A 49,825-nucleotide genomic window follows, 5' to 3' on the forward strand; every position below is an offset into this window, starting at 1 on the left:
TTTACGACAAAGTCGCTCGGTAATTAGACCGACATAATCCCTTGGTAATCACACTACTACATGTTGCTGAAAGTAGCAGAGATCAGACAACATTCAATTGCCTCATTTGTTCAGAGGACAATACAGTTAAATTATATTGATAACCTTCTTCCAAATTTACTTTTTGCCACAATGCGAAATTCGCTCGTTGCATAACTTGATCATGAGAGAGAAACCAACCTGCACGAAATGAATTTGGGTTTTGCTTGTCTAATGAAATGACTATTTTGTCGCAAAGATGAGCTACTAAACTTACTCGTTCTTTTACTTGTTCTGCATGACTTCCCGTGGCGAAAAAAACAACGCACTCATCAGACATAGCATTGATAAGCATCAACAGTATTTTGAGACTCGAAGGTACTGTCCAATCCAAATTAATAATGCCACCTGTTACCTGAGTCATTTCGTCTAAAGTAATAACTCGTTCAATAGGGCTACTAAAATGCTCTACAATAAATTCAGGGGAAGCGTGAAGTGGCTGCTCGTTGACAATGAAAACCTTTTTAAAAGGTGAGATCTTATTTATTATTTCATTTATTAAACGCTGTTCTCTAGCTCTATTGCAGTTGCCAATTACGGCATAACCTTTTGCATTTTTGGGCATTTGTAGTGAGTAGTCCGGCTCTGGAAAAGATCTGAGTTCTCTATTCAGCTCTTCAAAGGATTCAACATGTAATTGGTCTTCTTTCATCTTTCAACCTTATTATCCTTACAATTATGTTCTTATATTAAACTATTGATTTATAAAGTAAATAATACACAATGAGCACTGCGTAATGATAAAAATGAACGTGGTTGGGTTAAGTGTATATTTTTTTTGGATTTATCAGACTGGTTGTTACATTTGCGTTTACGAAAATAATCATAAAAAATTAAATAATTTCACACTACTAATTACCGTTAGGAAGTAACGGTAATTTCCTATCCTTTAAAATACTTGCCATGATGAAAAGCTAGTTTGCAAAGTGAAGGTTATAAGTAAGAGCAATCGACTAGGTATGGATAAATTTATTGAGCAATATCTTATTATTGCTAATTGAAGGTTTTGTAAAATTTGTTGATTAAGCAATGTTATCACTTACATACTCTTCTCTGGCTTTTTAAATATCATTTTATGGTGAACAGTTATTAATTTGGGGCTAATATTTTTAGCTGGCCTTTGAGTTCACCGTTTTCGTGGACTAATTTGGTATAATCGGTCTCTTTTAATTCGAGCTGCTTTATGCGTTCTTTTAGTGACTCTAACTGGCCTGCCAAATTAGAGTTTTTTGCAACAAGCTGATTATTATGCTGTTTTAATGTGGCTATTTGAGATTCTAGTGATTGTATTTCATTGTCGCTTTGATTGAGTGCTTGAAAGGCTTCTTTTTCCGATAGCTCATATTCAGCAATTTTACCTTCATGTTTTTCAATCACAGATTTAACCCGGCTCTCGGCTACCTCCATAGCCACTTTAAAGCTCTCTTTGGCTATGCTCTCTATTTGCTTGGCTGAAGTTTTTAGATTCTTGTCTAAGCTGTCTTGTATTTCAGCAGGAAGTTCTATTTTGTCTTCTTCATAATTTGTTGCAGACTCATTTTGTAGTTTTTGAATGTGTTGCTCCCAAACCCCTTTTATTCGTTCAGGACTGCCTCCGCCTAGCTTTTCACGAATTGAAAATGCAGTTACATGTTTACCGATAGATTCAATGTAATTGCCAGCAGTTATGATTTGCTCTTCTGAATATTCAGCAACTCTACCCATAAACGACTCCAAATTAGTTATTTAACTTAATTAAGTTAAATAACTTTAGTAAAGAAATCGAATTTGACAAATAAAAGGGTGAATAAAATTTAAATAGGTTTGTTTTATATTGTAGATTTGGGAGCGATTATCTAGGTTCTGAAAAATTTGAACAACTTTGGTCATATTACAATTGGAAGCAAAAACTTAAATGGGAACCAGCGTGTGTTGGTTCTCTTTTATCTAGCATTTGGGTTTGGCGCTTCGCTTTCTTTGATTTATGGCAAAGCAGGAAGACGCTACTATATCTATTCACAGTCTAATTGATTAAAAAATGTTTCTACATCAACAAGGTCGTTTTCGTCTAGATTTTGAAAACGCTTTTTGACTAGCGCAAGCTTTTCAATTTCATCAACATCGCAATCGATGTGATCTTCGCATCGAAAAATAATTTTCTTGCGAATAGCGTTTGGTCTATCTAGTGACGGTGCAACTATCTCAGTTTTAATATCGATATGCTTTTTATGGCAGGCCGAGCATTCAGCATTATGAAAATCAATATTGTTTGTCGGCATTATTAGCTCCAACTTAGTTGTGGTTGATTGATGAAATTCCGCTTGGTGCCAAAGCTAATGGGCCAAAAGAGACGATGATCTGTTTAACGCCTGTATCTGTTCTGGCGAAAAGCCGATGCGAAGAAGTTCAAAGTCTTTTAATTGCATATGAGTTTTTTGACCCTCACCAAGAACTTGATAAAGGTTACCACTAGCCGTTTTGATTAGCTGGTTCTGAGGCAAAATTTCAACTATTTTGGATGTGCTAATGTAATCGTCAGTTGCGAATCGGTATGTCATGTCATCAACACAGATCCCCCATAAAACTTTTCCTATCAATGCATCACCACCGAATACAGAAACAATGTGCCAGTTTTTAACTATTGTATTCATAAGCCGACCCTCGCGTTTTGTTTGATGACTTATGATAGAAAAATTTGAATTAAAAACATATCAAAAGGGTGGATCTAATCTTGAGTTTTTACTTCAGCATGATCCTTTCCCAAAAGAAATATGATGTCTAGATTAATCGAAATAAACAACTGCGATTTTTAGCTGAGGTCGTACGCTGTTAGCACCGGAGTATGTAGGGATGAATAATCTCCATTCATAAAATACATGGTATGATCTTACTCTGGTCTTGCTTGATAGTTTTTAGTTAGTCGTAAGCTCCAAAAGTTTCCTCTGTTGCACCAGCGGTGAGTGTTTTGCAGATACCATCAATATAGTTAAGTTCATCTTCACTTCGTAAGTTTTCTTCTGGAAAATAACCAAACAGCTTTACACTTTCTCCACGATTATTTTTAGCCATTATTTTGGCGACATGGGCATTGCCAAATGGCAATAAAGCAATGCAATCATCGTTAATAATCACACTTAACTCTTCTTTTAAAAACTCATTAAAACAGTTGATCTTAACTTGATGCCGACCATCATCTAAAACATTAATAAGTTCATGAGAAAACTCAGAATCTGTAATAATTTTGCTATTAAGCGCCTTTTTTATTTGATCTAGCATAGTGGTTGTATCAACTGTCATTATTTACCTCGGTAATAAGCTGCACGTAAAAACGTAAAAGAGAACACTTTTGCATTATAGGACAATAATTTGAATTTTATAATTTTACGAAAAAATCATTAATTATCAGCATCAGATCTTTTATTAAGTTGTTGAAAAAGAAGGCTAACTTGAGTTCTTAAGTTTTTTATTACTTCTTCATTATTAGCTTGGTCAATGAGAAGCTTTTCATTTTGTAATGCCAAATCTTTTTGTTTTTTTAGTGTTTGATTTGCAATTAACTGCTTGAAAAAATTACAGTATTTATCTTGTTCCAATTGTTTGAGCTTTGCTTTCAATATATGATTTTCTTTTTCTAGATCTGCTTTATTTTTTCGTTTTTTCTTCTTTTTAGGCTGCTCTACTTTTTTAATTATTTTTAACAGTTCGGTATTTTTATCATTTAAATAGGTAAATAACTTTTCTTGTCTGTCTACTCGTATGTTTGAGGGTGAAACATTGGCTGTTTCAGCAATGTGTGATTTAACAATTGGACCGTTATAAAAGTCTAATCCTTTTATGTCTTTAGATTGGATTTTTATTAAAAGCTCATGATAAATTTTATTAGTAGCGTCATACAATTTTTTTGTTACTGGTGGCCCATCCAAAACCCAATTTGGGTAACTCTCCAAATTTTCTGACTGATGTATCTTTTTTAGTTTGTTAAGCATGTTACTAGTCATTTAGTTTTCCATCTCTGCTAAAATTTTATTGCCATTTTGGACTACTTTTTTACTAACTTCAGATTGAGGCGTGTTTTTTATTGGGAATTTTTCTAGAAAACTCTCATGGCTGATGACATTTCTAATAATATTTTCTTTATGACTAGCTTTGTTATGAAGTGAATTAGGGCAGCCAGAACAAAGTTCAAAACATCCGTTAAGTACTTTTGCAATCCCTGTTTTTTTATCTAAGCACTTTGCAAGATGTTGTCGGCTTTTTAATACTAGGCAGTAGCCATACTCATGAGGAACTACGTGTAGTAAATCTGTCTTAAGTTCGTTTATATATGCTCCTATATCCTCTTCAGTTACAAACTCAAATTTAGAGACTTCTCTTTGAATAAATAATGCTATCGGCCCTGTAAAATCTTGAGAGTGTTCTCCTACCATTTCGAATACTAATTCTGCCATGTACTTCTGTTGTGCAGCAAATTCAATCTGATCTTGAGCTTTTGAGTCAGTATAAGTATTTGTAAATTCACCATTGATACAATGTCGGAAGTGATTTCTGATCGCTTCATGAATGTTTCCATCAAAACGCCTTAGCACAAAATCAACGAACGAATGACGAAATGCATGTGGATATATTCCACGGTATTCATCCAAGACTGTGTCTCCAAATTTATCCACGACTTTGTTGAAAAATATAATTAATCTATCTCTAAAGTTTTCTCTAGAGACTCCTGCTCCATCATGAACGACTCTTTTTTCATCAGCTCCAAAATGTGTTTTCATTGCAGTGTAATATCCAAAAAGGTAGGTGCTCTGACCATCTTTTCGATCATGTTTCGTTATATAGCTAACATCACATAAAATATCCGCAGCTTCGGCTGCAAGTCCGCCTATTGCTCTTAATTGTTTGGTTCCCTGTTGAGTTTTATCTTCTTTAGTTTTAAACCGCCATACGCCATCATCATCCTTATAATAGTCCTGTGAATCTGTTTGTTTCATTTCGTGGACTCGGATACCAGTAAGACAGAAGAATATAATCTTACAAGCGTCATAAATTTCTTTAACTTTGTTATTTAGCTGTTTGTGGCCTCCTAGGTTGATTACGAAATCTACTGGATCAAAATCTTTACTTCCTTTTAGGGATTTAAATTGAGCTTGTACCGCTTCAAGGAAGTTCTCAATCCTCTTAGCTGCTTGAATGAATTGTTTATTGACCGCCTTACCAGACACAACTTGATTAAAAATGGTGTTGCCTTTTTTAAATACTGATTCAGGAAAAAGTTTTAGGGCCGATCTTTGGACGCTAAAGTATGCTCTGACTGCTTTTGCTTCATCAGAGTGAATAGTATTCATTGCCTCTAGTAAAAGAAGTGAAGCTACCTCAAGTGGAACTGAGTCATAACTGCCGCCTTTTATCCATTCTTTGAAGTCACATTCTAATAATGTCAGATCATGTTCAAATTCAGACAAAATGCTTTCAAAATTTGAAGGCCCTAGGTATCCGTCAGAAAGAAGTCCCTTGCGATATAGATTGCCAGAATTAGAGATGTGCCATGCTGTTTTAAGCAAAGTATCTTTTCCTATAAATTGTAAAGATGAATCTAAAAGCTTTCGTTCTGGTGTTTGGATATTATTAAAGACAATATCTTTTAGTAGATTGAAAACGTCTTCTTCTGACCATGACGCTAATGATGCATCGGGCTTATTAATGGTTGCCCAAGTTATGAGTTTTGCTATTTGGTTGCGCTTCATTTCAATCGTAGATTTTCTCGCGCTTAACGTTTGAAGTTTGCTGTCGGTATAACCGTTAGCCCACTGTATAAGGTATTCTCTGCCCCAGTTTCTCCACCTTGAATTTGCTCCTTTGAACGAAACATCAAGCGAAAAGGTTTCTCCGCTGTTGCTATCTGAGATAGAAAACGTTTTATCAGTTATGCAATTGATAAGACGATTTTGTTCCAACTTTGATTTAACAGGTTGTTTAGTTTGTAAAATAGCCATATTAATTACCTCATACTAGCGAAGGAAAAGGGATATCAAATTCTTCCAACAGTTTTTTACCTTCTCGCTGTATGTCAGGTGGAAAACTGTTAAAGATTGTAGAAAGATAAGCTAGCTTTTTTTGAGCATCTTGACCTTTAAGTTGGCTGTCTAAGAACAGTCGAGGTATTTCATTATGTAAGTGGTTTATATACCCTTTTAATAACATAGCTGTAACCTCACTAATTACAATAATTACCTGACCATTATGTTGAAAGCCTCCCCAAAGCTCGGCATCCACATTTTCTAGTAACTGCTCTATATCTTCATATCCTGAGGTGAGACCCAAAAGGTCTTTGATTTCACTTAGGTTTATTTTTTTCACATCTTTTAGATATTCGCCTACTTTGAGTGCATCTTCAACCATTAGGTCTCCAACTTGTGCACCAAAATTTCTTTCGGATTCAATAGCTTCTTTTGAGTTACTTCTGTTGCCATAAACATTATGTTTTGTTGCAAGTGAATGAGAGGTAAGTTCTGCTTGAACCGCAGGTTCGCTTTGGCTACGTGCAGTTTCAGGTCCTTCCTTTTTTGAAATTGTAACGGTGTCGTCCATGCGTTTTCTTGACATAGTTATGGCATCAGGTGTTAAGCCTATAACTCTACTTTCTCTTTTGGATGCACCAGTTAAGTCATTCAATTTCTTTTTATTTCGGCTGTTTGTTAATGTTTCGTTGTAGGCTATTTGATTGTGCTGCCACATACGTTTGATAAGCCACAAAAAAGCATCTCCTTCTGAGCCAAGCTCATCTTTATACTGACGGGTTACCTCTGACTCATTTGATAGGAGTAATTCAAACAGATGTAGACTTTTAGCTGTAAATCCGATATGCCCTTTAGCAGTTGTAACAGTACTATAATCAAGCGTTTTATTGCTATCTGCGAAGCTATATTCTTTGGCTACTTTCCGTTGTTCTATATATCGTGTGTAACATTGGTAAGGTAAGTTCTGCCTAGTATATATGGGGGTTGCTGATGATTTATCTCGTCTCCCTTTGTTATATTGAATTTGCGTAGATTCAATATTTATTGAAAAGTCTGACAGCAAATGAATATTTAGCCCTTCTCGCTGAATAGATTCAGATGCTAACAAGCATTGGATTAAATATATTTCAAAATCTGATGGACATATTAGAAATTTAGGTGTGATGTTATCCAATCTTCGTAATAAGTAACTATTTTTTCCATAAGTTCTTTTCGTGTAAATTGACGCTGTAGTTTGCAAATTGTTCTTAAATTCTTGCACCCACTGCAAGGTTGTTAGTTTTGCTTCAAGTGAATTTAATTTCGCTTTAGGAAATGATCTAAATGTAAAAATTTCAAGAGTAAGTGGATCTGCATTGTTAACAATAGTCTCATAAATTTGGAGGTTAGCTTTTTTAATGATTTCCCAACTTAAGTTATCTATTTGCTTAGGAGGTGCGTAATCCACAGTAAAGTTGTTTGATTGAGAGTTCAAAATTAACGGTTTATTGTCATACTCAGCCGTTTTTAAAGCGTTTATTTGTTTTAAAACGTGCTTATTCGACATTAGCTTCTCTCTGATATCAGAAAGCTTATTTAGTAGAAAGCAGCAACCTAGGCGCAAACTTTGCATCAATTCTGTATCTGAGTATGGTGTGTTTTTTTGACCAAAAAGTTCAGCCATTGATTTTTTTGGAAGCGAATGTGGTGGAGGAAAGTTCGGAAAAAATACTAAGTAATTTGCTAGGGATACATGAGCAAATTTATCTTTATCGAAACCGTCCACTACCGTCTTATTAAAGAGTTTTAATGGCACCCTTAAAATCATTTCTTCGTTGTAAAAACTTGTTCTTTCTGACGTTCCCTTTAACTTGATAAAGTACAGATTAACAATATTGTAAGGTAAACCAGATGATTCATATTGTTTGTTTTCCGCAATATATTTATAAAAATTTCTAAACTCAATTGCTTTGGTGTATCTAGTACTTGGGCGTAACCCCAAAAACAATGGTGACTGAAGGTAGCCGATATATAATTTTAGAAGAGGATTAGATATATGTGCAGGAGGTATGGTTACCTGAACAATAGCGTTGTTACCACTACCATCTTTACCGTAAACAGTTGCCTCAGAGTCAGAATAATTAATTGGAACGACTTCAGCGGGTGCTAGACTAGCTAATTCTGACTTGGTATTTTTGTGGGTACTTTCCATTAGGCTTTCTCGGACTTTCTTTTAAAGTCTTTACCATACTTAGTTTCTTCTAAGGACAGTGCATGTAGAACGTCTTCACGCTTATTTAATAGTGCTTCAAAATAGATATAGCCAAATGTGGTTGATTTTCGTTTGTGACCTAGCCACTGTGGAACATAGATCCAAGGATCATCTCCGTTGTCACGGCAGGCAGTAACTGAGTTTGTAGCAAAACATTTTCTTAGCTTATGGAATCCTCTGTGCTTCCATAACTGAGCCTCCTCTAAAGTTAGCGAAGTATTTTCACAATATTTATCAGCACATTTTCTAAAAAGTTTAGAAGCAAAAGTCTTATCCTTTAAAAGTTTTCCATTCTCTTGACAAATCATGTTGCCTGACTTTATATGTTTAGCTTCCCCCCAAATAAATTCATAGATTGATTTGACTAGGCTAGGTTCAAAGGGGGTTGTTCTGATGGAATTTCCTTTACCATAAATGTTTATGTGAATTGCTTTCGGGATAAAAAAATCAACTTTAGGCAATAATTGTCTGAAAGTTTCGATATTTAAGTTTTCCGCTAGAACAACTTCAAAAGCTCTAAATCCAGCGTAGTAACCTAATTGCAAAACTAGTTCATTTCTTTTTTTCATGAATGATGATTGAGAGTCTACATAGCATAATAAACACTCCTGAAACTTCTTCTTATGAAAATACGCTTCATGCATATCTGTTTTAACACCGGAAAGAAAGCTTTGTTCGTATTCGTTATTTTCATAGGCGTAACTAAAGAGCATCTCTTTTGTGGTAAAGCCCGATTGATATAAATATTTAAAGAACTCTTTTAATACGGCAATATGATTTTCAATTGAGCTGTGCTTCAGCTTTCTTTGTCGTTGTAATACTCCGACTAAATATCCACTCATTTCTTGATCAGTTAATCTTTCGATATTCTCGATAGATAAATTAGTTTTACTTATAATTTCTTTATAAAAAGATTTTAAAGCCTTCATGTAGGTAGTGACCGTGCCAAATAAATTATTGACTGCGGTATGCAATAGAAATGCTGAAGGATGAACTAAAGGGATGTCATTATTAACTAAAGCATAAGTTGAAATCTTTCTTCCACCATAAGGAATGCTTTCTACTAATTTACTTTCAATCATATAAATCTCATTTGTTTTATAATTAACTTAGAACTTTAATGGCTTTTGTCAAGGTGGAGTTATATTGGATGTAACCTATGATAAGATATGGACTGCTTTTATGCGGCCGTAGAAATGCGCGACAATCCTAAGCTTGCAAGCGTACCGCTGGCAATTGGCGGAAATAGTCGCCGTGGAGTGCTCTCTACCGCTAACTATATTGCTAGAGAGTATGGGGTGCGCTCTGCTATGTCTAACTATCATGCCAAACAGCTTTGCCCTGACTTAGTTATTGTGCCTGGCAGAATGGCTGTTTATAAACAAGTATCAACACAGATCCGCGCCATTTTTAACCGCTATACTGACCTTGTAGAACCTCTTTCGCTTGATGAAGCATACTTAGATGTAACTCATAGTACTGCTTTTAAAGGTAGTGCAACGTTAATTGCAGAGCAAATTCGTACCGATATTTTTAATACCACAGGGCTGACTGCATCTGCGGGTATTGCCCCAATAAAGTTTATTGCCAAAATTGCTAGTGATGAAAATAAGCCCAATGGCCAATTTGTAGTATTGCCTGAGCAGGTTGACTCGTTTTTAGCCCAATTGCCATTAGGTAAAATTCCAGGGGTGGGTAAAGTAACTCTAGAAAAGCTTAATTTAAAAGGGTTATACACGGGGCAAGATGTGCGCGAAAAAGGGGCTAGTTGGATGCAACAGCATGTGGGTAATTTTGGTGTGTCGTTATATCAAAAGTGCATGGGTGAGCATATAGGGCGCGTTTCCACCGAGCGGGTACGTAAGTCATTGAGTGTGGAACATACTTATGAATACAACAAAAACAGCCTAGATGAATGCCTTGAACAATTACCGCAACTGTTAGATGAACTCGTGGTTCGATTAAATAAACAGCAACTACAACATAAAATTAATAAATTAAGTGTTAAAGTTAAATTTGCTAATTTTGTAGTGACCTCAGCAGATCAAGCTGCGCATCAATTAAACACGGCTATTTTTAAAGAGTTACTCGCCAAAGCCTATCAACGTGGATTACAACAACCGGTGCGCTTATTAGGAATTGGCGTGGGTATTAAAAATCAACCAGAGCATAATTTACAGCTCAGTATTTTAGATGTGTAAAACGTGTAACTCCAAGTTGCCAGTAAATATGCAGGTTATCGCAGTTCACTGGTTATAAATTGCTAAATAAATAATAATAGGGACTACGTTTTCTAACAGGATCCTTTTTTATGGCATATCCAAAAGCAGTACTGGCTAAGCCGGTAAGTGCAAGCCTAGATTGTACATCGCATGATGCACTTATTATTATCAGCAACGACTTTTCTCATTTACCAAATACGCCACTGCGTGATGCAATTTTAGACCAAGCCCAAGTAGACTCTCGCATAGGCAATCAAGTCACCTTGTTAGTGATTGCCGGTAAACGTGTCGTGTTAGCGCCAACAGGCCCTTTAAACAGAGATTATGACGACGTTCGTCGTTATTTTGATGCAGCCAAATTAGCCATTAATGAGGCAAAAGCATCAGGTAGTGTTAACCCTGCTATTTATTTACCCGCTTTAAATACGGATAGCCGTTATCAACATGCTCTTGAAGTGGCTTACTTAGGCGCATGCCAAGCATTATGGCAACCCCTAGAAGCGCGTGAGTTTCATGGTCAAGGTATTGAACCTATTACTCAAATAGGCTTAATTGATGCCAATGAGCAAACAATCAAAGCAGTCAATGCGTTAGCTGCGGGGCAATATGCCGCACGTGATTTATGTGGCACCGAGCCTGAACGCATGGCCCCCCCACGTTTTGCTGATTATTGTACTGAGTTATTTGAAAACAGTGCGGTGAGCGTTGATGTGATTGATGATTTAGCTGCCATTGATAAGCATTACCCCATGCTAAGTACCGTTGCTCGCGCATCGTATGCGGTAGAGCGTCATCATCCACGCGTTGTTAAACTTGAATACGTGCCTGAGGGCGAAGTAACCCGAACACTGATGTTTGTTGGTAAAGGTTTAGTCTATGATACGGGCGGTGCAGATTTAAAAGTCGGTGGTTTTATGGCGGGCATGAGCCGCGATAAAGGCGGTGCGGCCTCGGTTGCTGGATTTATGAAAGCAGTAGCCGATTATCAGCCTAAAGGGGTTAAAGTGATTGCCTTTTTAGCGGTTGTACGCAACTCCATTGGTTCAGATTGTTTTGTCCCTGATGAAATAATTACTAGCCGTGAAGGTGTGCGAGTACGTATTGGTAATACCGATGCCGAAGGGCGTTTAGCTATGGGTGATTTACTTAGCGAAATGAAAGATTTAGCTAAAAACGAAATAAATCCAACGTTGTTTACAGTGGCTACTTTAACAGGGCATGCTGCGCGCGCGATGGGACCCTATGGCGCATATGTTGAGAATGGACCAGCGCGTAGTGCTAATATTTCACGCCAATTGGCCGATTGTGGTGATTTATGGGCTGACGGTGCTGAAGTGTCGCGTTCACGCCGTGAAGATTATGATTTTATAAAACCACGCACTTTAGCTGACGATGTGCTTTCTAGTAATAATGCGGCTTCTGCTGTCACAGCGCGCGGCCATCAATTCCCTATGGCATTTTTAGCTGTGGTAGGTGGATTAGATAAGCATGGTAATGAATCTACTTTACCACTTCCTTATGTACATATGGATATTGCTGGTAGTGGCGTTGAAGGCGGCGACTGGCAACATGGTAAACCAACTGCAGCGTCAGTTAGCAGTTTATTTGCCCGCTATTGTTTATAATTTTCTATAAATAATCTTAAAAAGCCCTGAAAATCAGGGCTTTTTAATTGGTCAAAGATATTTATTATCCGGAGTTAAGGTTAACTAAGCTTAAAGCGCGATACCACGCTTGATAACTCAACACTGCTTTGTTTGAGTTTGTCGCTAGCGCGAGTTAAATCTTTAGTGTTACCCAATGATTGCTTTGTAGATTGTGATAAATCATTAATTCTTAAATTCACCTCGTCTGCGGCTGATGTTTGCTGCTCTGTGGCGCGAGCAATTTGGCCGTTCATATCGGTGATCACCGATACCAGCCTGTCTATTTCATCAAGTGATGCATTAGCAGAAGAGGCTTGTTCAACCGTAGAAATAGAAATCTCTTGGCTAGATTTTACCGCTTCAACTGCAGCTTTAGCCCCTTCTTGCAGCTTAGCTATCATAGCTTGAATTTCATCCGTGCTTTTACCTGTCCGGCTGGCAAGTGTTCTTACTTCGTCGGCTACAACTGCAAAGCCTCTTCCATGTTCACCTGCTCTTGCAGCTTCAATAGCTGCGTTTAGCGCTAACAGATTGGTTTGTTCAGCAATGCTTCTAATAACATCAAGTACCGAGCCAATATTATTACTCTCTTGAGCAAGTTCGGCGGTCACTTTGCTGACAGTTTCTATATTACTAGAGAGGGTTTCAATGGCGGTAATGGTTTTCGACACTACATTTTTACCCGTTGATGCATTACTAGCAGCATCATTTGCGGCTTGCTCAGCAGCTTCGGCATTACGGCTAACATCATGAATTTGATGAGTCATTTGCTCCATTGCCGCGGCTACTTGGCTGCTACTGTCGTTTTGAAGCTCAATAAACGACTGGCTGGTTTTGCTAGAATCATCGACTGCATGGGCATGCTCGTTTACATCGTTTGCGCTTTTGGCAACCAGCACCAAAGACTCCCTAATTTTAGAGACAAATAAATTAAATGATCTCGACAGTTGAGATATTTCATCATTGCCATTTTCGTTAAGAGTACGAGTTAAATCCCCCTCACCTTGAGAGATATCTTTCATCATTTCTGCTGCTAAACGGGTCGGCGTTAAAATACTGTGACCAATAAAGTAGCTAAAAAGTACGACAACGACGAGCATAATCATCACATTGATAACGATAATAGTACGTTGCTGCGAAAAGGCACTGTCTATAGTATCGAGGTAAACGCCCGAGCCGATGATCCATTGCCATTGATTAAAGCCTTTTACATACGCAATTTTATCTACGGGTTTGTCGCTGCCGGGTTTTGGCCACTTGTAAGGCACATAGCCTTCGCCGGATTTTTTAACAACATCAACCATTTCAACAAATAAAGGGGTGCCATCAGGGTCTTTATTATTCGTTAAATCTTTCCCTTCAAGGGCTGGTTTAATTGGGTGCATTACCATGGTTGGCTGATAATTGTTGATCCAAAAATAGTTAGTATCATCGTAACGCAATGAGCGTATTGAGGCCATCGCTTGAGATTGTGCTTGTGCACGAGTGAGTGTTTGACTTTGTTCAAGCGCTGCGTAGTGTGTAATGATGCTATAAGCAGTTTCCACCACATTTTTTGTTTTTAGATATTGCTCATTTTTAAGCGATTTATATTGATTACTTAAACTCGAAATACTCAAAACAATTAAACCAAAAATTACAATCCCTACTAAAATGGCTAAACGTTGAAATATAGTAAAACGACGGAGGTTTGGCATATGCATGTTCCCGTATTAGAGCATTATTTCTCTTAAATAAGCATAGTTAAAATATAGGCTAATACGGTTTTATTTTCCTTATATTGTATTTTTAATACTCTCTTTGTTAACTAGTTTGCGTAAATACAATAAAAAGGATAGGCCGAACTTTTATTTAACGGGTGCTTATAATGAATTTAATTATTGTTTGTTGACGTTTCAATATAGCTTATCTGCATAAAAAAAGGCTGATACTTATATCAGCCTTTAGTCGAATAATTAACCCAGTTTTAGTTACTTTGTATTAAAATTACGGTTAAAGAAGTTTGTTATAGTTTGATGTAAATGAGTTTGAACTTGTTTACCGCGAAGGCTATGTTTTGAGCCCGGGTAAGTCATCATTTCAAACTGTTGATTGTTATCTTGCAGCTGTTTAAACAATTTAGTGGCATGGGTAAATAATACGTTGTCATCGGCCATACCATGGTAAATCATTAATGGGCCTTTTAAGCCTTCAGCGTATGGGAACACCGCACTGTCGATATAGCCTTGGGCATTAGTATCAGGGTGACCCAAATAGCGCTCGGTATAATGGGTGTCGTATAGAGCCCAGTCGGTAACCGGAGCACCAGATACACCCGCGCTAAAGTAATCGCCTGCTTTAAACATGGTCATTAGCGCCATATAACCACCGTAGCTGTGGCCGTATATACCTATGCGAGCAGGGTCTACGTAATCAAGAGTACGTAAAAACTCAACGCCTTTGATTTGATCCGCCACTTCTACAACGCCTAAGTGCTTATAAATTGCATCTTCAAACTTTTTACCGTGATTGTAAGAGCCTCGGTTATCAAGTTGAAAAATTACATAACCTTGTTGCGCCATGTATTGAAAATATAAATTTTTACTGCGCCAGCTATTGGTTACTCGCTGAGCATGAGGACCACCGTAAACGTTGACAATAACCGGATGCTTTTTACCCTTTGCCATATTTGCAGGTTTAAATAAACGATAATGCATAATTTGGCCGTCTTCAGCGGTAATTGTTCCGTATTCGGGCTGGGCTAAATCAGTTAGATACGGGGTAAGTGGGTGAGAGTCATCAAGCTTATTCTCTTCAAGCCACGTAATAAACTCACCATTAATTTTGCGCAGTGCAGCTGAATTTGGCTTATTAACCGATGAGCTATTATCAATGAAAGTTTTATTATCTTTAGCTAGAACGACATTATGGTATTGGCCTTTTTCAGTAATGCGCTTCATACCCCCTTTTTTAAATAAAGGCGCACTGTATAAATGGCTCTCTAGCGGGGTATCTTTACGTGCAGCAAAGTAAACAACGCCATTTTTTTCATCTATCCCTTTTAGGCTATCTACGACCCAATCACCTGCGGTAATCTGGCGGATAAGTTGGCCGTTATTACGATATAAATAAAGGTGCTTAAATCCATCGCGCTCTGAGGCCCATACAAAATGCTTTTTATCTTTTAAAAATTCAAGGTCAAAATGCAAGTTGATCCAGGTATCACTTTTTTCAGTTAAAGCAACGGTTTGCTGTTTTGTTTTAGTGTTGTAAAAACGTAATTCTAAGCTATGTTGCGAGCGGTTCTGCCATTGATAAGAGAGCGTATTGCTGTCGTTTAGCCACTTAGCGCGGGCAATATAAATATCTTTATCGTCGCCTAAGTCAATCCAGTCAACTGCTTGATCATTAAGCTTTACCACCCCAAGTTGAATGTCAACATTATTGGTGCCAGTAAATGGATAACGCTGGTTAAATAGTTTTACTTCATCAGCATAAATTTCGTTACGAATCGCTTCTTGAACAGGGCTTTCATCAACGCGAGTAAAGGCGATTTTAGATTCATCATTTGCCCACCAATAACCGGTCATACGGCTCATTTCTTCTTGCGCCACAAATTCGGCCATGCCGTTTTTAATTACGCCACCGCCATCTTTACTTAACTGAATTTCTTTACCTGAAGCCAGCTCTAGTGCATATAGGTTTTGCTCTCGGATAAAGGATACGAAATTTCCTTTTGGAGAGAAACGCGCATCGGTTTCAAATGCGTCTGTGTTAGTCAGCTTTTTACTATTTTTAGCATCTAAGTCATAGTAATAAAGATCGCCATTAAGAGGGAATAACAGTGCTTTCCCATCTTTTGACCATTTATATTCAAGGATACCTTTTCCAAAAATACGTTGGCGTTCGCGGCGTGCTTTTTCTTCATCGGAGAGATTTTCTGGGCCTGAAAATAACTGCGCCGAATCAACTAACAACCGGTTGGTATTATCTTTTAAATTATATTCCCATAAATCGTAGCGGTTATAGTCATCGGTTTTACCTTGTAAGTAGGTAACCCGGCTACCATCAGGCGAAAACTTAAGTTGTACCGGAGATTTGCCTGCTAAGCTCGGATCATCAAATATACGCTCAAGCGTTAGCGGCTCAGCTTCTGCGCTTAATGCGCCCGCGAGTAGGGGAATTGCCAGTGAGAGATGTTTTAGTTTTTTTAACACAGGATTGCCTTTACTTACATAAAATTATCTCGATGGTAAAGCACAAGCGTGTGCAACTGCAACTAAATGCTATAAAGTGTGCGGTAAAATAATCTAAGGACTTTAACATGAGCAAAACATCATTTACCTTAGCACCTGAACTGAAAAGAGATTGTATTGAACTGGCTGATTGGCCACTTTGTAAGGTGTTGCTATTAAACGACAGCCAATATCCTTGGTTTGTATTGGTCCCCAGAATAGCGGGTTTAAAAGAGATTATTGATTTAACCGAGCAGCAACAAATTACTTATTTACACGAGTCAGCGAAACTCAGTCATTTGTTAATGGAGGTGTTTAATCCTGATAAGTTAAATGTAGCCGCATTGGGTAATATGGTGCCACAACTACATATTCATCATATCGCGCGTTTTAAAACAGATATTGCGTGGCCTGCGCCGGTATGGGGCAAGTTCCCAAGTGTGCCTTATACTAATGAGCAGATAGAGCAATTAAAAGCGCATTTTTAAAAATCAAAATGAGTTACTTTGAGGGGATAGTATGAAATTAATCAAACAACTCTGTACAAGTGTATTTATTGCAGCCATTGCAGTGTCAGCAGTGATAGCGGGCGAGCAGCCAGTAGCTATAGATGTGGTAAATAACGCTAATATTAAAAACTTTGTAGCACATAACAACTTAGTTTTTTCAGCAGCGCAACCGACTGATGAGCAGTTTAAGCAACTGTCACAAGCTAATGTTAAGCATGTTATTAATTTACGTGCAGCAGATGAGCAAGACTGGGATGAAGGCGCGTTAGTCAATTCTTTAGGAATGAGCTATCACGCAATTGAGATTGCAGGTGCACAAGATATAAACATCGACAATGCAAAACGATTAGCTAGCCTTTTAGAAGAACTTAAAGGTGAGTCAGTGGTTGTTCATTGTGCGAGCAGTAATCGTGTTGGTGCGCTAATGGCTATTTCAGCCCATCAGCAAGGCGCTGATATTGAGTCTGCAATTGAAACAGGCAAGCAGTGGGGAATGGCAAGCCTTGAGCCGGTTGTTCGTAAAGTGATGAGTGATAAATAATTCAAATAATAAAAAAAGCGTTACAGTGTAACGCTTTTTTTATGTGGTTGGTTTTTATTAATTAAGGCCAAGTACCTCTTTACCTTGTTTGAAGGTTACATCTACAGGGATGTTCGCTTTGCTTAACTTTTCTAAATCTTTAGCTAGTTCCGCTTTAATATCGCCATGAGTTGCAATCAGTTGATCAACTTTTTCGTAATCACCGTCACCTTGTAGGGTTAAAATAAGGCGCGATAATTTAGCCATAGCGTCGCCCATTTTATCCATGTTGATGCTATACAAGCCGTCTTCATTTTTAGAGAAGGCACCTTCTTGAGCAAAAAAGTTAAAGCGGATCATGTTTGCTTTACCATGTGCACTTGATGCACCGAAACGCACAGAGCGGAAAATACCCGCCATAAAGGTGGTGTAGTAATCTTCTAACGTTCCTTCAGTGATTTCCCCTTTTTTAAGTAACTGTTCAACCATGTACAGACCAAGAATATCTGCTTTACCTTCTTCCAAGGCGCTAGCATGCTCTTGTAGAGATTGGCGAACGGTACCTTTGCCGGTAATAGTATTTTTAATACCTAAACCGTGAGCTACTTCATGGAACATAGTGTTAGCAAAAAATGCATCAAAGGTAATGTGTTTACGTTGCTCTGGCACAATTAACTGCTCTGCGATAGGGACTAAAATTTTATCAAACTTCGCTCGCATTGCATTTTTAAGCTGTAAGCGACGTGTGCCTTTTTCTAGCTGTACTTGCTCATCATTTGGTAAGTTAATTGCAATGGTTTTACTGCCGGCATTTGAGTGTCCAGCATAATAAACAACATCGTAGGCATTTAAGTCAGCATCTGAGCCTGGTACTTCTTGCTTGTATTTGCTATCAACAGGTAAGCCTTTTTGCAGCTCAGGTAAAAAGGCAGCAAATTTAGCCAGACGTTCGCTCCATTTTAAATCTTTAATTAGTACATACGATTCATAGGCAGCACGGTAACCAAATAATTGGTCTTCGTAGTTTTCAATTGGGCCAATAACAACATCGATAGGATTATTTTTCATATCCATCCAAGCAAAGTCAGAGGCTTGGAAATCATCGCTTTGTATTGCGTCAGCTCGTAAGTTTAGGTAGTTGGCAAATTCTTTGTCGTCAGCTAATTTGCTAGCGTCTCTAAGTAACTTAGCTGCTTGGGCAAGTTCTACGGCATATTCTTCTGAATAAGGCGTGCTGTATAAATTACCTAGTTCATCGCGTTTAATAAGTGAGTAAAGCCCTGTTTTATCTTTTACATCAGCGTTATTAAGCTCTTCTTTGGTGATGTCGGCCGGATAAAAACCTGCCCCAAGCGGCTTTTCTTTATAGCCAGATAAAAATACTTCATCGCCATTTAAGCGATCCCATGGGCCGTAGTTTATATCTGCAAACTGACGTACTTTTTCATCATCTAATTGTGCTAAAAAGCTTTGTTTATCTTCACCAAATGCTTGTTTCCAAAATAAATCGTCCATAATTTTTGAAGCATCAATAAGCTTGGCAACCATGGCTTTTTGGTTATCAGATAAGTGTGACAAATCGCTTTGTAAGCTGAAGTCTGTGTATATGTCTAAGCGTTGACGGTCAATATTAAGGAGTGTTGGCCCTGAAGGCGCTTGAGAAGCCGTTGGCGCTGAGCTTTGCGGCGTGTTGTTTGAAGACGGTGCTTGCTCAGAACAGGCACTAAGAAAAACGATGCCAGAGAGCAGTATTGCTTGGCTAATTTTATTTAAGATCATTATATTGCCTTTAAAAAGTCTATTTTATAACTTGTATACTGTAAGTTAAGGTACTGAATGAGTATTAGTGTGCCTTAGCATGCTTGCATTAAAGCAAAACATACTAGCAAATAGCAAGTATTAGACGTTAGAGTGCACTAATGAGGGGCCGCTGGTAAATAATCAATAATTATCTACAATTCTTTCTATTTTAGGTATATGTTTAATACTACTAAGCTTTGAAATAATTAATAATATAAGACTTGCTGTAAAGTATAGGTCATTAAGCAAAGGGATATTTTATGTCTACAGAAAATGCCTTACTCACTATTTTAGTTGACAGAATTAACAACGACACACTGGTGTTGCCTACGTTACCTGAGGTAGCGATTAAGGTTCGCCAAGCCGCAGATAACCCCGATGTTAATTTGATGCAAATGTCAGATGTGATAGCACATGATCCTGCATTATCGGCGCGGATGATCAAAGTCGCAAATAGTGCAATTATGGGCCGAGCTGTAAAGGTGTCTAACTTGCACCAAGCCGTTACACGTATTGGGCTTAGGCAAATAAAAAATATTGCCACAGCCATGGCGATGGAGCAGTTATTTGTATCTAACAACGAGTTAATAAAAGGCTACATGGGAAAGGCGTGGCATAAAACGCTGCATGTGGCCTCGCACTCTATTTCATTAATGGAGTTTTACTTAAAAAGAAATACCCATACATCGCTAAATCGCGATGCCATTACATTAGCTTCATTAGTTTATAATATTGGGGTGTTACCCATTTTAACTGAAGCAGAGCGTCACCCTGAAGTGTTTGCAAGCCCCAACTTTTTAGCCCATGCGATTCAACGTTTAAGTGGTAAAATTGGTGGTTCAATCATGAAAGCGTGGGAATTTCCTGATGCGTTTGTTGAGGTCGCGCAGCACTGGGCAGATGTGAATCATCGTACTGCTGAGGTGAGTTATATCGACTTCATTCGTGTTGGTGCAATCCTTGAGGGAACCTTACAAGTATCTGATAAGTCAGCAGCGCTGCAAACCTATATTGATAAAGGCATTTTTCCTTCATTAGAAATGTTAGAGAGTGAGGAATACTTGCATATGGTTGAAGACGTAAAAAAAATGTTTAGCTAAATTTTTGAGCAATAAAAAGCACGATTTAATCGTGCTTTTTAGTTGTAATACTATTTTATAAAGCTTTTACGCTAAATCTTCAGCATCACCTAAGCCCTGTGTAAGCTCTTCTAGCAATTGCTTAATTTCTTCAGATGCAAGAATAAAATCAGCATCTAGTTTAACCGCCATATCTTCTTTAGGAATATCGGCATTTTCTTCTTTAAGTGTTTCTGAATAGCTTAAACGTTTAATTGAGCCATCGTTTTGTAGCATAAATTTAACGCGCTCTTGCCAATCAAGGGCAAGCTTAGTAACGCGCTTACCACTTTCAAGGTGCGACTTCACTTCGTCACACGATAGGTCATGGCCTTTAAGTTTTACCTGGGCGCCACTGTCATCAGCTTCTTCAAGTTCAGCGTCTGATCCAATTGCAAAGCCCTCTGGAGTACTAAAGTTAGTAAGCCAGTCAGTTAAAAATACGTCTAAATCATAATTAGCAAACGCAGGAACAACGGGTAATGTCCCTAATGATTTACGTAATAGAGCAAGTAGTTCCTCTGCTTTATTAAAGCTTGCACTATTAACTACCACCCACCCATTTTCTTGGTCTATAAAAGCAAACTGCAAGCTCGATTTTTTAAATGCTTGTGGCAATAAGGTGTGTAAGATGTTTTCTTTTAATTCATCTTTTTCTTTTTTCTTTACTGGGCGATTTTCTTCGGCTTCAATCTGCTCAACTTTTTCTGCTACCAGCTCATTTATTACCGAGGCTGGTAATACTTTTTCTTCACGTTTAGCGCACACTAAAATACTTTTTTGTGAGAAATGAGACAGAGTTTCACCATGTTTACCAAATGCTTTTGTCCAACCAAATGTTGCCAACTCTTGGCCAGTACAAGGACGAAATAGATCTTGCTCTAATGCCTTATCAAAGTCTTCTTGTGTGTATGAAACGTCTTGTTTAAAGCGATAGCATATAAGGTTACTAAACCACATAGGGGAATGATCCATTTAAAAAATTTGTGTAATCATAGCAATAAAAGCCGCTTCTAGAAACGGCTGATTTAGCTTAATCGAGTTTAAAAAGTGGCAGGGGAGATGACATGTTTTTAGGGAACGAAATACGGTAGTGTAGCCCTTGCCCAGGCTCACTACTTACTTCAATTTTACCATTGAGCGTTTGTTTTACTAGATTAAAAATAATATGAGCACCTAAGCCGCTGCCACCCTCATCACGCTTGGTGGTAAAAAATGGGTCAAATAAACGCTTTAGTTGAGCCGGTTTTAAACCTAAACCGTTATCTTGATAATTAATGATGAGGTCGTTTTTATCAGTATTCACATCTATGGTGATTTGGCCGCTGTTTATATTTTCAAAACCATGCACTAATGAGTTCATAATTAGGTTCGTAAATATTTGGCTAATGACTCCCGCAGGTAAGTTAATAATTAAATCATCTGGACAATGTAGGCGAATGCTGTGAGATGTTTTTTTAATTTGTGGGTGCAAAGAGCGTATAACTTCGTTGATGTAGTCTTTAAAGTTAATTGTTCTTAGAGCTTCACTGGCCTGATCTACCGCAATTTGTTTAAAGCTGGTTATTAAATCTGAGGCACGTTCTAAGTTGTGAGAGAGTAGTTGAGCGCTTTGCGCTGCATCATTAATAAAGCCTTCTAACGCCGCAGACGATAATGATTTATTTTTATACGCAGTTTCTATTTCGGTTAATCGCTCTTGTAAAAAAGAGGTGGCAGTAACGCCAATACCAATAGGGGTATTAATTTCATGAGTGATCCCCGCCACTAAGCCGCCTAATACCGCCATTTTTTCTGAGCCAACCAGTTGCTCTTGCGCAAAGCTTAATTCATCGAGCGAGCTTTGCAGCTGAGTTTGTTTGCTTAACAGTTCTTGTTCGGTTTGCTTTCGTAAATCGACTTCTTCTGTTAAAACTGCTTTTTGTCGCTCTAGTTCATATTTTTGTTGTTGCAGATCGATCATTGCTTGGCTTAAATTTGATGTTTTACGCGCAACATCCTGTTCAAGTTGTAAGTTTTGTTGATCCAGTTTTTGATTGCTTTCAATTAGGTCATGCTGAGTTTGTTTTAACTCTTTTTTATACTCAACAACCTTCGAAATCAGATTGTTAAAAGAGCGTTCCATTACTTTAAGCTCGTTATTTTCATCGGTGACTATTTTAACCTGTTGACCATCAAGCTCTTCTAACTCAAGGTATTCAATTTGCTCGGTTAATTGAGTAAGGGGCTCGGTGAGTAACTTTCTAAATGCAATTAAAAATAAGATGATTAAAAAGGTTGTTTTAATCATGGCATTACCAATCAAAAAGTAGATAGAGAGCATAATGCGACTAAAAATTACATCGCGACTAGAAAATAAAGTAACATCGCCTACTTGTGTTGCTCGTCCTGAAAACTCAAAAATAAGTGGGAATGTATAGCCAAATAAACCGGCTTTGGTGTCCTCTACCATGACATCTTCTTGCACAAGTTGCTGACTGTAAAGATTGTGAATATTTAGCGCGCGGCCTAATTGAGAAATAATAGCGCCATTATCGTCACGAATAATAACTCCCTCAACCATAGGTATATCGAGTAATCCTTCGGCGGTTGTGATGGTTTGCTTTATATTTAGCTCCCAAATTGCTCTGGTTAAACTTCTACCAAAGGTCTTTTGTAATGTGCCAAGTTCATCGCGTATGTAATCTTTAGTATTGACGTACTCTGCGAAAATTTGCCCGCAGGTCACCACAAAGGTCAGTATAAAATAAACTGATAAAACCCGAGTGAGTAACTTTGTTGAAAGACTTTTTTGCGGCATGGGAGGCTTATATTTCCTTAAATTATTCAACTGTTAATGTACGCTTATAAACATTAGTTAATAAATGATTAAAAATAAACATATATTTTATAATATTGCTATTTAGCGTTGTTAAATAAGCAATCATTCTGTTTTATATGCATGGGGTTTCTGTTTGAGAACCGTTGGTTTGGATAGGCTGTTTTTTACTTGGAAATAGTTAATTTATTAATTTGTATTGTGCAATTAAGCATTTTATTGATAACTTTAATAGAAGTTACAATAAATAATCTGCTCGTTGCTAATTTGGTTATAATTTTGACTGTTGCGGATTGGGCAACCAACTAATTTTACTGTGGGTTTAGGTGTTTTGTATAAGTTTAATTAATGAGTCATTATAATGCGTTTTTCTATTTTAGTCTGTGATGATTCCACCGTTGCTCGCAAACAGGTAATACGCTGTTTAAAAGAGTGTATTGATGCCGATATTCAGCAAGCAACTAACGGTAAAGACGCTTTGGAGCAATTGCGTCAAAGGCATTTCGATCTCCTGTGTCTTGATTTAACCATGCCTGAAGTTGACGGTATTGAAGTACTTGAGCAAATCAAAATTTCTAAAATAGAGTCTTATGTATTAGTGATCTCTGCTGATATCCAACAAGAAATGCAAGCACGTGTCGCACAACTGGGCGCAATTGATTTTATTCATAAACCAATTAATAAAACGCAACTGAGTGCAGTTTTGCATAAGTTTGGCATTTATTAATAAAATTCATGATGAAAAAGACTGTTTTATCTGCTAATTTAGGGTTGACAGAATAGCCTGTGTTAAGGCAGTCTTAAGCTTATGAAAACATTTAGTCTTGTAACGACCATTATTATTACAACCACCATTCTTACTGGATAGTGGCATAGGTCGGTGCAACAAATTTAAAGGCCTGTGTTCACTTAGAACACAGGCCTTTTTTCGTTTTATGGAATGAGGAAACATAAAAAATGCGCGTATTAAAATTTGGTGGCTCATCGCTCGCTGATTTTGCCTGTTTAGAGCAAGTTGCTGCACTCGCTAAGGCACAATTAAAAGATGAAATGTTACTGGTACTGTCAGCCCCAGGTGGCATGACTGACTCGTTAGTTAATTTAGCTAGTACTGCAGAGCAGGGGCATGACTTTAGTGAGCAATGGCATTCACTGACTAGCCGATGCAACATGCTTAAAGCAGCGGTAGAGGAAAAGCAAGGAGCAGTTCAAAACTGGCCTGACTTTAACGAACTTAAAAATAAGCTTGATGGTATTGCACTGATAAAGTGCTGCCCTGATAAGGTCAGAGCATTCATTATTAGCTTTGGTGAGCGTGTTAGCGTATCGCTAATGCAAAGCCTATTAGCCGATCATAACGCGCATTATTTACAAGCAACAGATTGTATTGTTTCAACCGGCGGATACATAGACGCAGAAGCGGATTTAGTGGCCAGTAAGGCACGTTTTCAAGCCGTGTTAAAAGAATCCCCTGCGACGGTTTATATTATGCCGGGCTTTACCGCAAGTAATGATGAAGGGGAGCTCACAACGCTTGGTCGTAATGGGTCTGACTACTCGGCAGCGATTGCTGCAGCGTGTTTAGAAGCACAAGTGTGTCAAATTTGGACTGACGTTGATGGTGTTTACAGCGCCGATCCGCGCTATATCAAAAAAGCCACTAAGGTTGATTTCCTGTCTTATAAAGAGGCGATGGAGCTTTCTTATTTTGGCGCTAAAGTATTGCACCCTAAAACTATTCTACCGTGTGCAAAAGCAGGGGTGCCATGCGAAATTAAAAACACGCATAATCCAGACGCACAGGGCTCACTAATTAGTAACGATACGGTATCTGATGAACCAGTAAAAGCACTCTCAAGCTTGCAAAACTTAGCTATGTTGACCGTTTCAGGCCCAGGTATGAAGGGCAAAGTGGGCATGGCATCGAAAGTATTTAATGCATTAGCGCATGATAACGTGTCAATTGTACTTATTACCCAGTCATCATGTGAATTTAGCATTAGCTTTTGTGTGCATGAAAGCGATTTAAATCTAGCGTTAAGTGCGTTGCAAGTAGCCTTTGACTTAGAGTCAAAAGCGGGGCTCATTGAGCCGGTAAATGTGCAACGTAATTTAGCAATAGTAACGTTAGTTGGTGATAACATGCGTGCCCATAAAGGGTTGGCGGCTAAGTTTTTTGCATCGCTTGCACAAGCGCAAGTAAACATTGTTGCCATAGCGCAAGATTCAACAGAAAGTGCTATTTCAGCCGTTATTGACGGTGAATTATGTAATGACGCGGTTAAAATTTGCCATGAAAACTTCTTTACTCATGTACCTTCAATTGATGTGTTTTTATTGGGCTGTGGCTTAGTCGGCCAAGAGCTAATTAACCAGCTTGAGCGTCAACAAGCATGGCTTGAAAAGCGTAATATTAAATTAAACCTATATGGTGTTGCCAACTCTCGTCAATTACACCTTGATGGTGAGGGGATTGCGTTTGATGATTGGCAGCAAAAACTGGCGCAGTCAGAGCAAGCGTTTGATTTAAAACTGGTCGAGCAGTTTGTTAAGCAAAATCATTTAGTTAATCCAGTGCTAGTTGACTGTACTTCATCAGATGCCTTGGCTGCACAATATGTAGATTTTTTAAATGCAGGTTTTCATGTTGTGGCTGCCAATAAAAAAGCCACCACGAGCTCATATACGTATTACCAAGATTTAATTGCAGCAACACATAAAAATAATCGTAAGTTTTTATACGAAACTAACGTAGGTGCAGGTTTACCTGTAATCGATAACTTGCAATCGTTGTTTGGTGCAGGTGATGAGTTACTTGAGTTTAGTGGTATTTTATCAGGCTCGCTTTCATACATGTTTGGTGCACTAGAAGATGGTTTATCACTTTCTGAGGCAACAATTAAAGCCAAAGAAAGCGGGTTTACAGAGCCCGACCCACGCGATGACTTATCGGGAACTGACGTAGCACGTAAACTACTTATCATTGCACGCGAAGCCGGTATGAAATTGGAGCTTAGCGATATTGAAGTGGAGTCGGTTTTACCGCCGGGTTTTGCCCAAGATGACAATGTTGAGCAGTTTATGGCGAAATTACCTAGTTTAGATGCTGGTTTTAACGACCGTGTTCAAAGTGCAGCAAGTGAAGGTAAAGTACTTCGCTATGTAGGCACAATTAAAAATGGTCACTGTAAAGTCGGAATCGAAGCGGTGGATTCATCACATGCATTGAATGTTATTCGTGATGGTGAAAATGCGCTGGCTATTTTAAGCCAATACTACCAACCGCGTCCGTTTGTAATTCGTGGTTATGGGGCAGGCTCTGCAGTAACGGCTGCGGGTGTATTTGCAGACATCTTAAAAACATTATCTCGCTAGGAGCCAGTCATGATTGAAGTATATGCTCCGGCGTCTATTGGTAATTTTGCCGTTGGCTTTGATGCGCTGGGCGCCGCACTTGCGCCCATTGATGGCGGTTTATTAGGTGATGTGGCGATTGTTAGTGCCGCATCGAGTGATGAATTTATTTGTACAGGCGACTACGCACATAAGCTACCTAGTGATGCGCAAGAAAATTTAGCGTATCAGTGTTTAGTGCACTTTAGAGCGCATGTTGCGCCTGATATGCCTGCGGTAAAGCTCGAACTTAGGAAAAATTTGCCGATTGGTTCGGGATTAGGCTCAAGTGCCTGCTCTGTGGTGGCGACATTTGCAGCACTGGATAAATTTGCCAAAACTAATTTAAGCCAAGTAGAGCTCATTGAGCTTATGGCAGATTTTGAAGCCATTGTAAGTGGGGGGCGCCATTACGATAACATCACACCGTGTTATTTAGGCGGCTTACAGCTAACCGGTGATTTAATTCCTGATAAATCTATTGCTTTACCTGTTGATGAAAACTGGTATTACGTCGCCGCATTTCCGGGCTTTTCGCTCAATACCGCAAAAGCGCGCTCTGTTTTACCAAAAGAGCTCAGTATGCATGCCGGGGTTGAGTTTGCACAGCGTTTATCGGCGTTTAGTAGCTTACTGTTAACAGGGCGTTTTGATGATGCATTAAGCATTATGAAAGACGAAATAGCAGAGCCATACCGTGCGCCACTTATAAGCGGCTTTAGTGATGCCAAAGCAAGCTTACCAGCACTGGGTGCTGAAGTTGTGAGTATTTCAGGCGCAGGGCCAACCTTGTTTAGTGTATGTAAAACGCTTGAAGCGGCAGAGCAATGCGCGCAGTGGCTAGAAGAAAATTACATCAACGAGCAAGGCTTTTGCCATATTTGTAAATTAGATAACGACGGCACGCGTCAATTAAATGTTTTATAGGATAAAGAGTCATGCAATTACATAATTTAAAAGAATATTCACAAAAAGTGTCGTTTGTTGAAGCTGTAAAAACAGGACTAGGGCGTAATCAAGGTGTGTTTTTTCCAGAGTCGTTAGCGCCATTAAGTGATGTTGATGCATTACTAGATATGGACTTTGTTACTCGCAGCGGCAAAATTTTATCGCACCTTATTGGTGACGAGCTACCAAGTGATACTGTTGCCCAGATGGTTAAGAATGCGTTTAACTTTCCGGTTAAGCTGGTGGAAGTTGAAGATAATACCTATTGCTTAGAGTTATTTCACGGCCCAACACTGGCATTTAAAGATTTTGGTGGCCGTTTTATGGCCGAGTGCTTGGCGCAATTTAATCAAGGTGAAAAAGTCACTATTTTAACTGCAACATCGGGTGATACTGGGGCTGCCGTAGCGCATGCTTTTTATAACAAACCAAATATTGATGTCGTTATTTTATACCCTAAAGGTAAAATTTCATTAGCGCAGCAAAAGTTATTTACAACGCTTGGTGACAACATTCACTGTTATGCGATTGAGGGTAGTTTTGATGATTGCCAAGAATTGGTTAAAAAATCATTTTTAGATGAAGAGTTAAAATCGAAGTTAGGTTTAAACTCAGCAAATTCAATTAACATTAGCCGTTTAGTCGCGCAGGTGTGTTATTACTTTGAAGCCATTGCACAGTTGCCAAAAGAAAAGCGTGCTACAGCGCATATTTCAGTACCGAGTGGTAACTTTGGTAATGTGTGTGCGGCTATGATTGGTGCGGTTATTGGTATGCCTGTAGGTAAACTAAGCGCGACTACAAACCAAAACGACACAGTACCGCGCTTTATGCTTGATAAAAATTGGACGCCTAATGCGACAATTGAATCGCTTTCAAATGCAATGGATGTGAGTAAACCTAATAACTGGCCACGTGTGCAATCAATGTTAGATAATAACTGGTTTAGTTATGATAACTTTTATTCGGTGAGTGTTGATGAGCAGCAAACACAAACAGTGATGAAAAAAATTCAACAGCTTGGCTATATTGCAGAGCCTCACACCGCAATTGCTTACCAAGGTCTTGTAGAAAATAAGGCGGCAGATGCTGTGGGGATTTTTTTAGCGACTGCGCATCCGGCCAAATTTAAAGACAGCGTTGAGGATATCCTTAATGTTGAATTAGATATGCCAAAGCCGTTAGCTGACGCATTAGCAAAACCGTGTTTAGCCACTGATATGCACAACGATTATGGTATTTTGCGTACAGAATTGTTTAAAAAGCTAGCCTAAAAAAGGCAAATAATAAAAGCGGCTTAGGCCGCTTTTTTTGTTTATTTGTGCATCGCTTTAGACATAACGCATAAGCTATATAAATGTAGTAAATAAAATTCATTTAAAATTGTTATTAGTTTATAAAAAAATATCATCATCAAAATGCTGTGAAATAGTTTCAATCCCTGTTTAAATATCCTCAACTTAAGAGCGTAGGCAAAACGTCGTTTTAAGCGTACAATAAAGCCTCTAAAAAATACCCATACACGTTGCCCAGGAGACCCCAATGTTAGAACGTAGCATGAATATTTCGGACTTTGATCCAGAGTTATTTGACGCGATGAGCAAAGAAACATCACGTCAGGAAGAACATATTGAGTTAATTGCATCTGAAAACTACTGTAGCCCACGCGTACTTGAAGCGCAGGGTTCTCAGCTGACTAACAAATACGCTGAAGGTTACCCGGGCAAACGTTACTACGGTGGCTGTGAGCACGTAGACGTGGTTGAGCAACTTGCTATTGACCGCGCAAATGAATTATTTGGTACAGATTACGCAAACGTACAGCCTCATGCCGGTTCACAAGCGAATGCTGCTGTTTTCCAAGCTCTTTTAAGCCCACTTGACACTGTATTAGGCATGAGCCTAGCGCACGGTGGTCACTTAACACATGGCTCACACGTAAACTTCTCTGGTAAAACATACAACGCAATTCAGTATGGCCTTAACGAAGAAACTGGCGAAATTGATTACGCACAAGTTGAAGCGTTAGCACTTGAGCACAAACCAAAAATGATCATTGCTGGTTTTTCTGCATACTCAGGTATTGTTGATTGGGCTAAGTTCCGTGAAATTGCAGACAAAGTCGGTGCTTACTTATTTGTTGATATGGCGCACGTTGCAGGTTTAATTGCTGCGGGTGTTTACCCAAGCCCAGTGCCATTCGCTCACGTTGTAACAACCACAACACACAAAACATTAGCAGGTCCTCGCGGTGGTTTAATCATCTCTGCGTGTGGCGATGAAGAAATTTACAAAAAGCTAAACAGCGCTGTTTTCCCAGGTGGCCAAGGTGGTCCTTTATGTCATGTTATTGCTGCTAAAGCGGTTGCATTTAAAGAAGCACTTCAACCTGAGTTTAAAACATACCAAGCACAAGTTGTTAAAAATGCACAAGCAATGGTTGCGGTATTACAAGAGCGCGGCTACAAAGTAGTATCGGGTAAAACTGACAACCACTTATTCTTACTTGACTTAATCGACAAAGATATCACAGGTAAAGATGCAGATGCTGCCCTAGGTAATGCGAATATCACGGTTAACAAAAACTCAGTACCGAACGATCCACGTTCACCATTTGTTACCTCTGGTCTGCGTATTGGTTCACCAGCAATCACTCGTCGTGGCTTTAAAGAAGCTGAATCAAAAGAGTTAGCGGGCTGGATCTGTGATGTACTAGACAACATCGAAGATGAGTCAGTACAAGCGCAAGTAAAAGAAAAAGTGAAAGCAATTTGTGCAAAATTACCTGTTTACGCTTAATCCAAGAGTAAAATAGTAATTTAGATCACAACTGCACACATTTTTGTTATGATAATGGCCGCTATGATAGCGGCCATTTTTTGTTTTTAAAACGGAAACACACAGTTATGCATTGCCCTTTTTGCACCGCCAAAGATACTAAAGTTATTGATTCTCGCCTTGTAGGTGGAGGACACCAAGTACGTAGACGTCGTGAATGTAATGAATGCCACGAACGATTTACCACCTTTGAAGGGGCTGAATTAGTGATGCCACGGGTTATCAAGCAAGATGGCAGCCGCGAACCGTTTAATGAAGATAAGTTACTAAATGGCTTAACTCGCGCCCTCGAAAAACGCCCCGTAAGCACTGAGCAAGTTGACGAAGTGGTTAATATTATTAAGTCGCAGTTACGTGCCACTGGCGAACGCGAAGTGTCTAGCCATTTGGTGGGTGAGTGCATTATGGAAGCGCTTAAAAAGTTAGATAAAGTGGCCTATGTAAGATTTGCCTCTGTATATCGCTCGTTTGAAGATATACGCGAATTTGGTGAAGAAATAGCCCGCTTAGGGGAATAGTAATGACCAAGCAAAGTTCGTTTTCAGAGGATGATAAACGCTACATGGCTCGCGCTATTGAACTGGCAAAAAAAGGGCGCTTTACGACAACCCCTAATCCTAATGTTGGCTGCGTACTCGTAAAAAATAATAAAATAATAGGTGAAGGGTTTCATCAGTTAGCGGGTCAAGGTCATGCAGAGGTAAACGCACTGACTATGGCTGGTGAAAATGCCAAAGGTGCAACCGCTTATGTAACACTTGAGCCTTGCAGTCATTATGGTCGAACACCGCCATGTGCTGAAGGGCTAAAAGCAGCCGGTGTTAAAAAAGTGATTGCCGCAATGGTTGACAGCAACCCGCAAGTTGCAGGCAAAGGTCTGAAAATTTTAGCGGATGCTGGTATAGAAGTCGCTTACGGGTTACTTGAAGCGCAAGCTCGCGCATTAAACTTTGGGTTTTTTAAGCGCATGGAGCAGGGATTACCCTTTGTGACTTGCAAAATGGCCGCCAGTATTGATGGTAAAACGGCGCTTAAAAACGGGCAAAGTAAATGGATAACTGGCCCCGCAGCGCGCCAAGATGTGCAACTATACCGAGCACAAAGCTGTGCAATTTTAACCGGTGCCGATACGGTATTAATGGATGATGCAAAATTAAATGTGCGCCCAGAAGAGTTACCGTATTCTTTACCAACTGATTTACCACTGCGCCAACCGGTTCGCGTTGTTATTGACTCACAAAACAGACTTACCCCTGATCTTGCCTTATTTTCAATTCAAAGTGAGGTGATAATATTTACCACCAAGGTTGATAAATCGCATCAGTGGCCTCATTTTGTTAAACAGATTGAAGTACCTGAAAATAATAATAAAGTAGATTTACTGGCCGTGTTACACACGCTTGCCCAATTGCAGTTTAATAATGTGTGGCTAGAGGCCGGAGCGACACTGGCCGGTAAAATGACAGAACTTGATTTAATTGATGAGTTTGTTTTTTACATTGCTCCTAAATTAATGGGCAGCGATGCTAAAAGTTTACTAAATTTCCCAGAGTTAATGAGTATGCAAAATACCATTAATTTAACTTTTAATGAGTGTGTGCCAATTGGTGATGATTTACGTATCACAGCACTAAAAAAAGCTCATTAATCATTTTATATAAAGAGTAGCACTATGTTTACTGGAATAGTTGAAGCGACAGGTAAAATTGCGTTATTACAAAAAAAACAAGGTGATTTAGCTATTCGTATCCAAAGTAAAAACCTTGATATGAGTGATGTTAAGTTAGGTGACAGTATTGCAACTAATGGTGTCTGCCTGACGGTTGTTGATAAGCATATTGATGGCTTTAGTGCTGACTTATCAAATGAAACGATTAGCTTAACGGGATTTGCACATTACGCATTAGGGCAAACCGTTAATCTAGAAAAGGCGATGCAACCTGTTTCGCGCCTCGGTGGTCATTTAGTATCTGGCCATGTAGATGGTATTGCTACTATTACAGCGATTAATGCCAATGCGCGAGCAACAGAATATTGGTTAGCCACCGATGAAAATTTAATGAAATACATTCCCTACAAAGGGTCGGTTTGTATTGATGGTATTAGCCTGACGGTTAATGCGGTTGAAGGTAATAAATTTAAACTGACGATTGTGCCCCACACCAGCGAGCAAACGACCATAGCTGACTTTAAAGTTGGCACCCAGGTTAATTTAGAGGTCGACCAAATAGCACGTTATTTAGAGCGCCTAGTTAGAGGGGCTGACCAACCTTCGGGTTCAGATATTTCGATGAGCTTACTCGCTAAAGCGGGCTTTATAAAATAACGACATTGACAACTTATACGAGCAACTTATGAATTTAAACAGCGCACAAGAAATAATTGATGACATTAAAGCCGGTAAAATGGTTATTTTAATGGATGATGAAGACAGAGAAAATGAAGGCGATTTAATTATTGCTGCTGAACACATTAGTGCAGAAGCGATTAACTTTATGGCGACTCATGGCCGTGGACTAATTTGTTTAACGATGACTCAAGAGCGTTGCTCGCAGCTTGATTTACCATTAATGGTAAAAAATAATGGTGCCGCATTCTCAACTAATTTCACCATGTCAATTGAAGCATCAAAAGGGGTCACCACAGGTATTTCTGCAGCGGATCGTGCTCGCACTGTTCAAGCTGCCATTGCGAAAGGCGCTGTGCCAAGCGATATTGTACAACCAGGTCATATTTTTCCTATTATGGCGCAACCAGGCGGCGTGTTAACACGTGCAGGGCATACAGAAGCGGGGTGTGACTTAGCGCGTTTAGCAGGGCTTGAGCCATCATCAGTGATTGTAGAAATCCTAAATGAAGATGGCACCATGGCGCGTCGTCCTGATTTAGAAGTATTTGCTAAGCAACATGATATTAAAATTGGCACCATTGCTGATTTAATCGAGTACCGCAACCTAAACGAAACCACAATTGAGCAAGTTGCAAAATGTAAATTGCCAACTGAACATGGTGAGTTTGACTTAGTGACTTACAAAGACACCATTGATGGGCAGTTACACTATGCATTGCTTAAAGGTGAAATAAAACAACAAGAACCGACCTTAGTACGTGTGCATTTACAAAGTACTTTTAACGATATTTTACTCTCTGATCGCAATGCTGACCGTAGTTGGGGTTTATCGCAAGCAATGGCTTATATTGCTGAGCATAATGGCGCCTTAGTTATTTTAGGTAAGCAAGAAAGCACTGAAGAGTTAGAAGCCACAGTAAAAGCGTTTGCCGCCGCTGATGCGGGTGAAAATGTGACGCCACGTAAATTTCAAGGTACTTCGCGCACCGTAGGTGTGGGTTCGCAAATTCTGGCTGATTTAGGTATTCAAAAAATGCGTTTGATGAGTTTACCTAAAAAATACCATGCATTATCAGGGTTCCATTTAGAAGTGGTTGACTACGTAGAGCCACAATAATTACGCGCTAGGTTATTATTTTATTTATGTGGTATAATGCGCATCAATTTTTGCGCAACCGAAATCGCTTAAACTTATTTTAGGGTTATCAAATGAAAATTATTGAAGGTAATAAATACGCTCCAGGCAAAAAGTTTGCCATTGTCATTTCTCGTTTTAATGACTTTATTGGTAGTAGCTTGCTTGCAGGTGCTGTTGATGAGCTAAAACGTACTGGTGGAGTATCAGAAGACGATATTACCGTGATTTACGTACCCGGTGCGGTTGAATTACCTTTGGCAGCGAAACGCGTTGCAGCAAAAAAAGAATATGATGCAATTATCGCCTTAGGTGTAGTGATCAGAGGGGGCACGCCTCACTTTGATCTCGTCGCTGGCGAGTCAAATAAAGGGCTTGCACAAGTATCGCTTGAGTATGATATCCCGGTTGCATTTGGCGTATTAACCACTGAAAGCATTGAGCAAGCAATTGAGCGCGCAGGTACCAAAATGGGTAACAAAGGCGGCGAAGCTGCTTTAGGTGCGCTTGAAATGGTTAATGTGTTAGATAAAATTTAAGTTTAAGGAATTTTTGTGAAACCAGCAGCAAGACGTAAAGCACGTATCTTAGCACTTCAAGCCGTGTATTCATGGCAATTAAGCGGCAATGCGATTGCCGATATCGAACAACAAATGTTGATCGAAAACGATGTGACTAAAATTGATGTTGAATATTTTAAAGATTTAGCACGTGGAGTTGCCGTAAATCATAAGCAACTAGACGAAGCTGTATCGCCTCATTTAACTCGTCCATTTGATGAATTAGACGAAGTTGAACGTGCAATCTTACGTTTAAGCAGCTACGAGCTTAAATTTCGTGAAGATGTTCCTTACAAAGTGGCTATCAATGAAAGTATTGAATTAGCGAAAATGTTTGGCGCTGAAGATAGCCATAAATTTGTAAACGGTGTACTTGATAAAGCTGTAAAACAGTTACGCAAGTCATAACAACTTAAGCTGCATATTAATTTCAGTGAGTTGTTATAAATAACCGTTAAAAAGGAGAGCCGGCATAGGTCGGCTTTTTTGTGTATGAAGGAATTTGAATTAATTAATCACTACTTTAAAGGTCGCGGTATCACTCGTCGCGATGTTAATTTAGGGATTGGAGATGACTGTGCGCTTGTCACTGTACCAGCAAACTGTCAGCTTGCTGTAACAACAGATACCTTAGTTGCTGGGGTGCATTTTTTTCATGATATCTCTCCTCGCGCATTAGGGCATCGAGCTCTGGCAGTAAATTTAAGTGATTTAGCTGCCATGGGTGCAGAGCCTACATGGGTATCGGTTGCACTCACGTTGCCAAGTATCGATCCACAATGGATTGCAGAGCTGACTGACGGCATGCATGAAATTGCTGAGTACTTTAATGTACAAATTATTGGTGGCGATACGACTCAAGGCCCACTCAGTATTACTATTTGTGCAAAAGGCACGGTTCCTGAAGGTAAAGCACTGCGTCGAAGTGGCGCAAAAGTGGGCGACTGGATTTTTGTAACCGGACCGCTAGGTGATGCTGGTTTGGCAATTGAGTCAAAAAAACAAGGTTTGCCAGTTGCACCTGAACATTTAAAGCATATTAATAAATGCTTAAACTTTCCAACGCCACGCGTGGCCGCCGGACAAGCTTTGCGTGGCTTAGCGTCATCAGCGATTGATATTTCAGACGGTTTACTTGCTGATTTAGGGCACATTTTGGATTTGTCACAGGTCAGTGCAACAATCAATATTGAAAATGTACCTACTTCTGATGCGATGCAAGCGAGTCTTGATTTTGAGCAACAGCTTCCTTTTATACTCAACTATGGCGATGACTATGAACTACTTTACACTGTCCCAGACAGTAATAAGAGTATGCTCGATATTAAGTTGCGCCAATACGGTGTAGAAGCAACCTGTATCGGCCAAATCAAAAGTGGTGACGGGAATATAGAATTATTACACCAAGGTGAAAAGTTTGTTTTTGAGCACAAAGGCTTTGAGCACTTTTCCAAGGAGCAGGTTTGAATAAAAACCGATTATTTAATTTAAAACGCCCACATCAATTTTTTGGTTTGGGTTTTGGTACAGGGCTTGCGCCTAAAGCCCCAGGTACATTTGGTACTTTAGCGGCGTTACCGTTTATTTTTATTACCATGCATTTTCCGTTATGGTTACAAATTGTATTTGCGGTGGTGATCAGTATATTTGGTATTTGGGCATGTGGAAAAACAGCTGATGACCTTCAAGTTCATGATCATCCCGCTATTGTTTGGGATGAAGTCGCTGGTTACTATATAACGATGATTGGTGCAGCACTGAATTGGCAAACATTATTAGTGGGCTTTTTACTATTTCGCTTTTTTGATATAGCAAAGCCAGGGCCGATTCGTATACTTGATAAACGTGCTCATGGTGGGTTTGGTATTATGGCCGATGATGTACTTGCAGGTATTTTTTCGCTTATTTGTTTGCAAGCATTGATAAAAGTAGGTTTACTACCCTTTTAATTTATTATTTGTTTAACTAGGTGGCAGCACTATGATGCGATTTTTATTGGTTTGTGTACTCTTGATGTGTGCCATGCCAAGTACGGCTTCAATTACTGATTACGTAGTTAAACAATGGAACATTAAAGACGGACTTCCCTCACAATCCCTCAAAAGTGTGGTGCAAGATAACCAAGGCTACATGTGGCTTGGTACGCAATTCGGATTAAGCCGATTTGATGGTAACACTTTTACTAATTACAACACTCAAAATAGTCTGTTTTTACCCAGCAATGGCATCAATAAATTACTGATTGATGGCCAAGGACTATTATGGATAGGCACGAAAAACGGCCTCGTTGTTATAGACCCAGAAAAGCTAACCGCACAAGAGTTTAATATTAAAGGCCCTGTTAGAGATATTCTTGAAGACTCTAAAGGCAGTATTTGGATAGCAGCTAATGGGCTTTATTACATAGACAGAGGCCAGATAGAGCTGCGCGACCAGCTAAACAATCCGAGCCCTATCGTAAATGCCACTGCGATCACCCAAATAGTAGGGTCAGTCAGTAAAATGGCGCTCTCACCAGAGGGAATTTGGCTGGTTAACGATCGTAATTTATTGCGCTTGACGCAAAGCGCGTCTGATTTTTCTAAATTGCGTTTAGAGCTTACCGCTAAAGTGGCCTTGCCTGATCGTTTAGCGCAAACAATTGTTCACGACTTATCCTTTTTAAATGGCAATTTATATCTTGCTTCTGAGCTAGGCGCTTACTTTTTAGATTTAGATGATGAGCTACGCCCATTTCCGCTGCCTAACGCTAACAACTCAGCCGTTTATAAGTTTATGAGTGATGGCAATGGTGGCTTGTGGGTATCGACTTATGGGCGCTTATTGTTCAGAGGGAAGTCGGATGATTGGCAATGGGTTGAGCCAAGTCAATTAGATCAAAGTATTTGGTTTGCCGATATATTTAGAGATGATGAAAATAATATATGGTTAGCGAGTTTTAGTGAGGGACTTTGGCTTGCTCATGAAGGGCGAATAGAGCGCCATTCAGCCATTTCTAAAATGACCGAAGCGGTTATGGCCATTAGTAAATCACCAGATGGTAAGTTATGGATTGCCAACAAAAGCGGCGTAGGCTATTTCGATGCCGATAAAACGTTTATCAATGTCATCAACAGTACCAAGTATGGTAATGCCTCAGTACATGACTTACAGTTTGACGGCAATCGTCTTTATGTTGCCACTGGTAGAGGTTTGTTTTTCTACGAGTCGAATACCTTATATAGTTTCCCTGCCCGTGCGCTAAGTGATAATCCTGTATTTGCTATTAGTACGTCGACTAAAGGCGGCTTTTGGGTGGGCACTGGGCGAGGCTTATATCGTTTAAATTACAACGGGTTAAACCCTTTTGCGTACAATGCTTTTTTAGGCAGTAAGTTTGTAACCTATGTTTTAGATAAACCAAATTTTGGGGTGATTGGTACCAGTAAAGGGGCGTATTACTTTACTGAACGCGGGATAGAAAAAATAGGCGACCAAACCACTTTGGAAAGTGCGTACGTTACTAGCATTTTACACATTAAAGGCGTGGGGATTTTAATTGGCTCGCTTAACGATGGTTTGTTTTATCGCAGTGGACAAGGGCAGTGGCAGCAATTAGATGCCGCCAATGGGCTGCCATATGGTTCTATATTTAGTCTTGAGTACGATGATACTACAAAACGCATTTGGGTAAGCACCATGAAAGGGGTTTATCGCATGCCAGTTGAGCAATTCAAAGCCAACATTGAAAGCCTAAAAGTGGAGGAAGTGATCTCTTCATTTGATCGACAGCTCGATGGTAAAGCAAGTCAATGCTGTAATGGTTTAGGCCATGATGCGGTGGTTGATATGGATAATTCAATTTGGTATCCCAGCTTGCAAGGCGTTGTAGAAATTCCTAAAGACGTAGAATTATTTGGACTGCGTTCACTTAAACCAACTATAGAAACTTTAACCACGCCATCACGAAAACTTGCTGCGGCTGCGTTAGGTAAAAAGCCAGTACTTAAAACTGACGAGCGTGATGTAACGCTTACCTATACCGCTATCGATTATTATGCACCTGCAAGTATAGAGTTTAGGTATAAACTCAATGGACTTGATAATGATTGGCGCTATGCAAATACCCGCCGAGAAGCAATTTACACTAACTTACCAGCAGGTATGTTTTTATTTGAATTAGAGACAAAACGTCAAGGTGAAGATTGGGGCAAAGCGCAATCGGCCGAATACGCTTTTGTGGTGCCTGAACGATTTGGTGAAACTATATATTTTAGATTACTGATCACCAGTGGTTTTGTGTTGCTCTTTTATTTGGTGTTTTGGGTATTTAAAGTTCAAGAGCGACGTAAGCAGCAGGTTCTTGAGGGGCTTATTACTGAGCGAACCCTTGAGCTTCGCCAAGCAAACGATAAATTAAACCAAGTAAACTCTCAGCTTAAACTTGTTAGTCACTCTGATGAGCTAACAGGGCTGAGAAGTCGCCGTTTTTTGTTTGATCAACTACCAAAAGATATCGAGCATTTTCAGCGTAACTCGCAGTCATTGCAGGCTCAAGGTAAATCGTTGGTGTTGTTAATTATTAATTTAGATAACTTTAGCCGCATTAACGATGCCTATGGCCCTATTGCTGGAGATAGCTGTTTACAACAAGTAGCGGCATTACTTAACTCGCGTACACAAGGTTCTGATTATGTTGCCCGTTGGAGTGGTGATGAGTTTTTACTGTTATTGCGCGATTTTAAATGTAATTTAATCGACAGCTATGTATATGAATTATGCCAAGCAATTACAGATTATTCGTTTCAGCTTCCTAACGGTGAAACAACCAATATAACAGCGTCAGTCGGGTGGTCGTTCTATCCGTTACCCCTGTTAGGTGGGCAAGTTATTAGCTGGGAAACATCAATTAATCTAGCTGACATAGCATTACATCAAGTTAAAAAACGCGGCGGCGATGGCGTCGCTAATATTACCTTTGACGAGCAATTAGATGCATTTGAGTTTGAGCAAAACCCCAATGTTGAACAGCAAATTGGTTTGTTACAAAGCAATGGTCTAGCCGATATTAAGGTATGGATGCGCTAGAGGTTATAGATGAGCAATAAAAAAGGAGCCAATGGCTCCTTTTTTATTAAACACGATAAGTGTTAGCTCATAAATGATTTAATTGAAGTTAAAATACCGTGTTCACCTAACCCCATTTCATCGTGCATTTGCTGTTGTGTGCCATGTTTAATGAATTCATCAGGAATACCTAAGTTAAGCACTTTTACATCGGCTTTAATGCTCGCTAAATATTCATTAACTGCAGAGCCTGCACCGCCCGCAATCGCGTTATCTTCAAGGGTTACAATAATATCGTGATCATTAATCAGCTCATCAATTAATGCCGTATCAAGTGGCTTAATAAATCGCATGTTTACTAGAGTGGCATTGAGCTCATCAGTGGCAAGTTGTGCGTTTTCAAGCAAGGTACCAAATGACAATATAGCCACTTTAGTACCTTTTTTAATTACATTCGCTTTACCCATTTCAAGTTGTTGCATAGTGCTTTGAATGTCTGCTGAGCCTGCACTACCACGCGGGTAACGAACAGCAACAGGACAATTAGCTTGATAGCCTGTATAAAGCATATGACGGCATTCGTTAGTATCACTTGGGGCCATAATGACCATATTAGGTATACAGCGCATAAAGCTTAAGTCGTAGGCGCCTTGATGGGTTTCACCATCGGCTCCAACAATACCGGCGCGGTCTATAGCAAATAATACCGGTAGGTTTTGCAGTGCAACGTCGTGAATTAGTTGATCGTACGCGCGTTGTAAAAAGCTAGAATAGATAGCCACAACGGGCTTTAAGCCCTCACAAGCAAAACCTGCAGCAAGAGTAACAGCGTGTTGTTCTGCTATTGCTACGTCAAAGTATTGTTCTGGATACTCTTTAGAAAAACGTACCATGCCTGAACCTTCACGCATAGCTGGCGTGATTGCCATGAGCTTACTGTCTTGCTTGGCCATGTCACAAAGCCAATCACCAAACACATTTGAGAAAGTCGCCGCACCTGGCTTAGATTTTGGTAAGCTTGATGTTGCAGGATCAAATTTTGGTACGCCATGATAACCAATCGGATCGGCTTCGGCAGGCTTGTAACCTTTGCCTTTCTGGGTTTTTATATGTAAAAGCTGTGGGCCTTTTAAGTTACGCATATTGCGCAGCGTATCAACCAACATATTCACATCATGTCCATCAATTGGGCCAATGTAATTTAGACCTAATTCTTCAAAAAAAGTACCCGGGATCATCATCCCTTTAATGTGTTCTTCCATACGGCTGGCAAGCTCTTTTACCGGCGGTACACCAGAGAGCAGCTTTTTACTGCCTTCGCGGATGTTGGTATAAAAGCTACCTGATAAAATACGCGCAAAATGATTGGTTAACGCACCGACATTTTCAGATATCGACATTTCGTTATCGTTCAAAATGATCAGCATGTCTGATTTAACATCGCCAAGGTGGTTCATTGCTTCAAAGGCCATACCAGCAGTAATTGCGCCATCGCCTATTACCGCGACTGTTTTACGCCCTTTGCCTTCTTTTTGTGCAGCAATAGACATACCTAACGCCGCAGAAATTGAGGTACTTGAATGGCCAACACTAAAGGTGTCGTATTCACTTTCATCTCTAAAAGGGAAAGGATGCAATCCGTCTTTTTGGCGAATGGTATGCATTTGATCACGACGGCCAGTCAGTATTTTATGCGGATAAGCTTGATGACCCACATCCCAGACCAAGCGGTCTTCGGGTGTGTTGTATACATAATGTAGTGCAACGGTAAGTTCTACGGTTCCTAAACCAGACGCTAAATGACCGCTACTTTGCGATACCGAATTGAGTAAATAGTCACGCAATTCATGGCTAAATGCAGGAAGCTTATCTTGTGCTAAGTCTCGCAAGTGGGCTGGTTCGTTCACCAAATCAAGTAATGGATACTTGCTGCTATCAAGTGTCATGGTTTTTTATATATCCTTCGCTAATATTAACCCTCCTCAAAACAAACGAGGTTTAAAAGGCGACTTAATATTCAGTAATAATTTTATACTAAGAGTTAATACGTTTTAGCTGTATTTAATGGTCACGTTCAATTAAATAGTTAGCCAATGCCGCTAAATCTGTTGTGTCTGCGTCAATGTTAGCTAATGCCTCATGGGCTTGTTGTATTAAATTTTGTGCTTTTTGCTTAGCGCCTAGCATACCTAATAAAGCGGGGTATGTCGCTTTATTCGCTGCAATATCTGACCCTTGTGGCTTGCCTAAAGTAAGCGTATCGCCCTCAACATCTAAAATATCGTCATGAACTTGAAATGCAAGCCCTATAGCGTATCCAAAAGTTGATAAGTTATCTAAAGTTTGTTGGCTTGTATTAGGAGCGCACAGTGCGCCAAGAGTGATCGCACAATTTATTAGCGCACCGGTTTTAAGTTTATGAATGCGTTCTAACTCATCAACAGTAATAACCTTATCGGTTGCTGCAATATCGCGGCCTTGTCCGGCAACCATACCTTGTAACCCCGATGCATGCGCTAGTGCTGCGATCATTTTTAATTGTGCTTCAGTCGAACATTTAAATGTGTGCTTAGCAATAAGTTCAAATGCTAAAGTTTGCAGTGCATCTCCAGCTAAAATCGCTTGTGCTTCACCGTATACAATATGACATGTAGGGCGACCACGGCGTAAATCATCATCATCCATAGCAGGTAAATCGTCATGAACTAATGAATAACTATGAATACATTCAATGGCTGCGGCAAGTACATCTAAATCACGCTTGTCAGCACCGAGTATTTTACCTGTGGTGTACACTAAAAACGGGCGCAGTCTTTTACCACCATTCATTACACTGTAATGTGTGGCTTCTTTTATAGTATTGTCGCTTTCAAGAGGTTGTTCAAAATAAAGGTTGAGCGTATTAGCTACATCATCTTGAGCGAGTTTTATTTGTTCTTTTATGCTCACGATTATTCCATATCGTTATCAAACTGAGTAAGCGGTGCTTTTTCGTCATTACCCATTAATATCGAAACCTTTTGCTCAGCTTGTTGAAGTTTGCCTGAAGATGCGCTCGCAAGTGCAATACCTCGCTCAAATTGCTTTAAAGACTGTTCAAGCGATAAATCACCTTGTTCCATTTCACTGACAATTGTTGTTAACTCTTCTAGTGCTTGTTCGAAACTTAAATTTTCAGGTTTTTTAGTCGCCATCTTTATTTTCAACTTACATAATAAATTTAGACGCCAATTTTAGGGGGAATGCTAAACTAGGTCAAAGAATGATATTGTTTTTTGATAGATAAATGCTGTTGATTGGGTTTTATTGCGTTTCAACGTTATTTTTTAAAATTATTAATTTTGATTAATTAGATTGATTACCTATGTTGATCTAAAATATAGCTAATCTTAATTTTACCGTTTATCATAAAAATCACTTAAGTATTTCAGTACCTTGCCGATAAACAATTAATAACAACGCTTGCGAAGAAAAAATATAAAACCTTTGGAGGGAATGTGGATTTAGCAACCATTATTGGGATCCTTGGCGCAATTGGCTTAATTGTCATGTCCATGTTTATGAGTAGTAGCGGTGAAGTCGCTATGTATTACAATACCCCTTCTGTGGTTATTGTATTTGGTGGTTCCCTTTTTATCGTTTTATCTAATTTTACCATGTCGCAATTTCTTGGCATTGGTAAAGTATGTGCAAAAGCGTTTATGTTTAAAATTGAGCCTCCTGAAGCATTAATCGAAAAAGCGGTAGAATTAGCTGACTCTGCTCGAAAAGGCGGGTTTTTAGCCTTAGAAGAAGCCGAAATCCCAAATCCTTTTATGCGCAAAGGCGTTGATATGCTAGTAGATGGACATGATGCTGATGTGGTACGCGCAACATTACAAAAAGATATTTCCCTGACGACAACTCGTCATGAAATGGGCGCAAGCTTATTTAAGTCGCTAGGTGATATTGCTCCCGCAATGGGGATGATTGGTACATTAATCGGCTTGGTGGCTATGTTATCAAATATGGATGATCCAAAAGCAATCGGCCCAGCCATGGCGGTTGCGTTGTTAACAACGTTGTATGGGGCATTTTTGGCGAATGTTGTCGCCATTCCTATTCAGGTAAAACTTGAACTGCGTAAAGACGAAGAGGCCATGAATCAGCGCTTAATTTTAGATGCAGTATTAGGTATTCAAGACGGGCAAAATCCTAAAGTAATTGAAGGGATCTTGAAAAATTATCTAGCTGAGTCTAAACGCGCAGTCAATACTGAGGAATAATTATGTCAGATGAAGAGTGCAAATGCCCACCTCCAGGACTTCCTGCGTGGATGGGAACGTTTGCCGATTTAATGTCATTATTAATGTGCTTTTTCGTACTTTTACTCGCATTTTCTGAAATGGATGTACTTAAATTTAAACAAATTTCAGGCTCAATGAAGTTTGCTTTTGGTGTACAAAATAAAATAGAAGTAAAAGACATTCCAAAAGGGACATCTGTTATTGCTATGGAGTTTACGCCGGGTAAACCTGAGCCAACTCCTATAGAAACCATTCAGCAACAAACGGTTGAAATGACCCAACAAATGCTTGAGTTTCAGGCGGGAGATGAAAGCTCCGCAGGTGGACGTCAAGAGCAACGTGGTGAAAAGCGAGGTGGTGAATCAAGTAGTACCTCTGAGGAAGTTGCTTCAGCGCCTGCAGTTTCTGCTGCCGATCAAGAACAAATAAATGACTTAGTTAAAAAAATTGCACAACAGCTTGAAAAGCAAATTATTGATGGGGCTATTGAGCTTGAATCTTTAGGGCAGCAAATCATAATTCGTATTAGAGAAAATGGCTCGTTTCCATCGGGGAGTGCATTTTTACAACCACAATTTAAACCTATCATTCAAGATATTGGCCGATTACTTAAAGATGTACCCGGTGAAATTACGGTGTCTGGTCATACGGATGATTTTCAGGTTTCCAACGAGCTTTACATTAATAACTGGGATTTATCATCTAAACGCGCAGTTGCGGTAGCGAGTGAATTACAAAAAGTTCCAGGTTTTGATAAAACCAGAATGATGGTGGTAGGACGTGCAGAAACTAGGCCCTTAGTGCCGAACGATTCCCGCGAAGATCGAAGACGTAACCGCCGTGTAGAAATATCAATTTTACAAGGCAAGGCAAAAGAGTCAGCGCCAATTGATGTAAGATAGAATGACTTGGCTATGTACCTTTTTTAGCATGGAATGCAACATTCTTAACAAATGTAATGGGGCGAATATGTTAACTAAGTATTGTAGTATGCCTGGTAACGGCGATGGAACTGATGAAGATACAAAAGTTAAGTAAGGTTATTTAGTTTGCCTGAATGGTTTTTGTATTTTGTAAGTATATTAAGCAAAAGCTGGGTTCTTATTTTGAGTCCGGCTATTTTTATATTCTTTATCCTCAAAGATTATTTAGCTCTTAGGTTCGTTGTTATTACTGCCGCTTTTTCTTATTTGGCACTGTGACCTACTCAAGTTTAATGGCGTTTGATGATGGTATTTATATATACCGTTACCTTGTATGGGCATTAACAGATATTACTTGGATGGCACTTATTGCTTATTGGGGTCTTAAAGATAAAGTGCATTTGTGGCAATGTTTACTTGGGCAGCTTATTGTTATTGGTGCACCCATTCTTCAATTATTTCGCTTAGTTGACCGACACCTTTGGGATTTATCTTATAGCACTGTGATGTATCAAACATTTATGCCTTTAATAAATATTGCCACTGTTGTTGTCTGCTACCTGCCTCTTTTATATCTTTTTGTTAATAAGCGAAATAAAGCTTTAAGTTAGAAACTATAAAAATATCCCCAGTTTTAAACTGATATGCTAAACTACTGTTTATATGAACAGTGTTAGGGTGTGGTTATGAAACTTTATATTGCTGAAAAACCTTCATTAGGACGCGCTATTGCAGATGCGCTTCCAAAACCTCATAAAAAACACGATGGTTATATTGAAGTGGCGAATGGTGATTATGTGTCTTGGTGCATAGGCCATTTGCTCGAGCAAGCAGAACCTGATGACTATGACGAACGTTTTAAAAAATGGCAATTTGAGCATTTACCTATTGTGCCTGAACACTGGCAATTAAAAGCTAAAACAAAAACCCGTAAGCAGCTTACCATTTTAAAAAAGCTAATCAAACAAGCAACAATACTTGTACATGCTGGCGATCCTGACCGTGAAGGCCAGTTATTAGTTGATGAAGTTATAGAACAAGCAAAAATCAGCCAAGCAAAAAAACAAAATATTCAGCGTTTATTGATCAGTGATTTAAACTTAACTGCGGTAAAAAAATCACTCAACTCTATGCGGGCTAACCGTGATTTTATCCCTTTAAGTGTATCTGCTTTAGCGCGGTCTCGTGCTGATTGGTTGTTTGGTATGAATTTAACGCGAGCTTATACGCTAGCTGGGCAAAAAGCGGGCTTTGGTAATGTGTTGTCGGTTGGGCGAGTACAAACACCTATTTTAGGTTTAGTTGTAAATCGTGATAATGAAATCGCAAATTTTGTATCCAAACCATTTTATGAAGTACTTGCTCATCTTGTTACACCTGAGCAGCAATCATTTACTGCTAAGTGGATACCGAGTAAAGCGTGCGAACCATATCAAGATGAAGAGGGCAGAGTACTTAATAAAGCCTTAGCCGAAAATGTGACTTCACGCATTGCTAATCAGCCCGCAAATGTAACAGCGCTTGAGCAAAAGCAAAAAAAACAAACCGCGCCTCTTCCTTATAACTTATCTGCTTTACAAATAGATGCTGCTAAAGCTTTTGGGATGCCAGCACAAAAAGTACTCGATATTTGCCAAGTTTTATATGAACGTCATAAATTAATTACCTACCCACGCTCAGATAACCGTTACTTACCGAGAGAGCATCACCAAGATGCACCTGCTATTTTAAAAGCGATAGCCGCAAATGGTGGGCAGTCAGTAGAGCTGGTAAATGAGGCAAATGCAAAACAACGTAGTAAATGTTTTAATGATGCAAAAGTGGCCGCTCATCACGCCATTGTGCCGACAGCTAAACATTTAAGTAGTGTGAGTTTAGCCAATGATGAAGCAAAAATTTATCAGTTAATAAGTCGACACTATTTAATTCAGTTTTATCCCGACTACATTTACAACGAAAGCAAAGTAGAGGTAACCATAGCCGGAGGTTTATTTAAAGCAAGTGCAAAGCAAGATGTAAGCTTAGGTTTTAAATTGCTCATGGGTAAGTCGGAACTCAAAGAAGAAGCTACATTGCCTTATTTAGAAAAAGGTATGGCACTTACTTGTACTAAAGGTGAAGTGGTGCAAAAGCATACATCTCCTCCGGCTCATTTTACCGATGCAACCTTACTTGCTGCTATGACGGGAATTAGCCGTTATGTAAAAGACCTGCAAATCAAAAAAATATTAAAAGAAACAGATGGCCTCGGTACAGAAGCAACGCGTGCAGGCATTATTGAGCTGTTATTTAAACGTCGCTTTTTAAAACGTGAGGGAAAAGCAATTAAAGCAACTGAAACAGGTCTGGCATTAATTAGTGTATTACCAGAGGGATTATCAAGCCCCGACTTAACTGCAAAATGGGAGTCGAGTTTAGGTGATATTGCACAGCAAGCAATGAGTTATCAGCAGTTTATACAACCTTTATTAGCCGATTTAACTAATTTTGTAAGTCAAGCGGCGAACTGCAATAGTCAGGCATTTGCACTGTTACCTAAAACGTCACCTAAAAAGCGCTTTGCCAAACGTACAAAAAAAGCGCCGTATAAAAAGTCGAGTTATAAAAAAAGCCCTGCGGTAAATTAATCGCAGGGCTTACATATAGCGTTGAAGGTTACTGATTGAATAGTGCCACAGCGGCGTTACTCATTGCCTTTATTCCTGTAGGCAGTGCTACTTTATAATCAGGCGCAAATTTACTTGAATGTAACGAGGGCAGTGTTTCGTTATTTTTTATTGCCTTGGCGTACTGCTGTTGGTTAACGCCACCTAGCCAAAATAAGGTGATAGGAATATTTTCGTCGGTGCGCCCGTATAATCCAAAGTCTTCACCGGCCATTACCGCTTCTGTTTCGAGCACGTTTGCATCACCTATCGCACTTTTTATAGCGTTTCGAACAAGGTTAGTTTGTACTGGGTTATTGTAAGTTGATGGAATTGATTCATCTTCATGAACTTTCACTACAGGGTAGAGAGATTCCTCAAGGCCTGCACTTTGTGCTATACCTGCAGTAATACGTTTAATTGCCGCTATTTGTGCGTTACGTATATCTGGATTGTAGCTGCGTAGCGTAAGTTGTAACTTAACTTCATCAGAAATAACATTGTGTTTAGAGCCACCATGAATGGAACCCACCGTTATCACTGAAGGCTCAAGTGGAGAAAGCTCACGACTAGTAATTGTTTGTAGTGCAAGTATCGTTCGAGCTGCGATGATCACAGGGTCGATAGTTGTATGCGGGTAAGCACCATGGCCACCTTTGCCTTTTATACTAATATCAACAGAATCAACACTGGCCATGGTGTATTCATTTTTCATTGCCACTTTACCCGCAGCAACGCTAGCGCTTACATGCAAAGCAATAATATGATCTGGTTTAGCGTATTTGTTAAATAATCCTTCCTTGAGCATTGCTTTTGCACCACCGCCTACTTCTTCAGCGGGTTGAGCAACCATCATTAAAGTACCTTGCCACTTATTTTTATGCGTAATTAATTGCTCAGCAGTACCAATAAAAGAGCTCATATGAATATCATGACCACAGCCATGCATAACGCCAACTTCACTACCTTGATCATTAATTGTGGTAATAATTGATGCGTAAGTTTTGCCTGTTTGCTCTGTTATAGGCAGGCCATCAGTATCAGTTCTGATCATGACGGTAGGGCCTTGACCATTTTTGTAAATTCCGACTATACCATAGCCACCTACATTATCGGTTACGTCAAACCCTAATTTCTGAAGTCGTTCAGCGATTTTTTTACCTGTTTGCTTTTCCTTATATGACAATTCAGGTGATTGATGTAGGTCTAAGTAAAGTTTTTCTATTGCCGGCATGCTGGTATCAAGATCCAACTTAAGTGCTTGCGCATTCAATAATGGGCTGACTAATAAACACAATGCACTTACATACGCTAATTTCATATTTCCCTCACTACCTTCTATTGTATTTAAATGATTTAAACAGATGACTTGTAATTATTATCTTCATCACCATATAAAAACCTAAATAGATGAACATGGCAATAATTCAATGAGTAATATAGTTAGTCTTAACGCACAAAACCTTCAGCAAGTATTGGGTGAAACATCACAACAAAAGTTAGTACTACTTAACTTTTTTTCTCCACAAAGCCCTGAGTGTATTAGCCAAACAGCTATTTTAGATAAGTTAGCTGCTGAATACAGCAGCTATATAGTAGTCGCAAACTTAGACTGCGATGCAGAGCAGGCACTTGCCTCTCAACTTGCCCAACAAGTTGGATTGCAAACCTTACCTACTTTAGTGTTATTAAAAGACTCAGCTCCAGTTGATGTATTAGCGGGTGCTCAAACAGAAAGCCAAGTTCGTGATGCATTATCTAAACATTTACCAGCTCAACAAGACTTATTATTAGAGCAGGCTAAGCAAGCACTGATTAATAGCGACTTAAATGCCGCGTTTACTTATGCCAAACAAGCGTATGAATTAGATAGTCGAAATGCGAGGATTAAATTAGTACTGGCAGATATATGTATACAAATCCACAAACTCGATGAAGCCGCTGCGTTAATAGAAACAATAGATGTAAAAGAGCAAGATGCATACTTTAATAATATTAAGGCAAAATGTGAGGCCGCATTAGAGGCAACCGATTCACCGCAGATAAAAGAACTTCAAGAAAAAGTCGCTAAACATCCAAATGAACTTGATTTGCAAATGCAGCTAAGTAACCTTTTAAATGAAGCGGGAAGGAAAGAAGAGGCATTAGAAGCACTCTTTACTATCCTTAAAAAGGATCTTAACTATGATGAAGCCAAACCAAACTTCTTAGCAATAATCGCCTCTTTACCTGACGGCGATGCATTAGCCGCTAAATATCGCCGCAAGCTCTATAGTATTTTATATTAACGGCTAATTAGAACCTTTATAAAAGCATCTAACTAAAGATGCTTTTTTGTTTTCTACATTTAAAAAGAGGATAAATGCAGGGTTATCCACAGGGTTTTGTGGGTAACGTGTGTGTCTAGGTGGGGTATCTTTGGGGTAAAAATTAAATGCAAAAAAGCCTTTAAAAACGCTTGCGTTAAAATCGATTCGCCCTATAATGCGACCCCACTGAGACGGCAGAGCGCAACGCATAGCGAGGCACGAG

General features: G+C 39.3%; 42 protein-coding genes and 1 pseudogene. 24 read left to right on the forward strand and 19 right to left on the reverse strand.

The annotated features are described in order from the left end of the window. Positions 1–82: 82 nt before the first annotated feature. The 9 genes from QMA00_RS11175 to QMA00_RS11215 form a co-directional block, all read right to left on the reverse strand. Positions 83–730 carry a hypothetical protein gene (locus QMA00_RS11175; protein WP_128583085.1) on the reverse strand — a complete coding sequence of 216 codons (648 nt, stop codon included), beginning with the start codon at positions 728–730 and terminating at the stop codon, positions 83–85. A 437-nt stretch (positions 731–1,167) separates the two neighbouring features. Then, positions 1,168–1,782, reverse strand: coding sequence for a DNA-binding protein (locus QMA00_RS11180; RefSeq protein WP_013464208.1), 615 nt, complete (start codon positions 1,780–1,782; stop codon positions 1,168–1,170). 287 nt (positions 1,783–2,069) lie between these two features. Beyond that, positions 2,070–2,336: a hypothetical protein gene (locus QMA00_RS11185; protein WP_128583084.1), complete on the reverse strand. Its 267-nt coding sequence runs from the start codon at positions 2,334–2,336 to the stop codon at positions 2,070–2,072. 54 nt (positions 2,337–2,390) lie between these two features. Then, positions 2,391–2,708 (reverse strand): hypothetical protein, encoded by a 318-nt coding sequence (locus QMA00_RS11190; RefSeq protein WP_128583083.1) that lies wholly within the window; start codon positions 2,706–2,708, stop codon positions 2,391–2,393. Between the two features lie 265 nt (positions 2,709–2,973). Continuing rightward, entirely contained in the window at positions 2,974–3,354 is a 381-nt protein-coding gene (locus tag QMA00_RS11195; RefSeq protein WP_128583082.1) for a hypothetical protein, read from the reverse strand. Positions 3,355–3,452: 98 nt separating this feature from the next. Next, the gene (locus tag QMA00_RS11200) at positions 3,453–4,055 is read right to left on the reverse strand and encodes a hypothetical protein (RefSeq protein ID WP_128583081.1); all 603 of its coding nucleotides are present in this window, start codon (positions 4,053–4,055) and stop codon (positions 3,453–3,455) included. Next, complete coding sequence (locus tag QMA00_RS11205) at positions 4,056–6,047, reverse strand: site-specific integrase (protein ID WP_128583080.1); 1,992 nt, start codon at positions 6,045–6,047, stop codon at positions 4,056–4,058. It lies immediately after the preceding gene. 10 nt (positions 6,048–6,057) lie between these two features. After that, positions 6,058–8,262: a hypothetical protein gene (locus tag QMA00_RS11210; RefSeq protein ID WP_128583079.1), complete on the reverse strand. Its 2,205-nt coding sequence runs from the start codon at positions 8,260–8,262 to the stop codon at positions 6,058–6,060. Next, positions 8,262–9,404: a site-specific integrase gene (locus QMA00_RS11215; RefSeq protein WP_128583078.1), complete on the reverse strand. Its 1,143-nt coding sequence runs from the start codon at positions 9,402–9,404 to the stop codon at positions 8,262–8,264. The genes QMA00_RS11210 and QMA00_RS11215 overlap by 1 nt, the downstream gene beginning before the upstream one ends. Positions 9,405–9,491: 87 nt before the next feature. Between QMA00_RS11215 and dinB the strand changes: the two genes are divergently transcribed. Beyond that, positions 9,492–10,523, forward strand: a complete 1,032-nt coding sequence (gene dinB / locus QMA00_RS11220) for a DNA polymerase IV (RefSeq protein WP_290157269.1) — start codon at positions 9,492–9,494, stop codon at positions 10,521–10,523. 110 nt (positions 10,524–10,633) lie between these two features. Next, entirely contained in the window at positions 10,634–12,169 is a 1,536-nt protein-coding gene (locus tag QMA00_RS11225; RefSeq protein ID WP_033102620.1) for a leucyl aminopeptidase family protein, read from the forward strand. 80 nt (positions 12,170–12,249) lie between these two features. Here QMA00_RS11225 and QMA00_RS11230 read toward each other — a convergent pair whose 3' ends face one another. After that, on the reverse strand, positions 12,250–13,887 hold the full coding sequence (locus QMA00_RS11230; RefSeq protein ID WP_076922085.1) for a methyl-accepting chemotaxis protein: 1,638 nt from the start codon (positions 13,885–13,887) through the stop codon (positions 12,250–12,252). A gap of 273 nt (positions 13,888–14,160) precedes the next feature. Further along, on the reverse strand, positions 14,161–16,386 hold the full coding sequence (locus QMA00_RS11235; RefSeq protein ID WP_076922035.1) for a DPP IV N-terminal domain-containing protein: 2,226 nt from the start codon (positions 16,384–16,386) through the stop codon (positions 14,161–14,163). Between the two features lie 107 nt (positions 16,387–16,493). On the opposite strand from QMA00_RS11235, the gene QMA00_RS11240 reads away from it, so the two are divergent. Both QMA00_RS11240 and QMA00_RS11245 read left to right on the forward strand, forming a co-directional pair. Beyond that, positions 16,494–16,892, forward strand: a complete 399-nt coding sequence (locus QMA00_RS11240) for an HIT domain-containing protein (protein ID WP_013464220.1) — start codon at positions 16,494–16,496, stop codon at positions 16,890–16,892. Between the two features lie 31 nt (positions 16,893–16,923). Continuing rightward, on the forward strand, positions 16,924–17,454 hold the full coding sequence (locus QMA00_RS11245; protein WP_076922034.1) for a hypothetical protein: 531 nt from the start codon (positions 16,924–16,926) through the stop codon (positions 17,452–17,454). A gap of 57 nt (positions 17,455–17,511) precedes the next feature. On the opposite strand, the gene QMA00_RS11250 is transcribed toward QMA00_RS11245, so the two are convergent. Continuing rightward, positions 17,512–19,212 carry a Zn-dependent hydrolase gene (locus QMA00_RS11250; RefSeq protein WP_076922033.1) on the reverse strand — a complete coding sequence of 567 codons (1,701 nt, stop codon included), beginning with the start codon at positions 19,210–19,212 and terminating at the stop codon, positions 17,512–17,514. 281 nt (positions 19,213–19,493) lie between these two features. On the opposite strand from QMA00_RS11250, the gene QMA00_RS11255 reads away from it, so the two are divergent. After that, positions 19,494–20,333 (forward strand): HDOD domain-containing protein, encoded by an 840-nt coding sequence (locus QMA00_RS11255; protein WP_076922032.1) that lies wholly within the window; start codon positions 19,494–19,496, stop codon positions 20,331–20,333. A gap of 66 nt (positions 20,334–20,399) precedes the next feature. Here the strand turns inward: QMA00_RS11255 and rdgC are convergent, their stop codons facing one another. Further along, a complete protein-coding gene (rdgC, locus tag QMA00_RS11260) occupies positions 20,400–21,311 on the reverse strand; it encodes a recombination-associated protein RdgC (RefSeq protein ID WP_076922031.1) in 912 nt (303 codons plus the stop codon). A 73-nt stretch (positions 21,312–21,384) separates the two neighbouring features. Next, complete coding sequence (locus QMA00_RS11265; protein WP_076922030.1) at positions 21,385–23,151, reverse strand: ATP-binding protein; 1,767 nt, start codon at positions 23,149–23,151, stop codon at positions 21,385–21,387. A 379-nt stretch (positions 23,152–23,530) separates the two neighbouring features. On the opposite strand from QMA00_RS11265, the gene QMA00_RS11270 reads away from it, so the two are divergent. From QMA00_RS11270 to QMA00_RS11335, 14 genes are all read left to right on the forward strand, one after another. Continuing rightward, positions 23,531–23,896: a response regulator gene (locus QMA00_RS11270; RefSeq protein ID WP_175416134.1), complete on the forward strand. Its 366-nt coding sequence runs from the start codon at positions 23,531–23,533 to the stop codon at positions 23,894–23,896. A 230-nt stretch (positions 23,897–24,126) separates the two neighbouring features. Then, positions 24,127–26,544: a bifunctional aspartate kinase/homoserine dehydrogenase I gene (gene thrA / locus QMA00_RS11275; RefSeq protein ID WP_076922029.1), complete on the forward strand. Its 2,418-nt coding sequence runs from the start codon at positions 24,127–24,129 to the stop codon at positions 26,542–26,544. Between the two features lie 9 nt (positions 26,545–26,553). Next, complete coding sequence (gene thrB, locus QMA00_RS11280) at positions 26,554–27,489, forward strand: homoserine kinase (protein WP_069439221.1); 936 nt, start codon at positions 26,554–26,556, stop codon at positions 27,487–27,489. 11 nt (positions 27,490–27,500) lie between these two features. Continuing rightward, complete coding sequence (thrC, locus tag QMA00_RS11285; protein ID WP_036979887.1) at positions 27,501–28,784, forward strand: threonine synthase; 1,284 nt, start codon at positions 27,501–27,503, stop codon at positions 28,782–28,784. A gap of 268 nt (positions 28,785–29,052) precedes the next feature. Next, positions 29,053–30,309, forward strand: coding sequence for a serine hydroxymethyltransferase (gene glyA, locus QMA00_RS11290; RefSeq protein WP_013464229.1), 1,257 nt, complete (start codon positions 29,053–29,055; stop codon positions 30,307–30,309). Positions 30,310–30,416: 107 nt separating this feature from the next. Beyond that, the gene (nrdR, locus tag QMA00_RS11295; protein WP_010390928.1) at positions 30,417–30,866 is read left to right on the forward strand and encodes a transcriptional regulator NrdR; all 450 of its coding nucleotides are present in this window, start codon (positions 30,417–30,419) and stop codon (positions 30,864–30,866) included. Positions 30,867–30,868: 2 nt separating this feature from the next. Further along, positions 30,869–31,996: a bifunctional diaminohydroxyphosphoribosylaminopyrimidine deaminase/5-amino-6-(5-phosphoribosylamino)uracil reductase RibD gene (ribD, locus tag QMA00_RS11300; RefSeq protein ID WP_076922028.1), complete on the forward strand. Its 1,128-nt coding sequence runs from the start codon at positions 30,869–30,871 to the stop codon at positions 31,994–31,996. Positions 31,997–32,020: 24 nt separating this feature from the next. After that, the gene (locus QMA00_RS11305) at positions 32,021–32,674 is read left to right on the forward strand and encodes a riboflavin synthase (RefSeq protein WP_036979881.1); all 654 of its coding nucleotides are present in this window, start codon (positions 32,021–32,023) and stop codon (positions 32,672–32,674) included. A gap of 28 nt (positions 32,675–32,702) precedes the next feature. After that, the gene (ribBA, locus tag QMA00_RS11310) at positions 32,703–33,815 is read left to right on the forward strand and encodes a bifunctional 3,4-dihydroxy-2-butanone-4-phosphate synthase/GTP cyclohydrolase II (protein ID WP_013464232.1); all 1,113 of its coding nucleotides are present in this window, start codon (positions 32,703–32,705) and stop codon (positions 33,813–33,815) included. Between the two features lie 92 nt (positions 33,816–33,907). Then, positions 33,908–34,372 carry a 6,7-dimethyl-8-ribityllumazine synthase gene (gene ribE, locus QMA00_RS11315; protein WP_008110216.1) on the forward strand — a complete coding sequence of 155 codons (465 nt, stop codon included), beginning with the start codon at positions 33,908–33,910 and terminating at the stop codon, positions 34,370–34,372. A gap of 15 nt (positions 34,373–34,387) precedes the next feature. Next, entirely contained in the window at positions 34,388–34,801 is a 414-nt protein-coding gene (gene nusB, locus QMA00_RS11320; protein ID WP_008110215.1) for a transcription antitermination factor NusB, read from the forward strand. Positions 34,802–34,885: 84 nt separating this feature from the next. Then, positions 34,886–35,860 carry a thiamine-phosphate kinase gene (thiL, locus tag QMA00_RS11325; RefSeq protein ID WP_008110214.1) on the forward strand — a complete coding sequence of 325 codons (975 nt, stop codon included), beginning with the start codon at positions 34,886–34,888 and terminating at the stop codon, positions 35,858–35,860. Beyond that, entirely contained in the window at positions 35,857–36,342 is a 486-nt protein-coding gene (locus QMA00_RS11330; RefSeq protein WP_008110211.1) for a phosphatidylglycerophosphatase A, read from the forward strand. The genes thiL and QMA00_RS11330 overlap by 4 nt, the downstream gene beginning before the upstream one ends. A 31-nt stretch (positions 36,343–36,373) precedes the next feature. After that, positions 36,374–39,460, forward strand: a complete 3,087-nt coding sequence (locus QMA00_RS11335) for a ligand-binding sensor domain-containing diguanylate cyclase (RefSeq protein ID WP_076922027.1) — start codon at positions 36,374–36,376, stop codon at positions 39,458–39,460. 62 nt (positions 39,461–39,522) lie between these two features. Here QMA00_RS11335 and dxs read toward each other — a convergent pair whose 3' ends face one another. The 3 genes from dxs to xseB all read right to left on the reverse strand — a co-directional run bounded on the left by dxs (position 39,523) and on the right by xseB (position 42,633). After that, a complete protein-coding gene (dxs, locus tag QMA00_RS11340) occupies positions 39,523–41,385 on the reverse strand; it encodes a 1-deoxy-D-xylulose-5-phosphate synthase (RefSeq protein ID WP_013464234.1) in 1,863 nt (620 codons plus the stop codon). 115 nt (positions 41,386–41,500) lie between these two features. Next, positions 41,501–42,388, reverse strand: a complete 888-nt coding sequence (gene ispA / locus QMA00_RS11345; RefSeq protein ID WP_013464235.1) for a (2E,6E)-farnesyl diphosphate synthase — start codon at positions 42,386–42,388, stop codon at positions 41,501–41,503. Positions 42,389–42,390: 2 nt separating this feature from the next. Beyond that, entirely contained in the window at positions 42,391–42,633 is a 243-nt protein-coding gene (gene xseB / locus QMA00_RS11350; RefSeq protein WP_008110204.1) for an exodeoxyribonuclease VII small subunit, read from the reverse strand. A 303-nt stretch (positions 42,634–42,936) separates the two neighbouring features. Here xseB and pomA point away from each other — a divergent pair, with 303 nt between their 5' ends. The 4 genes and pseudogenes from pomA (at position 42,937) to QMA00_RS11370 (ending at position 47,275) form a co-directional block, all read left to right on the forward strand. Further along, complete coding sequence (gene pomA, locus QMA00_RS11355) at positions 42,937–43,704, forward strand: flagellar motor protein PomA (RefSeq protein WP_076922026.1); 768 nt, start codon at positions 42,937–42,939, stop codon at positions 43,702–43,704. Between the two features lie 2 nt (positions 43,705–43,706). Beyond that, complete coding sequence (locus QMA00_RS11360; protein WP_076922025.1) at positions 43,707–44,627, forward strand: flagellar motor protein MotB; 921 nt, start codon at positions 43,707–43,709, stop codon at positions 44,625–44,627. A gap of 147 nt (positions 44,628–44,774) precedes the next feature. Beyond that, positions 44,775–45,259, forward strand: a pseudogene (locus QMA00_RS11365) (hypothetical protein). 75 nt (positions 45,260–45,334) lie between these two features. Beyond that, positions 45,335–47,275 carry a DNA topoisomerase III gene (locus tag QMA00_RS11370; RefSeq protein WP_076922024.1) on the forward strand — a complete coding sequence of 647 codons (1,941 nt, stop codon included), beginning with the start codon at positions 45,335–45,337 and terminating at the stop codon, positions 47,273–47,275. A 28-nt stretch (positions 47,276–47,303) separates the two neighbouring features. Here QMA00_RS11370 and QMA00_RS11375 read toward each other — a convergent pair whose 3' ends face one another. Beyond that, complete coding sequence (locus tag QMA00_RS11375) at positions 47,304–48,614, reverse strand: amidohydrolase (protein WP_076922023.1); 1,311 nt, start codon at positions 48,612–48,614, stop codon at positions 47,304–47,306. Positions 48,615–48,723: 109 nt separating this feature from the next. Here QMA00_RS11375 and QMA00_RS11380 point away from each other — a divergent pair, with 109 nt between their 5' ends. Beyond that, entirely contained in the window at positions 48,724–49,581 is an 858-nt protein-coding gene (locus QMA00_RS11380) for a tetratricopeptide repeat protein (RefSeq protein WP_008466854.1), read from the forward strand. 3 nt (positions 49,582–49,584) lie between these two features. On the opposite strand, the gene QMA00_RS11385 is transcribed toward QMA00_RS11380, so the two are convergent. Continuing rightward, positions 49,585–49,825, reverse strand: a 241-nt coding sequence (locus tag QMA00_RS11385; protein WP_288369072.1) for a hypothetical protein, incomplete at its 5' end; no start/stop codon positions are given.

The sequence above is a fragment of the Pseudoalteromonas sp. APC 3694 genome (genome assembly GCF_030407565.1).
Classification (GTDB): Bacteria; Pseudomonadota; Gammaproteobacteria; order Enterobacterales; family Alteromonadaceae; genus Pseudoalteromonas; species Pseudoalteromonas tetraodonis.

Bases quoted from the DNA above. Each gene is read 5' to 3' on its own strand.
- QMA00_RS11175 (WP_128583085.1), bottom strand. From the start codon at position 730: ATGAAAGAAGACCAATTACATGTTGAATCCTTTGAAGAGCTGAATAGA.
- QMA00_RS11180 (WP_013464208.1), bottom strand. From the start codon at position 1,782: ATGGGTAGAGTTGCTGAATATTCAGAAGAGCAAATCATAACTGCTGGC.
- QMA00_RS11185 (WP_128583084.1), bottom strand. From the start codon at position 2,336: ATGCCGACAAACAATATTGATTTTCATAATGCTGAATGCTCGGCCTGC.
- QMA00_RS11190 (WP_128583083.1), bottom strand. From the start codon at position 2,708: ATGAATACAATAGTTAAAAACTGGCACATTGTTTCTGTATTCGGTGGT.
- QMA00_RS11195 (WP_128583082.1), bottom strand. From the start codon at position 3,354: ATGACAGTTGATACAACCACTATGCTAGATCAAATAAAAAAGGCGCTT.
- QMA00_RS11200 (WP_128583081.1), bottom strand. From the start codon at position 4,055: ATGACTAGTAACATGCTTAACAAACTAAAAAAGATACATCAGTCAGAA.
- QMA00_RS11205 (WP_128583080.1), bottom strand. From the start codon at position 6,047: ATGGCTATTTTACAAACTAAACAACCTGTTAAATCAAAGTTGGAACAA.
- QMA00_RS11210 (WP_128583079.1), bottom strand. From the start codon at position 8,262: ATGGAAAGTACCCACAAAAATACCAAGTCAGAATTAGCTAGTCTAGCA.
- QMA00_RS11215 (WP_128583078.1), bottom strand. From the start codon at position 9,404: ATGATTGAAAGTAAATTAGTAGAAAGCATTCCTTATGGTGGAAGAAAG.
- dinB (WP_290157269.1), top strand. From the start codon at position 9,492: ATGGACTGCTTTTATGCGGCCGTAGAAATGCGCGACAATCCTAAGCTT.
- QMA00_RS11225 (WP_033102620.1), top strand. From the start codon at position 10,634: ATGGCATATCCAAAAGCAGTACTGGCTAAGCCGGTAAGTGCAAGCCTA.
- QMA00_RS11230 (WP_076922085.1), bottom strand. From the start codon at position 13,887: ATGCCAAACCTCCGTCGTTTTACTATATTTCAACGTTTAGCCATTTTA.
- QMA00_RS11240 (WP_013464220.1), top strand. From the start codon at position 16,494: ATGAGCAAAACATCATTTACCTTAGCACCTGAACTGAAAAGAGATTGT.
- QMA00_RS11245 (WP_076922034.1), top strand. From the start codon at position 16,924: ATGAAATTAATCAAACAACTCTGTACAAGTGTATTTATTGCAGCCATT.
- QMA00_RS11250 (WP_076922033.1), bottom strand. From the start codon at position 19,212: ATGATCTTAAATAAAATTAGCCAAGCAATACTGCTCTCTGGCATCGTT.
- QMA00_RS11255 (WP_076922032.1), top strand. From the start codon at position 19,494: ATGTCTACAGAAAATGCCTTACTCACTATTTTAGTTGACAGAATTAAC.
- rdgC (WP_076922031.1), bottom strand. From the start codon at position 21,311: ATGTGGTTTAGTAACCTTATATGCTATCGCTTTAAACAAGACGTTTCA.
- QMA00_RS11265 (WP_076922030.1), bottom strand. From the start codon at position 23,151: ATGCCGCAAAAAAGTCTTTCAACAAAGTTACTCACTCGGGTTTTATCA.
- QMA00_RS11270 (WP_175416134.1), top strand. From the start codon at position 23,531: ATGCGTTTTTCTATTTTAGTCTGTGATGATTCCACCGTTGCTCGCAAA.
- thrA (WP_076922029.1), top strand. From the start codon at position 24,127: ATGCGCGTATTAAAATTTGGTGGCTCATCGCTCGCTGATTTTGCCTGT.
- thrB (WP_069439221.1), top strand. From the start codon at position 26,554: ATGATTGAAGTATATGCTCCGGCGTCTATTGGTAATTTTGCCGTTGGC.
- thrC (WP_036979887.1), top strand. From the start codon at position 27,501: ATGCAATTACATAATTTAAAAGAATATTCACAAAAAGTGTCGTTTGTT.
- glyA (WP_013464229.1), top strand. From the start codon at position 29,053: ATGTTAGAACGTAGCATGAATATTTCGGACTTTGATCCAGAGTTATTT.
- nrdR (WP_010390928.1), top strand. From the start codon at position 30,417: ATGCATTGCCCTTTTTGCACCGCCAAAGATACTAAAGTTATTGATTCT.
- ribD (WP_076922028.1), top strand. From the start codon at position 30,869: ATGACCAAGCAAAGTTCGTTTTCAGAGGATGATAAACGCTACATGGCT.
- QMA00_RS11305 (WP_036979881.1), top strand. From the start codon at position 32,021: ATGTTTACTGGAATAGTTGAAGCGACAGGTAAAATTGCGTTATTACAA.
- ribBA (WP_013464232.1), top strand. From the start codon at position 32,703: ATGAATTTAAACAGCGCACAAGAAATAATTGATGACATTAAAGCCGGT.
- ribE (WP_008110216.1), top strand. From the start codon at position 33,908: ATGAAAATTATTGAAGGTAATAAATACGCTCCAGGCAAAAAGTTTGCC.
- thiL (WP_008110214.1), top strand. From the start codon at position 34,886: ATGAAGGAATTTGAATTAATTAATCACTACTTTAAAGGTCGCGGTATC.
- QMA00_RS11335 (WP_076922027.1), top strand. From the start codon at position 36,374: ATGATGCGATTTTTATTGGTTTGTGTACTCTTGATGTGTGCCATGCCA.
- dxs (WP_013464234.1), bottom strand. From the start codon at position 41,385: ATGACACTTGATAGCAGCAAGTATCCATTACTTGATTTGGTGAACGAA.
- xseB (WP_008110204.1), bottom strand. From the start codon at position 42,633: ATGGCGACTAAAAAACCTGAAAATTTAAGTTTCGAACAAGCACTAGAA.
- QMA00_RS11360 (WP_076922025.1), top strand. From the start codon at position 43,707: ATGTCAGATGAAGAGTGCAAATGCCCACCTCCAGGACTTCCTGCGTGG.
- QMA00_RS11370 (WP_076922024.1), top strand. From the start codon at position 45,335: ATGAAACTTTATATTGCTGAAAAACCTTCATTAGGACGCGCTATTGCA.
- QMA00_RS11375 (WP_076922023.1), bottom strand. From the start codon at position 48,614: ATGAAATTAGCGTATGTAAGTGCATTGTGTTTATTAGTCAGCCCATTA.
- QMA00_RS11380 (WP_008466854.1), top strand. From the start codon at position 48,724: ATGAGTAATATAGTTAGTCTTAACGCACAAAACCTTCAGCAAGTATTG.